The organism is Streptomyces sp. NPDC059874, assembly GCF_042731135.1.
Classification (GTDB): Bacteria; Actinomycetota; Actinomycetes; order Streptomycetales; family Streptomycetaceae; genus Streptomyces.
On record NZ_JBHWJY010000026.1, the window covers coordinates 55,697 to 100,971 of the forward strand.

A 45,275-nucleotide genomic window follows, 5' to 3' on the forward strand; every position below is an offset into this window, starting at 1 on the left:
GGAAGTACCACTCGTCCTGCTCCCAGCGCCGCCCGTCGAAGGGGAACGAGCAGTACCGGTGCCACAGGACCGGCCCCAGCAGGACGTCTGTGATTCCCGTCTCCTCCGCCAGCTCGCGCAGGGCGGCCTGCTCGCGGCTCTCGGTTCCCTCCAGCCCACCGCCCGGGGTGAACCACCAGTCGTCGGCGGGGTCGGCCGGCTCGAAGCCGTGCAGCAGCAGGATCCTGTCCGCCGGGTCCAGCAGGATCACCCGGGACACCTGCCGCGGGCCGGCGGCGCGGGCCGCCGGGTCAGCGGGCACCGGCCCGCTCCCGCCGCCTCCCGCGCCCCAGAACCCGTACGACGGGTCCGTACGCGGCCCCCAGCACCACCAGGACGGCCCCCGCCAGCACCGCCGCCACCTGGAGCCTGAGCGGCCCGGGGCGCGAGGTGCCGCCGGGCAGGTTCTCGTACGTCTTCGGCCGCTCCAGCATCTTCATGTCGGGCCAGGCCAGGGCGTCGACGCGGGCGCTGACGGTCGACCGGGACACGGTGCCCTGCCCGGCCTCCTGCAGGTGTGCCCGCGAGTCCAGCGAGCCGGCGCGGCGGTCGCCCAGCAGGAAGAGGTTCCCCTCGGGGACCGTCACCTCGAAGGGGGTGCCGGAGGGCGTGGTCTGCCCGGGCGGCATTTCCAGGCCGGTGTCGGGCTTGGTGGCGTCGATGTAGGGCTCGTCCAGAGCCGTGCCGTTCACGGTGACCTCGCCGTGAGCGCCGCAGCACTTCACGGTGTCGCCGCCGATGCCGACGACCCGCTTGAGCATGGGCGAATCGCTCCACATGGAATCAGTAAAGATGACGACGTCGCCGCGGCGCACCTCGCCGCCGTCGATGCGCTGCGCCAGCACCCGGTCCCCGGGCTTCACGGTCGGCATCATCGAGTCGGTCGGCACCGTGTACGGCCGGTAGACGACCGCACCCCAGACGAAGCCGCCGAGGAAGAGCGCAAAGCCGACGGCCACGGCGAGCCCCGACAGCACATTGCCGAGACCGCCGCGGCCGTCCTTGCCACTGCGTATTGAACGGGTACCGCCCGAACGCGTACCGCTTGCCTGCGTGCCGCCCATTGCAGCGCCCCCACACTTCGGAGATCGTCGACCTGGGCGGCACCCTACCCGGCGGTACGCCCGCTGGTCAGCCTCCGGCGGCGCCACATGACGAGCGGCACAGCACCGGTGAGCCCGAGCACGGCCGGGCCGAGCCCGACGGGAGCCAGACCGGAGGCCCCGAGCCCGAGCGCGTTCGCCGCCGCCTGGTTGCCGATGCCCGGCTGGTCGAAGGTGTCCGGGACCGGCAGGGTGGACCAGCGGGTGATCGGCCACGCGACCACCACGGCCCGCCCGACGACCTTGTCGACCGGCACGAAGCCCTGGGTGGAGTCCTGCATGTGGTAACGGGAGTCCTGGGAGTTCTGCCGGTGGTCGCCCATCACCCAGATCTTGCCCTTGGGCACGGTGATCGGGCCGAAGGGAGCGTCGTCACACGGGGTGTTGCCGGGGAAGATGTACGGCTCGTCGAGGGCCTTGCCGTTGACGACGACCGGTCCCCCCTTCTTGCACTCGACCGTGTCCCCGCCGATGGCGATGGTCCGCTTGATCAGGTCCTTCTCGGCGGCGTCCGGCATCAGACCGATCTTGCTGAGGATCTGCTGCGCGAGGTTCGGCTCCGGAGTGGGCTCCCCGGACAGCCAGTCCGCCGGGTCGTGGAAGACGACGACCTCGCCGCGCTCGGGCTCGGAGCCGAACCACGGGGTCAGCTTGTCCACCAGGACGCGGTCCCCCCGCTGCAGGGTGTTCTGCATCGAGTCGGAGGGGATCGAGAACGCCTGGACCAGGAAGGTCTTGATCAGCAGGGCGAGCAGCAGGGCGATGCCTACGAGGAGCGGGAGCTCCTTCCAGAAGGAGCGGTGCGCGTGCGCCTTGGCATCGCCGTCCTCCTCCTCTTCGGCCTCGCGCTTGACGGCGTCGTCATCCGGCCGCTCCTCGCCCTCGTCGCGTCCGGACCGTGCGCCTACCGCCACATCCCCCACATCCACTCCTTTTGTAGAGATCGCCGCCCGCGCCGAACCGGACACGGGCCCTCCCCTCCCTTAACGAGCGGGAGTTCCCTAAGGCGCGGGAGACCCAGGACACACTATGCGAACGGCACGGCCCGACGGCGCCGCCGTCGCCGGTGCGCCTCGCGCCTCGCCTGATCGGGGACCATGCGGAAGGTCGCGGGCGTCTCGAAGCGCTTCCAGTGTGCGTAGGGCCAGGCGATCACCACGGCCTCGCCCACGACGTCGTTCTCGTCGATGGTGCCCTGGAAGGCCTCGTCGAGGTGGTAGCGGGAGTCCGACGAGTTCGCCCGGTGGTCGCCCATCACGAAGAGCCGGCCCGCCGGCACCCGCACCTCGAAGCGGATGTCCGAGGGGGTGTTGCCGGGGCTCACGTACGGCTCGTCGAGCGGCGAGCCGTTGACGGTGACCCGGCCCCTGGCGTCGCAGCACGTGACGGTGTCCCCGCCGACCCCGATGACGCGCTTGATCAGGTCCTGCTCGTCGGCCGAGGGCAGCAGACCGATGAAGGTCAGCACCTGCTTGATCTGCTTGATCCCGACCGGGTCGGGGGCCGGCCGGGCCGCCTCGCCCTGGAGCCAGCCGCCCGGGTCCTCGAACACGACGACGTCCCCGCGCTCGACCTTGGAACCGAACCACGGGGTCAGCTTGTCCACGAGGACCCGGTCGCCGATCCGGATGGTCTGCTCCATCGAGCCCGACGGGATGAAGAAGGCCTGTACGAAGAAGGTCTTGAGGAGCATGGCGATGCACAACGCCACGACCACCAGCAGCGGCACCTCACCGGCCCGGCGCGTACGACGACGCCGCCGCACCCGGCGGGCCAACCGGCGCCGCTCGGCCCGGCTGCCCGGCTCGGGCTCCGGCTCGCGCCGCGGCCGCCCCCGGCTACCCATGCCCGCCGCCGGCGGAACCCCACCGCGACACCGGCCAGCCGATCCAGTCGGCCCGCCCGATCACCTTCTCCACCGGCACCATCCCCCCGCCCGGCTCCCCCAGGTGGTCCCTGGAGTCCCGCGACTGGGAACGATGATCACCCATGACCCACAGCGTCCCCAGGGGGACGACGATCCGGAACGGCACGGTCGACGGCGCGTCCCCCGGGAACAGGTACGGCTCGTCCAGCGGGACGCCGTTGACCTCGATCCGCCCGCCCGCGTCGCAGCACACCACGTCGTCACCGCCGACGCCCACGACCCGCTTCACGAAGTCGGTGTCGGAGGGCTCCGCGAGCCCCAGAGCGGAGGCCGCGCCGTGCAGGACCTCACCCACCGGATTGCCCTCGGGGCGCTCGCGCACGAAGGAACCGGTGCCGTCGAAGACCACCACGTCGCCGCGGCGCGGCTCGTCGCCGAAACGGTACGCCAGCTTGTTGACCAGCAGCCGGTCGCCGACCCGGAGCGTCGGCTCCATCGAGCGGCTCGGGATCAGGAAGGGCTGGACCACGAAGTTGCTGAGCAGCAGCAGGAGGACGGTGCAGATCACGCCGAGCACTCCGGCCCGCCGCCAGGTCAGCGGTCGCAGCGCTGCCGAAAACGCAAAACGCGACCGCCCCTCCCCCTCGACGGGGGAAGAGTGGTCGCGCTGCGTGTGAGGTGCTTCGGTGTCCATCGGGAGCGAGCCTATCCGGCCGCTCCCGGACCCCGAAGGGGACCTCAGTTGTCGCGCTTCTCCTTGATCTTCGCGGCCTTGCCGCGGAGCTCACGGAGGTAGTACAGCTTGGCGCGGCGCACGTCACCACGGGTGACGAGCTCGATCTTCTCGAAGATCGGGGAGTGGACCGGGAAGGTACGCTCCACGCCGACGCTGAAGGAGACCTTGCGAACGGTGAAGGTCTCGGAGACACCGGCGCCCTGGCGACGGATGACTACGCCCTTGAACTGCTGGATACGGGAGCGGTTGCCCTCGATCACGCGGACGTGCACGTTGATCGTGTCACCCGGGCGGAAGGCCGGGACGTCCGAGCGGAGCGCGGCGGCGTTGACGCCATCGAGCAGGTGAGACATGTTCTTCGTCTGCTTTCTTCGCATGACGCCACAGGTCGCCAGTGCGGGTTTCCGTAGAGAATTCGGGAGCCGCGCCACTCGTCGGACGACGATCCCCCTGTGGCAGGGGCGTCCGTGAGCACACAGCAGCCGCCTATTCTTCCACGGCCTCGGGCCTGCGCCAAAATCGGCCGTCCGCGGACGGCCGCCAGCCCAGGATGGACAGGATCTCCCGGTCCTTCTTGTCGAAGGAGGAGGCCTCGCAGCGCTCGATCAGGTCGGGGCGGTTCTGCGCGGTCCGGCGGAAGGCCTCGTCCCGTCGGAAGCGGGCGATCTTCCCGTGGTGGCCGCTGAGCAGCACCTCGGGGATGTCCCGGCCGCGCCACACGGGGGGCTTGGTGTAGACGGGACCCTCCAGCAGGTTCGCCATCTCGCCGGGCGCGAAGGAGTCGTCCCGGTGCGATTCGGCGTTGCCGAGCACCCCCGGCAGCAGCCGGGCCACGGCCTCGGTGACCACCAGGACGGCGGCCTCGCCGCCCGCCAGGACGTAGTCGCCGATGGAGACCTCGTACACCGGCATGCGCGTGGCGTACTCGTCCATGACCCGGCGGTCGATGCCCTCGTAGCGGGCCGGCGTGAAGATCAACCAGGGCCGCTCGGAGAGCTCGACGGCCAGCTCCTGGGTGAAGGGGCGGCCGCTGGGCGTGGGGACGACCATGACGGGCCCGTGCGCGCCCGCCTCGTAGCCGTCGGCCAGCGCCGCGTCCAGGGCCTCGCCCCACGGCTCGGTCTTCATGACCATGCCGGGGCCGCCGCCGTACGGGGTGTCGTCGACCGTGTTGTGTCGGTCGTACGTCCAGTCCCGCAGGTCGTGGACGTGTACGTCGAGCTGGCCGCGGGCGCGCGCCTTCCCGACGAGGGAGACGTTCAGCGGTTCCAGGTACTCGGGGAAGATCGTGACGACGTCGAGACGCATCAGGCGCCGTCTCCGGCCTCATCGCGGGTCGAGTCGATGACCGCTTCACGCTCGTCGATCAGCCCGGGCGGCGGGGTGATGACGCAGCGCTGCTCCTCCAGGTCGATCTCGGCGACGATCTCCTCCACGAAGGGGATCATCACCTCGGAGCCGTCCGGCCGCTCGACGATGAAGAGGTCCTGCGAAGGCAGGTGGGAGATCTCGGTGATCCGGCCGATCTCGGTGCCGTCGGCGAGGACCACGTCCAGGTCCATCAGCTGGTGGTCGTAGTACTCGTCGGGCTCTTCGGGCAGCTCCGCCGGGTCCACGTCCGCGATCAGCAGGATGTTGCGCAGCGCCTCGGCACCGGTGCGGTCCTTGACCCCGGCGAAGCGGAGCAGGAGCCGGCCGCTGTGCACCCGGCCCGTCTCGATGGTCAGCGGACCGGCCGTTGCGGGCTCGGTCCGGAGCACGGCGCCGGGACTGAGCCGCAGTTCCGGCTCGTCGGTGCGCACCTCGACGGTGACCTCACCCTTGATGCCGTGGGCGCGGCCGATCCGCGCGACTACCAGCTCCACGATGTACCTCTCCTGTTCAGACGACGACGGGCCGGGGCGGGCACGAATGCCCTCCCCGGCCCGTGCCGGTGATTCAACTGCTCAGCGAACCTGGTCCACGTCGACGAGGTCGACGCGGATCCCCCGGCCGCCGATGGCGCCCACGACGGTACGCAGAGCACGTGCGGTGCGGCCGTTGCGGCCGATCACCTTGCCGAGGTCGTCGGGGTGAACCCGGACCTCGAGCACCTGCCCGCGGCGCAGGTTGCGCGAGGCGACCTGCACGTCGTCGGGGTTGTCCACAATGCCCTTTACGAGGTGCTCAAGAGCCTCCTCGAGCATGCTCAGGCCTCGGTCGACTCGGCGGCGGCCTCAGCCTCGTCCGCCTTCTTGTCGGCCTTCTTCGCCTTCTGGGTGATGGCCTCGCCCTTGGCGTCGCCACCTTCCAGGGTCTTGGCGAACTCGTCGAAGGAACGACGCTTGTCTTCCTTCGTCGCCGGCTGCAGCAGCGGCGCGGGGGCGGGGAGGCCCTTGTGGGCCTGCCAGTCACCGGTCAGCTTCAGGATGGCGAGCACAGCCTCGGTGGGCTGGGCGCCGACGGACAGCCAGTACTGCGCACGCTCGGCGTTGACCTCGATGCGCGACGGGTTGTAGGTCGGGTGGTAGATACCGATCTCTTCGATCGCGCGACCGTCCCGACGGGTACGGGCGTCGGCGACGACGATGCGGTAGTGCGGCTGGCGAATCTTGCCGAGGCGCTTGAGCTTGATCTTGACTGCCACTGGAGTGGTGTCTCCTGAACTTGACGTGGTTGGGCACATGAGATGCCACGTGGGGTTGCGGTACTCGGGTGCCCGATGGACGCGTCAGCCGGAGGAGAGAGGGGTCCTATGCGACTGTCGAGTACAGCTAGCCATTGTGCCATACGCCTGCGGCGGGCTCAGCCGCGAGATGCCCCGCACCGAAACGGGGGCCGCAGGCCCGGGCCGGGCGCCTGCCGGCCTCCCGAACGTCCGGTCGCCCGCCGACGAGGGCGTGGGACCCGCCGCGGGCCCGGCACGTTCGCCCTCGCGCTCCCTCCCCGCAGCGCCGCGGCTCAGGAGGCCGCGGCGATGGCCACCTCGGGGATGCGGAAGGGCTTCATGCAGCCTCCGCACACGATCGGGGCCTGGGCCAGGACCGAGGGGACCACGCGGACGTTGCGCCCGCAGTCGCAGACCGCCTTGACCCGGACGCCGCCGCCGGACGAGCCGTGGCGGGCTGCCGGGCCTCGGAAGCTGCGCTTCGTGTCGGCGGCGGTGGCGGCCGTGTGGGCCTTCAGGGCGCGCTGCAGTCGCTCGATCGTCGGGCGGTAGCGCTTCTTCGCCTCGGGGTTGAGCGTGACCAGCGAGAAGCCGCTGCTGGCATGCGGCTCTTCGGAGTGGTCCAGCCCCATCTCCTCGGCGATCGCGAGGAATCTGCGGTTGTGGTAGCGGCCGGCGCGAGAGGTGTCGCGGACTCCGCGGGCGGCTGCGATGCCGTGGACTGCCTCGTGCAGCAGTCGCTCGAAGGAGAGCTCGGCGCCACAGGCGGACGAGGACTCTCCGATCAGGGACTCGGGCGCGGCAAGGTCAGGCAGCTCGGGGTGGTACCGCTGAATGTCGGCCCACGCCTGCGCCAGCTCTGCGGCGAGAACAGGTGGTGTCGTGCTCACGTCGTGACAACGAGCCGGGGTGCCCGGGTGTTCCGATTCCGGGCCATTCCAAATTTTTTGCACGTACCAGTCAGTTCAGTCTCATGCGTCCCGACGAGGACGGGTGCGCCGATCTCAGGAGGAGTCGGTACGTAACGACGACTACACCCCGGCGCGCGGCACGGGCCGCACGCCGGGGTGTGGAAGCGGATCAGTACGAGCGCGCGACGATCGCGAGGGTGCCGGGGGCGTCGTCCGCCTCCGGGACCGACCCGTCCTCGGCGATCAGGCAGCGCACGGAGACGGCCTGCTCGGCCAGCTTCGCCTCGCCCTCCGGACCGAGGTCGGCCCACGGGATGCGCGCCCAGCCGCCGGCGATGGCGGCCTCCGCGGCCTCCTCGATGGTCGCGACGTCGGACGTACGCGACTCGCGGCGCTCGCGGGACTCGCGCAGCAGCTGCGCCTGGTCCTCGTCCAGCACCTTGGGCAGCAGGTCGAGCAGCTCGGTGATCTGCACCGGCTCCTTGCCGCCCGGGATGCGGCGGGCCAGCATCGCGGTGCCGTTCTCCAGGTCGCGCGGGCCGATCTCGATGCGGACCGGTACGCCCTTGAGCTCCCAGTCCACGGCGCGGCGGCCGAACGGGGTGTCGACGCGGTCGTCGACGTGCACGCGGATGCCGGCGGCCTTCAGCTGGTCGCCCAGCTCACGGACCTTCGCCACGGCCTCGTCGCCCTTGATCGCCATGACGACGACCTGGACGTGCGCGAGCCGCGGCGGGACGCGCAGGCCGTTGTCGTCGCCGTGGGACATGATCAGGCCGCCGACCATGCGGGTCGAGACGCCCCACGAGGTCTGCCAGACGAGCTCCTGCTTGCCTTCCTTCGACAGGTACTGCGTGTTGAAGGCCTTGGCGAAGTTGGTGCCGAGCTCGTGGCTGGTGCCCAGCTGCAGGGCCTTGCCGTCGCCCATCATGCCCTCGAGGGTGAGGGTGTTGATGGCGCCGGCGAAGCGCTCCTTGGCGGTCTTGCGGCCGAGCACGACGTCGATGCCGAGCACGTTCGTCATGAAGTCGCCGTAGACGTCCGTGTGGATCCGGGCGGCGTAGTCGCGGGCGTCCTCGTAGGTGGCGTGGGCCGTGTGGCCCTCCTGCCAGAGGAACTCGCTCGTACGGAGGAACACCCGCGGGCGCATCTCCCAGCGGACCACGTTGGCCCACTGGTTGATCAGCAGGGGCAGGTCGCGGTAGCTCTGGACCCACTTGGAGAAGTAGTCGTTGATGATCGTCTCGGAGGTGGGCCGGACGACGACCGGCTCTTCGAGCTCCTTGCCACCGCCGTGCGTGACGACGGCGAGCTCGGGGGCGAAGCCCTCGACGTGCTCCGCTTCCTTCGTCAGGTACGACTGCGGGATGAACAGCGGGAAATAAGCGTTCTGGGCGCCCGCGTCCTTGATGCGCGCGTCCATCTCCTGCTGCATCCGCTCCCACAGGCCGTAGCCGTACGGTCGGATGACCATGGTGCCGCGGACCGGACCGTTGTCGGCCAGCTCGGCCTTGTTGATCAGATCCTGGTACCAGCGGGGGAAATCCTCCGCCTGCGGGGTGAGAACGGGTGCCTTTGCCATGGCGCGAATGGTACGGCGCCTCGCGCGTCGAGCGTGAATCGGGTGGCGCGCTCCTCTGGACGCGGGGGCGAATGGGGAGTTCTCTGGCAACGGGGGCAAGGGGGCGAGACGGAATCAGGAGCGCTCTTTCGATGACACCGACGCCGACGGCGACGCTCGTCGCCCGGGACTGGGCGGAGATCCAGGAACGGATGCTGGTACCGCTGTACGAAGCGGTCTACGACCGGCTGGAGGTCGGGCCGGGCGACCGGCTGCTGGGCCTCGACTGCGGGGCCGGCCTGCCCCTGCTGCTGGCGGCCGGGCGCGGAGCCTCGGCCACGGGCGTGGAGGCGGATCCCGCGCGGCGCGCGCTGGCCCGCGAGCGGCTGCTGGAGGTGCTGGCGGCCCCGCCCTCGGCGCCCGAGGCGAACCGCCCCTACGACGCCCTGCTGGCCTTCTCGCCCACGCCGGCGGCCCTCGCCTCGGCCATGCCCGCGGTACGCCGCGGCGGGGCCGTGGTGCTGGCCGACTGGGGCCCCGCGGAGCGCTGCACGGTGCCGTCGGTCCTCGGCGGCGGTCCGGCGCCGAGGGACCTGGACGCGCTGGTGGAGCGGGCCGGGCTGCGGCCGGACGGGTCGGGGCGGGTGTTCTGCCCGTTCGGGTACGCGGACGTGGACAGCGCGGTACGGGGGCTGGTGTCGACCGGGCTCTACGACGCGGCCGCGGATCCGGCGCTGGCGGAGAAGGAACTGGCCGAGGCGCTTCACCCGTTCGAGCGGTCCGACGGCGCCGTGTGGCTGCCGAACATCTTCCGGTACGTGATCGCCCGGGTGGCGTAACGGCGGCGCCTCAGTCGGCGCCGTGCGCCTTCGTCAGCCGGGGGATGCCCGCGGCGGCGTAGGCGGCCGGTTCGTCCAGGGTCTCGTTGGCGAGGAGGGCCTCGGCCAGCGCGTCGAGCTTCGTACGGTGCTCGCGCAGCAGGCGGCAGGCCTCCTCGTAGCACTCGTCGACGATCCGGCGCATCTCGTGGTCCACGGCGTCGAGGGTGGCGGGGGCGGCGGACAGGCCGTAGGGGCCCCCTCCGTCGGTCGGGATGGCGGTGAGCTTTCCGACGCGGTCGCTCATGCCCCAGCGGCCGACCATGCCGCGGACGATGTTGGTGACCTGTTCGAGGTCGTTCTCCGCGCCCGTGGTGATGACGTCGTAGACGACGTGCTCGGCGGCCATTCCGCCCAGCGCTCCGATGATGCGGCCGCGCAGGTACTCCTCGGTGTACGCGTACCGGTCGGCGTCGGGGGTCGAGAGGGTGACGCCGAGGGCGCGGCCGCGGGGGACGATGGTGATCTTGCGGACCGGGTCGGCGCCCGGCTGGAGCATGCCCAGGAGGGCGTGTCCGCTCTCGTGGTAGGCCGTCCGGCGGCGCTCCTCCAGCGGCATGACCAGGGACCGCTCCGCGCCGAGCTGGACCTTCTCCAGGGCGTCCGACAGGTCGGACTGGGTGACCTGGTCCTGTCGGCGTTTGACGGCCAGCAGCGCGGCCTCGTTGGCCAGGTTGGCCAGTTCGGCGCCGGTCATGCCGGGGGTGGTGCGGGCCACCTGGGCCAGGTCGACGCTCTCGGCGAGCGGGATGTCCCGGGTGTGGATGCGCAGGATGGCCTCGCGGCCGCCCCGGTCGGGCGGGGAGACGACCACCGTGCGGTCGAAGCGCCCGGGGCGGGTGAGCGCCGGGTCCAGGACGTCCGCCCGGTTGGTGGCGGCGAGGACGACCACGCCCTCCGAGCCCGAGAAGCCGTCCATCTCGGTGAGGATCTGGTTCAGGGTCTGCTCGCGCTCGTCGTGGCCGCCCATGGCCGCGCCGCCGCCCCGGACCCGCCCGATGGTGTCGATCTCGTCGATGAAGATGATCGCGGGGGCCACCTTGCGCGCCTCGCCGAAGAGTTCCCGCACCCGGGACGCGCCGACGCCGACGATCATCTCGATGAACTCCGAGGCGGAGGCGGAGAAGAACGGCACCCCGGCCTCGCCCGCGACCGCCCGCGCGAGGAGGGTCTTTCCGGTGCCGGGCGGGCCCGAGAGGAGGACGCCGCCGGGCATCCGGGCGCCCAGCCTCCGGTACTCCTGCGGGTTCTTGAGGAAGTCGACGACGTCGTTGAGCTCCCCCTCGACCTCGTCGATTCCGGCCACGTCGTCGAAGGTGGTGCGCTTGGCACCCGCCTCCAGCTCCACCGGCTTGGGCGGGGCCTTGCGGCCCAGTCCGCCCATGCCGCCCATCCCGGCGCTCATCCGCCGGGCGATGAACACCCACAGCAGGACCAGCAGCAGCATCGGGGCGAGGGAGAGCAGCAGGTTGGCGAGGAAGCTGCGCTGCACGACGACCGGCGAGGCGGTCACGTTCACGTTCTGCTTGGTGAGGTCGGCCCACAGGTCGTCGTCGGCGAAGGCCGGGCGCTGACTGACGAACTTGGTGTAGTCGCCCTTGCCTCCGTCGGGCAGCGGCTGCTTGGCCTTCAGCTCACCCTGGATGGCGTCGCCCTTGGAGTAGATCTTCGAGACGTTGCCGTTCGCGACCTGCTTGCTGAATTCGGTGTAGGAGATCGTCGGCTCGTCGCCCTCGTTGAAGAAGGACAGCACCAGGTTGGTGATCAGGTAGACGATCAGGGCGGCGAGGATCAGCCCCCGCCAGCCGCCCGGCATCCTCTTCTTCGGCGCGGGGGCGGGTGGTGCGCCCTCCGAGCGCCAGGGCGTATCGGCCCTGTCGCGGGGCGGTACGGGGGTGGGGCTGGGCACGGGGCGCCTCCTTCTGCCATCCTCCCGGCCGACGATAAGCGACAAACCCACCCATTGCCCCCGCAGGAAGCGGAAGGCCCCGGCTGTGTGAACACAGCCGGGGCCAACGCTCGCGTACCCGCGTACGCCCTACTTCATGAACTTCTTGAACTCGTCCGGAAGGTCGAAGTCCTGCCCCGGCTGCCCACCGGTGGGAAGACCGAAGGGGTTGCCGCCGGCCGCGGGCTCGATCGCCTGCGGGCCCTGCTCGCGGCGGGCGGCCGCCGCGGCCTCCTCTTCCCTGCGCTTCATCGGGTTGCCGCTCTTGCGCTTGCCCTTGGCCTGCTTGACCTGCTTCTTCTGCCGGCCGGGGCCGCCGCCCATCCCGGGGATGCCGGGCATGCCCGGCATGCCGCCGCCCTGGGCCATGCGGGACATCATCTTGCGGGCGTCGAAGAACCGCTCGACGAGCGACTTGACGGCGCTGACCTCGGTGCCGGAGCCCTTGGCGATACGGGCGCGGCGCGAGCCGTTGATGATCGTCGGGTCCTGGCGCTCGGCCGGGGTCATCGACTTGATGATCGCGGCGGTGCGGTCCACGTCGCGCTCGTCGATGTTGTTGATCTGGTCCTTGATCTGCCCCATGCCGGGGAGCATGCCGAGCAGCTTGGAAATGGAGCCCATCTTGCGGACCTGCTCCATCTGGGCCAGGAAGTCGTCGAGCGTGAACTCCTTCGGGCCCTTGGCGAGCTTGGCCGCCATCTTCTCGGCCTCGGCCTGCGAGAAGGTCTTCTCGGCCTGCTCGATGAGGGTGAGCATGTCACCCATGTCGAGGATCCGGCCCGCCATGCGGTCCGGGTGGAAGGCGTCGAACTCGTCGAGCTTCTCGCCGTTCGAGGCGAACATGATCTGCTTGCCGGTGACGTGCGCGATGGAGAGCGCGGCACCGCCTCGGGCGTCACCGTCGAGCTTGGAGAGCACCACGCCGTCGAAGCCGACGCCGTCGCGGAAGGCCTCGGCGGTGTTGACCGCGTCCTGACCGATCATGGCGTCGACGACGAAGAGGATCTCGTCGGGCGAGACCGCGTCGCGGATGTCCGCGGCCTGCTGCATCAGCTCGGCGTCGATGCCGAGGCGGCCGGCGGTGTCGACGATGACGATGTCGTGCTGCTTGGTCCGCGCGTACTCGACGGAGTCCTTGGCGACCTGGACCGGGTCGCCGACGCCGTTGCCGGGCTGCGGGCCGTAGAACGCCACGCCGGCGCGGTCGGCGACGACGGAGAGCTGGTTGACGGCGTTGGGGCGCTGGAGGTCGCAGGCGACGAGCAGCGGGGTGTGACCCTGCCCCTTCAGCCAGAGGCCGAGCTTGCCGGCGAGGGTGGTCTTACCGGCACCCTGGAGACCGGCCAGCATGATCACGGTGGGCGCGGTCTTGGCGAAGCGCAGCCGCCGGGTCTCGCCGCCCAGGATCGTGACGAGCTCGTCGTTGACGATCTTCAGGACCTGCTGGCCGGGGTTCAGCGCCTTGCTGACCTCTTCGCCGCGGGCGCGTTCCTTGACGTTCGCGATGAAGGAGCGGACGACCGGGAGGGCGACGTCGGCCTCGAGGAGGGCGATACGGATTTCCCGGGCCGCGGAGTCGATGTCAGCCTCGGACAGCCGGCCTTTGCCGCGCAGGCCCTTGAAGGTATTCGCCAAGCGGTCGGAGAGCGTATCGAACACGGTGGTCGCGATTCCTCGGGTCGGGGGCGGTGTGGTGTCCACCAGGGTATCGGGCCGCGCAACGTGGTGACCCCGGCGGCCCATTTCCCCTCCGGGCCCGCGCCGCCGGGCCGCTGCCGCTGCGCGGGGCCTTCCCCTACCCCGCCCGTTCCCGAACCGGGGCTTGCGCCCCCGGCCGGCCGCTCCCGGGGCTCCGCCCCGGACCCGGCGGGGGCTCCGCCCCCGAGCCCTCCACGCCTCAAACGCCGGCGAGGCTGGATGTTCCAGCCTGCCCGGCGTTTGAGGGCACGGGCGCGCAGCGCACGTACGGGGTCCGGGGCGGAGCCCTGGGGAACGGTGGAAGGGCGGGTAGGGGACTGCCCCGCGCAGCGGCCCACCCGCTACGCCAGGGCCGACGCCACCAGTCCGGCCAGGGCAGCCGCGTCCGCGGGGTCCAGCGGCTTGCCCTCCGGTGTCGTGACGTACAGGGTGTCCACCGCGTTCGCGCCCAGCGTCGAGACGTGCGCGCTGCGGACCCGCACCCCGCCGGACTCGAGGGCCCGCCCGATCCGGTGCAGCAAGCCCACGGCGTCCGGCGCGCGGACCTCCAGGACGGTGGCCAGCGAGGAGACGTCGGCGACGACGGTGACGCGGGGCGGCGGGGGCACCACCCCGCGCCGCCGCGGGTACGCGGCCTCGCGGTCGGCCAGCTTCGCCGGGACGTCGAGCGAGCCGTCCAGCGCGCGGACCAGGTCGGTCCGCAGCCTGGCCGCCTGCGGCAGCGAGCCGTACTCCGCGGCCACCCGCCAGCGGAACACCAGGACCTCGCCCAGCTGGTCCGGGAGCTCCGTGGAGCGCAGGTCCGCCGCCCGTACGGTGAGCCGGTGCAGGGCCAGTACCCCGGCCACCGCCGGGAGCACCCCCGGCTGGTCGGGAACGGCCACCACGAGTTCCACGCCGACCGCGTCCTCCTCGTGCCGGGCCTGCAGCGCCAGCACCGGCTCGCCCGTGCGCAGCGCCTCCACCGCGAGGCGTTCCTGCTCCGTCGTCGGGATCTCCGGCTCCCCCGCCGCGGGCGCGGTGCCGCGCAGGACCGCCGCGGCCCTTGCGACGAGGTCCGCCACGAGGGAGCCGCGCCAGGCGCTCCACGCGGCCGGCCCCGTGGCCAGGGCGTCCGCCTCCGTGAGGGCGTGCAGTATCTCCAGCGTGCCCACCGATCCGACGGCCTCGGCGACCGTGCGGACGGTCGCCGGGTCGTCCAGGTCACGCCGGGTCGCGGTGTCGATCAGCAGCAGGTGGTGGCGTACGAGCGTGCCCAGGACGGCGGCGTCCCGCTCGTCGAAGCCGACCCGGGCGGCGACGTCGCGGGCGATCGTCTCGCCGGCCACCGAGTGGTCCCCGGGCCAGCCCTTGCCGATGTCGTGCAGGAGGGCGGCCATGAGCAACAGGTCGGGGCGGCCGACCCGGCGGGTGAGGGCCGAGGCGCGCACCGCCGTCTCGATGAGGTGCCGGTCCACCGTCCAGGTGTGGACGGGGTTGCGCTGGGGGCGGCACCGCACCCGCTCCCAGTCGGGCAGCAGCCGGCCGATCAGGCCTTCCGCCTCCAGCGCCTCCCACACGGCCACGGTCGGCTCGCCCGCGCCCAGCAGCGTCACCAGCTGTTCGCGGGCCTCGGCCGGCCACGGCACCGGGAGCGGTTTCGCCTGCACGGCGAGCCGCCGTACGGCGTGGGGCGAGACGGGAAGGCCCGCCTGCGCGGCGGCCGCGGCGAAGCGGAGCGCCAGCACGGGGTCGTGGTCGGGGCGTGCGGCCAGGGCCAGTACGGCCTCGCCGTCGGACTCCACGACCCCGTCGGCGAGCGGTGCCCGCGCGGCCGCCGGGGCGCCCCGGGTGCCGAGCAGCCCGCGGAGCCTGGGGCGGGCGGAGCGCGCCCGCAGCACCCGGCCGACCTCGCGCCAGGTCACGTCACCGGCGTACGAGACCACGCGCGCGGCCTCGTACACCTCGCGGAGCAGCGCGTCGGCGTCGAGCAGCCCGAGCTGCGCGGCGACCTGGTCCTGTTCCTGGAGGGAGAGCCGGTCGGTGGCGCGGCCCGTGACGAGGTGGAGGGCGTCGCGGGCGTCGAGGAGCCTGCGCCGGGCCTGGGCGAGGCCTTCGCGCGGGGCGTCCGCCAGCCAGGACGCGGCGACGGCCCGGAGCGCGGTGATGTCGCGCAGGCCGCCGCGGGCCTCCTTGAGGTCGGGTTCGAGGAGGAAGCGCAGTTCCCCGGAGCGTTCGGCCCGGTCGCGGCAGAGGGAGTGCAGTTGCGGGAGCCTCTTGGCGGCCTGGTTGCGCCAGTCGGCCAGGACGGAGGTGCGCAGGCCGGCAAGGAGGCCGGCGTCGCCGGCGACGGAGCGGGCGTCGAGCAGCCCGAGGTGCACCTTGAGGTCCTCGGAGGCGGTCTTGCGGGCCTCGGCGGGGGTCCGTACCGAGTGGTCCAGGGCGAGGCCGAGGTCCCACACCGGGTACCAGAGGCGGTCGGCGAGCGCGCCGAGGGCCCGCGGTTCGGCCTTGCCGTCGTGCAGCAGCACCAGGTCGAGATCGCTGCGGGGGGAGAGTTCGGCCCTGCCGTATCCGCCGACCGCGACCAGCGCGGCGCCGCGCACGCCCGTCTCGCGGACGGCGGTCGTGAACAGGGCGTTCAGCCAATCGTCGGTCAGCCCGGCCAGCGCGGAACGCCGCGAAGGCCCGGACCGCGACTCCTCCTGGAGGAGTCGCAGCCGGGCCGCGGCGTATCCGCTGGGTCCCGAGTCGGCCGTGTGGTCCGTGGATTCTTCGACGCTCGTCACCCGGGAGCTCCCAATCACCTAGAGCGCGTCAGCGCCGCGCTCGCCAGTGCGGACCCGTACGACCGAGTCCACGGGGACGCTCCACACCTTGCCGTCGCCGATCTTGCCGGTGGCGGCCGCGCTGACGATGACGTCGATCAGCTGCTCGGCGTCGTCGTCGGCGACCAGTACCTCGATGCGGATCTTGGGGACGAGGTCGACCTGGTACTCGGCGCCGCGGTAGACCTCGGTGTGACCGCGCTGGCGGCCGTAGCCACTGGCCTCGGTGACCGTGAGCCCCTGGACTCCGAAGGTCTGGAGGGCTTCCTTGATCTCGTCCAGCTTGTGCGGCTTGACGATCGCGGTGATCAGCTTCATGCGTCAACCTTCTTGCTCGCGGCGGCGGAGGGGGCGGGGACGGCGGTGTTCCGCGAGGCCGCACCGCCACCGGCTCCGCTGAAGTCGTAGGCGGTCTCGGCGTGTTCGACCTGGTCGATGCCGGCGACCTCGTCGTCCTCGGTGACCCGCATTCCGATGGTCTTGTCGAGCAGGAAGGCGAGCAGCGCGGACGCCACCAGAGAGTAGGCGAGGACGGAGAAGACTCCGATGGCCTGCTTGCCGAGCTGTTCGAGGCCGCCGCCGTAGAAGAGGCCGGCCGCGTCGGACTGGACCCCGCCGGTGGCGAAGAAGCCCACGAGCAGCGAGCCGATGACACCGCCGACGAGGTGGACGCCGACCACGTCGAGGGAGTCGTCGTAGCCGAACTTGTACTTGAGGCCGACGGCCATGGCGCAGACGACACCGGCGATGGCGCCGATGGCGATCGCCCCGAGCGGGGAGCAGGAGCCGCCGGAGGGGGTGATGGCGACGAGGCCCGCGACGGCGCCGGAGGCGGCGCCCAGGGTGGTGAAGGAGCCGTGGCGCAGCTTCTCGTAGCCGAGCCAGGCGAGCATGGCGGCGGCGGTGGCGACCTGGGTGTTGACGAACATGACCGCGCCCACGCCGTCGTCGTTGCCGAGCCAGGAGCCGGCGTTGAAGCCGAACCAGCCGAACCACAGCAGGCCGGCGCCGAGCATCACCAGGGGCAAGCTGTGCGGGCGCATCGGGTCCTTCTTGAAGCCGACGCGCTTGCCGATGACCAGGATCACGCCGAGGGCGGCGGCGCCGGCGTTGATGTGGACGGCGGTGCCGCCCGCGAAGTCGATGACGCCGAGCTCGAAGAGCCAGCCGCCGGCTCCCCATACCCAGTGGGCGACGGGGAAGTAGACGACGGTGACCCACAGGGCGGTGAAGAGGGCCCAGGCGCTGAACTTCACGCGGTCGGCGAGGGCGCCGCTGATCAGCGCGGGGGTGATGACGGCGAACATCAGCTGGAAGACGGCGAAGACGTAGACCGGGATGGTGTACCCGTCCCACAGCTCGGTGATCCCGATGCCGCTGAGGCCCACGTAGTCGGAGTTCCAGCCGATGAGGGAGCCGGAGTCGGTGCCGAAGGCGAGGCTGAAGCCGTAGAGGACCCAGAGGATCGTGACGATCCCGAGGCTGATGAAGCTCATCATCAGCATGTTGAGGCTGCTCTTGACGCGGACCATGCCTCCGTAGAAGAAGGCGAGTCCCGGGGTCATCAGCATGACCAGGGCGGAGCAGATGAGCATGAACCCGGTGTTCGCGGCAGACAGCGTCGGGGCGTCTGCCGCGAGGGTCGTGATGGCTGATGCCATCGGCGTCTCCTCGTCGTCGGTACGTTCGCGTGCGGGCGATCGTGAAAACCTGAGCGGCGGCGTGTAAGAACTGGCCGGTTATTGGCCCTGAGATTCGCGCAGGCCGGTTTCCGGCGGCGCCGCTCGGTGTTTCGTGCCGATGACGAAGCGGTCGGACGTGTTACGCGTCCATGAACTGGTGGTTCTTGCAGAACCGGCCGCGGCAGTACCCGGACGTCCTGGCTGGGGGAGCCTGATCGGGCTTCACGGGGTGATCTGCCGCGGCCGGGGCCTTGGGGCGGCCGCGCGGGCCGTCAGACGGCCTCCGCGGCTTCGGGGAGGCGAGAGGCGAGGTGATCGGTGAGCCGGACGATCTCGGCGACGTCGCCGTACTCACGGGCGGCGGTGTCGACGGTCTTGCGCAGCCGGGTGTTCACCCGTTCGGACCGCACCTTTCCCGCCACGTCCAGGGCCCGGTCGACGAGGACCGCGGCCTGTTCGGGCTCGCGCTGGAGCAGGTGGACGGTGGCCATGCCGATGAGGTTGAGGGCGTAGGAGCGCTGGTGCTCCTGGTCCTTTTCGAAGAGTTCGACGGCCCGCTCCATGACGGGTTCGGCGAGGGAGGCGTACATCGGGCTGCGGCCGGCGACGTAGGCCAGGTCGCGGTACGAGTGGGAGTTCTCGCCGTTCAGCTCGGCCTCGGAGAAGAAGCGGATCCAGTCGGGCTCGGGCTCGCCCGCGAAGCCGACGTCGCCGAAGGTGTCCTCGGCCATCCGGACGGCCCGCTTGCAGCGGCTGGGCTGGCCCATGTTGGCGTAGGCGCGGGCCTCCATCGCATACAGCATGGCCTGGGTGCGCGGGCCGGCGCAGTCGCGGCTGCCGTACTGCGCGAGGTGGATGAGTTCCAGGGCGTCCTCGGGGCGGCCGAGGTGGATCATCTGGCGGCTCATGCCGGAGAGGATGTACGAGCCCAGCGGCTTGTCCCCGGCCTCCTTCGCGGCGTGCAGCGCGAGGACGAAGTACTTCTGGGCGGTGGGGTGCAGGCCGATGTCGTAGCTCATCCAGCCGGCCAGTTCGGCGAGCTCCGCGGCGACCTTGAAGAGCCGCTTCATGACGGGTGCCGGGTGGTTCTCCTGCAGCAGGTCGGTGACCTCGTGGAGCTGGCCGACGACCGCCTTGCGGCGCAGCCCGCCCCCGCACTGGGCGTCCCACTGGCGGAACATCACGGTGGTGGCGTCGAGCAGGTCGAGTTCCGGTTCGGAGAGCCGGGGCGGGCGGTGGCCGCCGAGGGCCCCCGCCGCCCCCGCCGACCCTGCCCGGAGCGGTCCCGGGTCGGCGGCCGGGACCGGGACGAGCCAGCGCTGCATGGGCTCGATGAGGGCGGGGCCGGCGGAGAGGGCGAGCGAGGTCCCGAGGAAGCCGCGACGGGCCAGCATGAGGTCGCTGCGGGAGAACTCGCCGAGCAGCTCGACCGTCTGCGGGCCGGCCCAGGGCAGGTCGACGCCGGAGACGGAGGGGGTCTGGTGGGCGGTGCGCAGGCCGAGCTGCTCGATGGCGACGACGGAGCCGAAGCGCTCGGAGAACAGCTCGGAGAGGATGCGCGGGACGGGCTCGCGGGGCTGTTCGCCGTCGAGCCAGCGGCGGACCCGCGAGGTGTCCGTGCTGATGTGGTGGGCGCCCATCTGGCGGGCCCGGCGGTTGACCTGGCGGGCGAGTTCGCCCTTGGACCAGCCGCTGCGGACGAACCACGAGGTCAGCTGTTCGTTGCGCGCGGCAGCGTCGTCCATCGTTCCGCTTGCGCCGTTGCCGCTCACTGGAACGCCCCCATCCGCTCAGCCTCTTCCACACGAAACCCTGGCCGTGGCGCCGAGCGCCACCACGGACCTTCACAGGTCCTCCACAGATTGCCTCCGGCATACCCACGGACGGGCCCGCCTTCGGGGTTCGTGCACTGAAAGTAATCCTACGATCACCCCTCCGGCGAGGTCGATTCCAGAAACGCCACCATTCGCCACCCCTTCGAATGAACTCGCCACCGGCCAGGCGCGATTCACTTGACATCGAGGTGAAAACGGATCGGTTGGACTGGGGTGCGGTCGGGGCGCGCGCGGCGAGGAGTGCGCCTGGGGGTCCCTCCCGGACGGAGTCTGGGGGAGCGACCACGAGCCCACCGCAGCAGGTCCCACCGGCCTCGTAACCACCGGCGCGTCCGACCCGTTGGAGGGGGCATGGGCATGGGCTTCACGATCGGCGGCAGCCGCGGCACCAAGGAGTTCCGTTCGGGCGCCCGGCGCCGCGGCCGGACCTCGGAGTGCACGGCGGTGGCGGAGTACACCGGACTGTGGGGTTGGGACGTGGTCCCCGGCGCGCGGGCCGCCGCGCCCGCCCGCGACTGCTCCTGCGGGGACGCGCACTGCACCGCTCCCGGGGCTCACCCGCTGCCCTTCGCCCCCACGGTGAAGGGCGGGGCCACGCTGGACGAGGTCACCGAGGCCTGGAGCGACTTTCCGGGCGCGGCGGTACTGCTCCCGGTGGGCCGCTCCTTCGACGTGATCGAGGTTTCCGAGGAGGCCGGGCGGCGCGCCCTGGTGCGGCTGGAGCGGATGGGCCTGCCGCTGGGCCCGGTGGTGGCGACCCCGGACGGCCGGGCCCAGTTCTTCGTGGCGCCTGGCGCTGCGGCCGAGCTGCCGCAGCTGCTGTACCGGATGGGCTGGGACGACGCCGATCTCGACCTGTGCGCCCTGGGCGACGGGGCCTTCGTCACGGTCCCGCCCTCCGACCGGGCCGGGCTCGGGCAGGTGGGCTGGCTGCGGCCGCCCGCACTGGACAGCGCGGGGGGCCCGCCGCAGGCCCGGCTGCTGCTGGGCACCCTCGCCTACATCTGCCACCGCTCCCGCCGCTAGCCCCCGGTCACGGCGGTGCCCCCGCGTTCCGAGGGGAACGCGGGGGCACCGGTGTGCGTACGGGCTGCGCTCAGTCGCCGATCAGGGCGTCCACGAACGCCTCCGGCTCGAACGGCGCCAGGTCGTCCGCGCCCTCGCCGAGGCCGACGAGCTTGACGGGGACGCCCAGCTCGCGCTGGACGGCGACGACGATGCCGCCCTTGGCCGTGCCGTCGAGCTTGGTCAGCACGATGCCGGTGATGTCCACGACCTCGGCGAAGACCCGGGCCTGGGTCAGGCCGTTCTGTCCGGTGGTGGCGTCCAGGACCAGCAGGATCTCGTCCAGCGGGCCGTGCTTCTCCACGACGCGCTTGACCTTGCCGAGCTCGTCCATGAGGCCGGTCTTGGTGTGCAGCCGGCCGGCGGTGTCGATGAGCACCACGTCGGCGCCCTCGGCGATGCCCTCCTTGACCGCGTCGTAGGCGATCGAGGCCGGGTCGCCGCCCTCGGGGCCGCGCACGGTGCGGGCACCGACGCGGTCGCCCCAGGTCTGGAGCTGGTCGGCGGCGGCCGCACGGAAGGTGTCGGCCGCGCCGAGCACCACGCTGCGGCCGTCGGCGACGAGCACCCGGGCGAGCTTGCCGGTGGTGGTGGTCTTGCCGGTGCCGTTGACGCCGACGACCATGATCACGCCGGGGGTGTCCTCGCCGCTCTCCGTCTTCACGACGCGGTCGAAGTCGGTGCCGACCAGGGTCAGCAGCTCCTCCTTGAGCAGGGCGCGCAGGTCCGCGGGGGTGCGGGTGCCGAGCACCTTGACCCGCTCGCGGAGCCGGTCGACGAGCTCCTGGGTCGGTACGACACCGACGTCGGCGACGAGCAGGGTCTCCTCGATCTCCTCCCAGGTGTCCTCGTCGAGGTGCTCCCGGGAGAGCAGCGTGAGCAGCCCCTTGCCGAGGGAGTTCTGCGACCGGGCGAGTCGGGCGCGCAGCCTGACCAGGCGGCCGGCCGTGGGCTCGGGCACCTCGATCACGGGCGCGGCCGGGGCCTCCGGCTCCGCGACCGGCACTGCGGGAGCCTCGGCCTCCGCCTCGGGGAGGACGACCTCCTCGATGGTGCGGCGCGGCTCTTCCGCCGTCTCTACGGCGTCCTCCCCCACCTGCGGTTCCGCGGGAGGGGCAGTGATGGTCGGCGTGCTCGACGGCGCCTGGGGCGGCAGCTGCTTCTTCTTGCGGCTGCTGACCACGAGCCCGCTGATCGCGCCGACCGCGACCAGGGCGATGACAAGGGCGAGAATGAGGATGTCCATAGCCGTTCCAGTATGCGTGACCTCGCGCACGACCCTTCGTTTCACACGGGGGCTGAATGCCTCTAGGGGCCGGGCTGGTCCGTCGCTCGGCTACTTGCCGCGGCGAGAAGCCCCTCGGGGCGGAGTCACAACGTCACCAGTATCGGCTGCGGGACGTCTGGCACCAGGGGCTGTCGCGGCCCATTCAGTGGCGCGACAGCCCCTGACCCTTGCGCGCCTCCCCACCGGACCCAAGAGCCACGACGGCCCCGCGCTGCTGGACACCACGCCGAGCAGCGCCTCGCGCTGGTCGTGGGGCTGCTGCTCACCGCGGTGGACCGGTTCAGCGGGCCGCTGGCCGGCTGAACCGGGAACGGCCTCGGCCGGCCGTCGGCATCCTGGTCTCGGGCGCGCTGTACGCCGTACTGCCGCACGCCCGCCCCGGCCGCGCAGGCGCCCGCCGAGGAGCGGGAGCTCGCCGGATCCCTGTCCAACTGACGCCACGTCAGCTAACGTCCCCCTTCGCCCGCCCACCCACATCCGGCGAAGGGGGACTTCTCCATGCCCATCACCGTGGCCCGGTTCAATCTCGTCGACCCGAACGGCACCCCCGAGTCCCTCTCCGCCCGCTACAAGGCGGCCCTGGAGATGGCCCGGTACGCGGACGACCTCGGGATCGACACCATCCAGACCGAGGAGCACCACGGCACCGGCAACAACTGGCTGCCCTCCCCCTTCGCCTTCGCGGGCGCGGTGTTCGGCGCCACCCGCCGGATCGCCGTCACCGTCTCGGCGATCATCGGCCCGCTGTACGACCCGTTGAAGGTGGCCGAGGACATCGCCGTCCTCGACCTGCTGAGCGGTGGCCGCCTGGTCACCGTCGCGGGCATCGGCTACCGGCCCGAGGAGTACGAGCAGCACGGCGTGGAGTGGGGCCGGCGCGGGAAGCTCCAGGACGAGCTGCTGGAGACCCTGCTGAAGGCGTGGACCGGCGAGCCCTTCGAGTTCCGGGGCCGTACGGTACGGGTCACCCCGCGGCCCTTCACCCAGCCGCATCCGATGCTCCTGGTCGGCGGCAGCTCGGAGGCGGCGGCCCGGCGCGCGGCCCGGCTGGGGCTGCCGTTCTTCCCCAGCGCGCACCTGCCGGAGCTGGAGGCGTACTACAACGCGAAGCTGACCGAGTACGGCACGGAGGGCTTCTGCATGATGCCCGCGGCCGAGACCCCGCTGCTGCACATCGCGGAGGATCCCGACCAGGTCTGGGCCGAGCACGGCGAGCGCTTCCTGCACGAGGCGGGCATGTACGCCTCCTGGCAGAACAAGGACATCCGCAGCGCCGTACGGTCGAACGCGCGCTCGGTGTCGGAGCTGCGCGCGGAGGGCGTGTACCGGATCCTCACCCCGGACGAGGCCGTCTCGTACGCCCGGGGCGCCGGCGAGGCCGGGAACCTGGTCCTGCACCCGCTGTGCGGCGGGATGCCGATCGACGAGGGCTGGCGCAGCCTGCACCTGCTGTGCGAACAGGTACTGCCCCGGCTCAAGGACTGAGCCGGGGCAGTATCGAGGAGACGGGGCGTTGGCGGGGAGTGGTTACCCCATCTCCTCCAGCGCCTTGCCCTTGGTCTCCGGCACCCATTTGAGGATGAAGGGGATCGAGAGCACGGCGAAGACCGTGTAGATGACGTACGCGCCGGACAGGTTCCAGTCCGAGAGGCTCGGGAACGAGACGGTGATGACCCAGTTCGCGATCCACTGGGCGGCGGCGGCGACGCCGAGGGCCGCCGCCCGGATGCGGCCCGGGAACATCTCGCCGAGGAGCACCCAGACCACCACGCCCCAGGACAGGGCGAAGAAGAGGACGAAGCAGTTGGCGGCGACCAGGGCCACGATGCCCTGCGCGTGCGGCAGGGCGATGTCGTCTCCGGCCCCGGACTTGTAGGAGAACGCCCAGGCGGCCAGGCCCAGGGAGATCGCCATGCCGACCGAGCCGATGAGGGCCAGGGGCTTGCGGCCGATGCGGTCCACGAGGGTCATCGCGATCACCGTGCCGACGATGTTCACCACGGAGGTCTCGAAGGAGTACAGGAACGACGCGCTCGGGTCGATGCCGACGGACTGCCACAGCGAGGAGCTGTAGTAGAAGATCACGTTGATGCCGACGAGCTGCTGGAAGACGGACAGGCCGATGCCGATCCAGACGATGGGCAGGAAGCCGAGGCGACCGCCGAGCAGGTCCTTGAAGGTGGACTTGTGCTCGGAGCGCATGGCGTGCTCGATCTCGGCGACGCGTCCGTCGATGTCGGCCCCGCTGCCCTCGACCTCGGCGAGGACCTTCCTGGCCTCGGCGTTGCGGCCGACGGAGATGAGGAACCGCGGGGACTCGGGGATGACGAAGGACATCAGCCCGTAGAGCACGGCCGGGACGACCATCACCCCGAGCATCCACTGCCAGGCTTCCAGGCCGCCGATCTTGCCGCGCTGGTCTCCGTCGGCGAGGTTGAGGATGCCCCAGTTGACGAGCTGCGAGATGGCGATGCCGATGACGATGGCGGCCTGCTGGAAGGAGGCGAGCCGGCCGCGGTAGGCGGGCGGGGACACCTCGGCGATGTAGGCCGGGCCGATGACGGAGGCCATGCCGATGCCGAAGCCGCCGATCACGCGCCACATGGCGAGGTCCCAGAGGGCGAACGGGAGGGCCGATCCGACGGCGCTCGCCGTGAAGAGGACGGCGGCGATCTGCATGCAGCGGATGCGGCCGATCCGGTCGGCGATGCGGCCGGCGGTGGCGGCGCCGATCGCGCAGCCGATCAGCGCGGCGGCGATCACCTGGGCGAGCGCCTCGGAGCCGACGTCGAAGCGGTCGCGGATGGCGACGACGGCGCCGTTGATGACCGAGCTGTCGTAGCCGAAGAGGAAGCCGCCCATCGCCGCGGCGGCGGTGATGAAGATGACGTGGCCGAGGTGGTCGGGGTGCGGCGCGGCCGATCCGCCCGACGCCGATGCCTGCGCTGTGCTGGTCAAGGTGTGCTCCGTGGGGGTTTTGTCCGTCCTACCAGTGGCGCACAGTTCAAGATCGGGCACCACCCGAAGGCGGGAGACAGCGGAGCGAGCTTATGTGTTCATTTACTGAAGTCAATACCCGGGTTTGGGTGGAGTAGACGGCGGCCCTTGGGTCAGTAACTTCATTTCTTGAATGGAATGGCTCTCAACGGAGCCGCTGGCTGATGACCTTGGAGACCCCGTCGCCCTGCATCGAGACGCCGTAGAGCGCGTCGGCGACCTCCATCGTCCGCTTCTGATGGGTGATCACGATCAGCTGCGAGCTCTCCTGGAGCTCCTCCATGATCCGGATCAGTCGCTGCAGGTTGGTGTCGTCGAGCGCGGCCTCGACCTCGTCCATCACGTAGAACGGGCTGGGCCGCGCCTTGAAGATGGAGACCAGCAGGGCCACGGCCGTCAGTGAGCGCTCCCCGCCCGAGAGCAGCGACAGCCGCTTGACCTTCTTGCCCGGCGGGCGGGCCTCGACGTCCACGCCGGTGGCCAGCATGTTGTCGGGATCGGTGAGGATCAGCCGGCCCTCGCCGCCGGGGAACAGCCGCGAGAACACCCCCTCGAACTCGCGGGCCGTGTCGTGGTACGCCTCGGTGAAGACCTGCTCGACCCGTGCGTCGACCTCCTTCACCACTTGAAGGAGATCGGCCCGGGTCTTGCGCAGATCCTCCAGCTGGGTGCTGAGGAACTGGTGGCGCTCCTCCAGCGCGGCGAACTCCTCCAGCGCGAGCGGGTTGACCTTGCCGAGCTGCTGGTATGCGCGCTCGGCGGCCTTGAGCCGCTTCTCCTGCCGGGCGCGGACGAAGGGGCCGGGCCGGTTGCGGGGGTGCTCCGGATCCTCCGGCAGCTCCTCGCCGTCGGCGGGTGGGGACGGGGGCACGGGCTGCTCCGGCCCGTACTCGGCGACGAGCCCGGCGGTCTCGATGCCGAACTCCTCCAGGGCCCTGGCTTCCAGCGCCTCGATGCGCAGCCGCTTCTCGGCGCCGAGCACCTCGCCGCGGTGCACCGAGTCGGTGAGCTTGTCGAGCTCGCCCTTGAGATCGCGGCCGTGGTTCCTGGCGTCGGCCAGCTCCCGCTCCCGCAGGCCCTTGGCGTGCTCGGCCGCGGTGCGCTCCTCCTCGGCCCGGCGCAGCGACACCTCGACATGCGCGAGCAGCTGCCGGGAGCCGTCGGCGACGGCCCGGGCCACGCGTGCCTCGTACGCGAGGCGGGCGCGGCGCCGCTCGGCACGGGCCCGGGCCTCGTCCTCGGCCCGGGCCGCCCGGTCGAGCGAATCGGCCCGTCCGGCCAGCCCCTTGACCCGCTCCTCATGGGTCCTGAGCTGCAGCCGGGCCTCCATCTCGGTCTGCCGGGCGTTGGCCCCGTCGGCGGCCAGCCGGTCCCGTCGGGACGTGTCCGGCTCCTCCTCCACGGGGATCTCCTCGGCCGTGGCCAGCCGCTCGGCGCACTCCTCCACCTCGGCCAGCGCCTGTTCCAGCGCGTCCTGGGCCTTGGCGGCCGCGGTGGTGGCGCGCTCCGCTTCTCCGACGGCCCCCTTCGCCTGCCCGGCGAGCCGGCCGAGCTGCTGCGCGACGCCGGCCCGGGCCTGTTCGGCGGCCCGTCGCCGCTGGGCGAGCTCCTCGACCAGGGCGGCCGCGTCCTGGCGGCGCGCCTGGGCGGCCTCCCGGGCCGCGGCGAGCTCCTGGCAGCGCTCGTCCAGTCCGGCCAACTCCCCCGCCGCCTCGTCGACGGCGGCCTGCACCTCGATCAGGGTGGGCGCGCCGGCGGAGCCGCCGTGTGCGAGGTGCGCGCCGAGCACGTCCCCGTCGAGGGTCACGGCCACCGCGTCGGGGCGCGCCGCGACGAGCGCCTCGGCCTCGTCGAGCGTCGCGACCACGAAGTGGTCCCGCAGCACCCACCCAACGGCCCGCCGCACCTCGGCGTCCCCGCCGATCAGCGCGCCCGCAGGTACAGCTTCGGCTTCGCCGCTGGGGCTCCGCCCCAGACCCCGCTCCTCGAACGCCGGCGAGGCCGGATTGTCGCCATGCGAGGTCGGATTGGGCCCGGCGGCGCCGAATTGCCCGTAGGGCAATTCCAGCCCCGCCGGCGTTCGAGGCACGGGTCCGGGCAGAGCCCGGTCGGGCCCCGATCCCTGGCCCGGCAGCGGCACAGCCGACGGATCAGCCGGGGCCTGGCCCCGAAGGGCAGGGTCCTCCGGGGCAAGCTCGGAAGCATGGCCCTGGCCTGGGAAGGTGGGGGCCTGGGCCTGGCCCGGCAGGGTCGGGGCGGCCGCAGCCGAGGGAGCGCCGTCCCCGCCCGGGAGGGCACACGGCGGGGTGATCAGGAGCGTCGCGCGGCCCGCGTCCGCGTCCCGCAGGTGTCGGATGGCCTCGGCCGCCGCCCCCGGGGAGGCCACGGCCAGCGCGTCCGCCGCCGAGCCCAGCGCGGCGGCGACGGCGGCCTCGTGCCCCGGGGTCACCGAGAGCCGCTCCGCGACCGGGCCGAGCAGCCCGGCCAGCCGTTCGCGCGCCGCGAGCAGCGCCCCCGTACCGTCCTTGCGGCGCAGCCCCAGCGCGAGCGCGTCGCGCCGCGCCGACACGGCCGCGCGGAGGCGTTCCGCCTCGGACAGGGCGTCCCGCGCGGCGGACAGCCCCGCCTCCGCGGCCGCCAGCTCCGCCCGGGCCGCCTCGTGGTCGGCGTCCAGCGAGGGCTCGTCGCGTGCGCCGACCTCCTCCTCCAAGGCCTCGTACTCCGCCTGCGCGGCGGCGGCCCGGCGTTCGGCCTCGTCGCGCGCCGCGACCAGCCGGTCGATCTCGGCCTGCGCAGCCCCCGCCCGGGAGCGGGCGGCGCCGAGCCGGCCGGTCAGCCGGGCCAGGCCCTCCCGCCGGTCGGCGATGGCCCGGGCCGCGTCCCGCAGCCGCCGCTCCTCCTCGGCCAGTGCCCGCTCCAGCTCACCCCGGTGCTCGGCGGTGTCCTCCAGCGCCCGCGAGGCCGCTTCCAGAGCCGCCGTCAGTTCCGCCTCCTGTTCGCGGATCCGCGCTGCCTCCCGCCGCATGTCCTCCGGGTCGCGGCCACGCCGCTCCTCCTCGGCCGGAGCCGTCGCGCTCTTGACTCGCGCGTCGGCCAGGGAGGCGGTCCCGCGTACCCGCTCGGCCAGCTGCGACAGCTCATACCAGGTCTGCTGGGCCCGCTGGAGCCGCGGGGCCAGCTCCCGGACCGCCGCCTCCAGTTCGGCCTCGCGCCGCAGCGCGTCCCCGAGCTGCGCCTCGGCGGCCTCCTTGCGCTCCTTCAGTGCCGCCTCGTCCGCGAGCTCCTCGTCGAGTGCCCGGCGCAGCGTGACCAGGTCGTCGGCGAGCAGCCGCAGCCGCGCGTCGCGCAGGTCGGCCTGGATCACGGCCGCCCGCCGGGCCACGGCCGCCTGCCGTCCCAGGGGCTTGAGCTGCCGTCGCAGCTCGTCGCCGAGGTCCTGTACGCGTGCGAGATTGGCCTGCATCGCGTCCAGCTTCCGCAGCGCCTTCTCTTTGCGTTTGCGGTGCTTGAGGACTCCGGCCGCCTCCTCGATGAAGGCGCGTCGGCCCATGGGGTCGGCGTGCAGGACGGAGTCGAGCTGGCCCTGTCCGACGATGACGTGCATCTCGCGGCCGATGCCGGAGTCGGAGAGCAGTTCCTGGATGTCGAGGAGGCGGCAGGTGTCACCGTTGATCTGGTACTCGCTGCTGCCGCCGCGGAACATGATCCGGGTGATGGTGACTTCGGCGTAGTCGATGGGCAGCGCGCCGTCGGAGTTGTCGATGGTGAGCGACACCTCGGCACGCCCGAGCGGCGGCCGGCCGGTGGTCCCGGCGAAGATGACGTCTTCCATCTTCCCGCCGCGCAGGGACTTGGCCCCTTGTTCGCCCATGACCCAGGACAGCGCGTCCACCACATTGGACTTGCCCGAGCCGTTCGGACCCACGACGCACGTGATGCCGGGTTCGAAGCGCAGGGTCGTGGCGGAAGCAAAGGATTTGAAGCCACGCAGGGTCAGGGACTTGAGGTGCACGCCGCCGGACTCTACCTTTCGCGGTCGGTTTCGCCCATGAAGGTGCAGGGCACAACTGACGGTAAAGGAGTTCCCAGCCCCGACCCGGCCCGACGCCTCGCGGCGCGCTGCCTCGAAGGCGTGTCAAAGAAAGAAGGGACGCCGGAGCGTCCCTTGCAGATCATGCGGGGCTGGAGTCGAGCGACGAGTAGCGCGGATCAGGTGAGCGCAGGCTCCGCCTGGGGTACGTCGATGTCGATGCGGTCCAGCAGCGAATCTCCGTCGTGCTGGGCGGCGGCCGCGTTCAGCGCGTCATTTTCGGACTGAATCCGTACGAGCTCGGACTCGAGGTCCTGGACGCGCTGCTGAAGCCGTCGCATCTCGGCGAGGAGTCGCGGATCGGAACCGCCGACGTAACCGAGAAGCGCCTTTGCCATGATGGATGGTCCTCCACACTGAGTGACCGACCGAAGCGGTGTGGGTCGTGAGGGAATCGCACCCGCGGATGTCCGACAGCGACTGACAGTCACTGCACTCGTTCTTTGGCTAACACTGCCTACTGCCAACACTGCCAAACAGCTCAGGTGCGCGGGGCTTCCAGCGTCTCACCAAAAAGTTTGACGGTCAACACGATCACGCCCCGTATCGGCGGGCGGCCCGGCTCCCGCAAGGGGCGTGGAGATCATCCTCGACTCCGAGCCTTCCACGGATCGCTCGCGTCGGCAACGTCTCGGCGAGGAACGCGCAGTTCCGACCGTATGCGGTCGCTTCACGGCGGTGATCAGTACATGATCAGTCGATCGGTCAACGGATCGCGAAGCCGTCGTAGCCACCGCGCGGTGTGCCCCAGATCTCTGTCACTCCGTCCACCGCGCCGGGCGTGTCGGCGGAGCGCAGCCAGTCGAGCAGCCGGTGGCAATTCTCACGTTGACCCTCGGCCACCACCTGCACTCGCCCGTCGTCGAGGTTGAGCGCGAAGCCGACGACTCCGCCGATCCCCAGAGCGTTCTCCCTGGTGAACCAGCGGAAGCCCACTCCCTGTACACGGCCGCGCACCCAGGCGGTCAGACGGACATCTTCATTCATGCGTGAACGCTAACCGGGCAAACAGTTTTGGGGCACATCGCCCCCCTCGCCCCATGGCGTACAGTCGCGCACCAATGAACTCACCCGTTCGGGTGAGCAAAGGACGATCTTGATCTTACAGGGAAGGCCCGAGGCCCATGGGACGCCACCGACTCCCCGCCGCACCGCGCCCCGGCGGCGCGCGACGCACCGCCCTGCGCACCGGCCTGCTGGGTGTCTCGGTGGCCGTGGCCCTCGGAACGGCGGCGGTCACCACCGGCATGGTCCCGGTCGGCGGCTCCTTCCCCTATGTGGGCGTCAACGCCTCGGGCGACGCCGGCAAGGCGCAGGCCAAGGTCAAGGCGAAGGCCTCGGCGAGCCCCGACGGCGTGACGCAGCCGCTCGGCGGCCTCGCCAACCTGTCCGGCCGTAGCCAGACCCAGACCCCCACCCCCGCCGGCAGCCCTTCGCCCTCCCCCTCGGCGAGCCCCTCCACGTCCCCTTCGCCGAGCGCCTCGCCGAGCAACTCACCGAGCGCTTCGCCGAGCACCTCGCCCTCCGCCAAGCCGGCCGCCCCCGCCACCAAGGCGGCCCCCGCGACGAAGGCGGCCCCGCAGAAGAGCACCGCCCCGGCGCCGGCCACGTCGGTGCCGACCACCCCGACCGTCGATGACGGACACTCCGCCGAGGAGGCGGCCGTGGTGGCCCTGGTGAACCAGGAGCGCGCCCAGGCGGGATGTGGTCCGGTGCGGGCGAACCCGCCACTGGCGGCACTCGCGGGGGCGTTCAGCAAGGACATGGCCACCCGCGACTTCTTCAGCCACACCGACCCCGACGGCAACAGCCCCTGGGACCGCGCGACCAAGGCCGGCATATCGGGCCTCGGCGGCGAGAACATAGCCCGCGGTCAGGGCGACGCCGAGGCCGTGATGAAGGCCTGGATGAACAGCCCGGGCCACAAGGCGAACATTCTGAACTGCGAGTTCCGCACCCTGGGCGTCGGCGCGCACCTGGCCGCCGGCGGCCCCTGGTGGACCCAGGACTTCGGCTTCTAGACCCAGGGCGCCTTTTAGAGCGCGGCGAGGGCCGCGCGACCCGCCACCACGACTCGGGCGTGCTCGGCGACGCGGCGGCCGAGGTGCTCGGCGGTCGCGATGTCGGCCTTGTGCACGGCGTCCGCACCCTCGTCGGAGTTGCTCTGCGCGGCGGCGCCGGCGAAGACGCCGAGACGGTTGAGGTCGTTCTCGGAGGCGGTGCTGGAGTTCCAGCCGGGCTTCAGGCCCAGGTTGACCCAGCTCATGCCGTGCTGCGCCGCGAGGATCTGGAAGAACTGCAGGGTGTGCAGCTTGTCGCCGCTCTTGGACGCGGAGTTGGTGAACCCGGCGGCGACCTTGTCCTGCCAGGCGTCGCCGAACCAACGCTTCGAAGTGGCCTCGGCGAAGACGTGGAAGGCGCCGGAGGCGGTGCCCATGTAGGTCGGCGAGCCGAAGACGATCGCGTCGGACCCGTCGAGCAGCTCCCACTGGGCATCGTCGATCTCGTCGACCTTGATCAGGTGGACGGTGGCCCCGGCCTCGGCTGCGCCGCTGCGCACGGCCTCGGCCACGACCGCGGTGTGGCCGTAACCCGAGTGGTAGGCGATCGAGACGACGGGGGCGTTCGTGACAGCGGACAAGGTGATCTCTCCCTCGGGAAACGTTTCTCACCGCCCCACGAGGTGTGGTGCGACGAGAACCAGAAAAGCACTAACTTTTGGAAAGCGCAACCCAACAGTTAGCGCTGCGCTGGAGTACGCTATTCCTCATGGACACACCCGCCGTCTATACAGAAGCCGCCGAATCCGAACCACCGTTCGATGTATTCGCGCGCGCCTGCCCGTCCCGCGAGACCCTGGAGCACGTCACCGGGCGCTGGGGCAGCCTGATCCTGGGCGCCCTGCGCGAGGGCCCCTGCCGCTTCAACGAGCTGCGCCGACGGGTCGAGGGCGTGAGCGAGAAGATGCTCTCCCAGACCCTGCACGCGCTGGAGCGCGACGGCGTCGTCCACCGCGAGGCACAGCCGACGAACCCGCCCCGCGTCGACTACGAACTGACCCCGCTCGGCGTCGAGGTCGCGGACCGGCTGCTCTCCCTCATCCACTTGCTGGAGGGGAAGATGCCGCAGGTGCTGTCCGCCCGGCAGTCCTACGACGAGACGCGCGGCGGCCGCTGACAGCGCGGGCAGAAGTAGCTCGACCGGTTCATCCACGGCCGGCGCCGCATCGGCGTGCCGCAGCGGCGGCAGGGCTCGTCCTCGCGCCCGTAGGCGTCGAGCGAGCGGTCGAAGTACCCCGACTCGCCGTTCACGTTGACGTAGAGGCTGTCGAAACTGGTGCCGCCGACCGCGAGGGCGGCGTTCATGACGTCCCGGACGTGGCCGAGGAGTTCCGCGCTCCGGGGGCGGGTGAGGTTGCCGGTGGGGCGCTCGTAGTGCAGCTTCGAGCGCCAGAGCGCCTCGTCGGCGTAGATGTTGCCGACCCCGCTGATCAGGGACTGGTCCAGCAGCGCCCGCTTGACGGTGGTCCGCTTGGCACGCAGCGCGAGGTGGTAGGCGCCCTCGTCGAACAGCGGGTCCAGGGGGTCCCGCGCGATGTGCGCGATCACGTCCGGCAGCCCGTCGGGTGTGTTCTCGTGCAGAGAGAGCCCGCCGAAGGTGCGCTGGTCGACGAAGCGCAGCTCCGTCCCGCGGTCGTCGTCGAACCGCACCCGGATGCGCAGGTGCTTCTCGTCGGGGGCGTCCTGCGGCTGTACGAGCAGCTGCCCGCTCATCCCGAGGTGCCCGAGCACCGACTGCTGGCCGGTCTCCAGGGGGAGCCACAGGTACTTGCCGCGCCGCCGCGGCACCCCGATGGTCTCCCCGCGCAGCCGCGCCGCGAAGTCGGCCCCACCGCCCGGGTGGCGTCGTACGGCCCTCGGGTGCAGGACCTCGACGGCCTCCACGGTCCGCCCGGCCACCCAGCGCTCCAGCCCCCGCCGGACGACTTCGACCTCGGGCAGCTCGGGCACGGCGTCTCCTCGCGAAGGGTGCGGACTTCTGGCACCGCCGAGCCTACCGGCCCCCTCCCGACCCCCCGGAAACGGGACCGCCCGCCCCTGCCAGGCAGGGGCGGGCGTCGATCCCGAAGGAAGGGTCAGGCGCTGGGCGCCGGGTCGGCGGGCTTCGGCGTCCCGCCGTCCTCCGCCTCGGCCGGAGCCGGGGCTTCGGCCGGAGCGGCGGCTGCGGCCGAGGCGGCAGCGGCCTCGGCCGCGATCCGCTCGTCCGCCGCGGCACGGATCCCGCGCCACGCGGATTCCGCCGCCTGCTGTTCCGCTTCCTTCTTGCTGCGGCCGGTGCCGGTGCCGTACGAGACACCACCGACGCGGGCGGCAGCGGTGAAGGTCTTCTCGTGGTCCGGACCGGTCTCGGTGACCAGGTATTCCGGTACGCCAAGACCTTCGGCGGCCGTGAGTTCCTGGAGACTGGTCTTCCAGTCCAGGCCGGCACCGAGGTTCGAGGACTTCTCGATGAGCGGGTCGAAGAGCCGGTGGACCAGCTCCGAGGCCGCGTCGAGGCCCTGGTCGAGGTAGACCGCGCCGATCACCGCTTCAAGGGTGTCGGCGAGGATGGAGGCCTTGTCCCGGCCGCCCGTGCCCTCTTCGCCCCGGCCGAGCCGGATGAAGGAGCCGAGTTCGAGGCCGCGCCCGACCTCCGCAAGTGCGCGCGAGTTGACCACCGCGGCCCGAAGCTTGGCCAGCTGGCCTTCGGGGAGGTCGGGGTGGGTCGTGTACAGCGTGTCGGTGACCACCAGGCCCAGCACGGAGTCCCCGAGGAACTCCAGGCGTTCGTTGGTGGGCAGACCGCCGTTCTCGTACGCGTACGAACGGTGGGTCAGCGCACGCACCAGAAGGGCGGACTCGAGTCGATACCCGAGCCGCCCTTCCAGAAGCGTGTGGGACGAGGCCGCGTTGTTACTGTCTGCCTGCTTCTCAGCGTTGGACAGCTCAGACATTGCGCCTCTCACCAGCCGCTCAGACCTCGAGGACCTGGCGCTTGTTGTAGGTGCCGCAGCTCGGGCACGCAATGTGCTGGAGCTTCGGCTCCTGGCAACGCTCGCACGAAACCAGGGTGGGGACCGCAGCCTTCCACTGCGACCGGCGGTGGCGCGTGTTGCTGCGCGACATCTTCCGCTTCGGAACAGCCACGGCTACTTCTCCTGCTTCTCGGCGGCGCCCTGAACTCCGTCAGAGGCAGTGCCGCTCATGTTGTCCTTCTCGTCGTCCTGATCGGTCACGACGAGTCCTTGCAATGCCGCCCAACGGATGTCGACGGCGTCATGGTGGTGGTCCGGGTCGTCGTTCAGGCTGAGCCCGCAATCGGGGCACAGTCCGAGACAGTCCTCCCGGCACACCGGCTGCATGGGCAGTGCGAGCACCACCACATCCCGCAGCACGGGTTCGAGGTCGAACAAGCCGTCCTCAAGGTAGAGCGTGTCCTCGTCGTCCTCGGCGTCGTCGGCCGGCTCCGCCTTTGAGCGGCCCCGGTCGTCGGCGTCAGGGTACGAGAACATCTCCTGGAAGTCCGCCTTGAGCTCGCGCTCCACGGACTCCAGACACCTTACGCACTCCCCTACGGCCGATGCACGGGCGGTGCCTGTGACAAGCACCCCTTCCATGACCGACTCGAGGCGGATGTTGAGCTTCATCGGGGCGCCTTCCGGCACTCCGATGACGCCGACGAGACCGAAGTCCGCCGGTGTCGCGATCTCACGGGACAGCCGCTGCATGGCACCAGGACGCCGACCCAGCTCGTGCGTGTCGAACACGAGGGGGTTGCGGTGGTCGAGGCGGGTGTTCAGGGCCGTTCCTGCTTTCACAGATCGTTGAAGATCAAGATTTCCGCCACTTAAGGGCAGCATGGATCGCGGTGCATACGCGCGACCGAAGAGCCAGGATACCCGGCGCTTCGCCCTGAGCCCAATCCGGCCCTAGCGGCCCTGCTCGTACTGGCGCAGCTGGTCCAGATTGATCATGCTCGTGTCGAAGAAGCTGGTCTCGTCGAGCGCGGCCTGCCGGGGCTCCGGCTGCTGTTGGTACGCGGCATAGGGGTCGGGCTGCTGCTGGTAGGCGCCGTACGGGTCCGGCTGCTGCTGGTAGCCGTACTGGTCCTGGTAGCCGTAGGAATCCTGCTGCTGCGGCTGGTAGCCGTACGTGTCGTACACCGGCTCCGCCTGCGCCGGGATCGGCACGTGCGGCTGGTGCGGCGCCTGCGGCTGCTCCGGCTCGGCCAGGCCCGCCAGGAAGTCCGCGTCGCTCGCCGAGCGGGAGGACTGGCCGCCCGCGGCCTCCTGGGCGGCCATGTGCGCGCCGAGGTCGTCCGTGGGCACCCGGCCCAGCAGCTTCTGCCGGCCCTTGCCCACGGCCTCCAGGGTCTTGGAGAGCACCGCCTCGAAGGTGGCCAGCTTGGTGTCCACGTACGCGTCCGCCTGCTGCCGCTGCGTCTGCGGGTCGTGGCTGCGCTCGGGCGCCTCGGCGTCCGCGTAGCCGTGCTCGTCGAGCCCGGGACCCCGGCCCAGCAGCTTCTCCCGGCCCCGGTCCACCGAGCCGATGGTCTTGGTCAGCACGACTTCGAAGTTCGCGAGCTTGCTGTCGACGTAGTCGTCGGCCTCGGCCCGAATCTCCTCGGCCTCCCGGCGGGCCTCGTCCAGGATCCGGTCCGCCTCGGCCTGGGAGCGCCGCGCGATCTCGGTGTCGGAGATCAGGGAGCCGCGCTGGTTGTGGGCGGACTCGATGATCCGCTCCGCCTCCCGGCGGGCCTCCTCGACCATCTGCTCCCGGCCGCCGATGAGCTCCTGCGCCTGGGCGAGCGAGCCGGGGAGCGCCTGGCGTACCTCTTCGAGCTGGGCCAGCAGCTCGGCGCGGTTGATCACGCAGGAGGCCGACATGGGCATGGACCGGGCGCCGCCGACGGCCGCGACGATCTCGTCGAGCTTCTTCTGCACGTCCATGGGGGCTCGCACTCTCTCGGCCTCGGGCGGTTCCTGAGACGGACGCCACGACTGTAAGGCCACCGGGCGGGCGTCCGACACCGCCTGACGCACCGTCAGGCGGATGGCCTGCGGATCAGCGCTCGCGCAGCCGTTCCATGAGCGCGGCGTGCACGTGAGCGGGCAGCAGGTGGGCGACGTCGCCGCCCCAGGCCGCGACCTCCTTGACCAGCGAGGAGGACAGGAAGCTGTAGGTGGGGTTGGTCGGCACGAACAGCGTCTCGACGCCGGACAGGCCCATGTTCATCTGGGCCATCTGGAGCTCGTAGTCGAAGTCGCTGACGGCCCTCAGGCCCTTGACGATGGCCGGGATGTCCCGCTGCTTGCAGAAGTCGACGAGCAGCCCGTGGAAGGACTCGACCTCGACGTTCCCGTAGTCCGCCACCGCCTCGCGGATCAGCTCGATCCGCTCCTCGACGGTGAACAGGCCCTTCTTCGACTGGTTGATCATCACGGCGACGTGCACGACGTCGTAGAGCCTGGAGGCGCGTCCGATGATGTCGAGGTGTCCGTTGGTGATGGGGTCGAAGGACCCGGGACAGACGGCGCGGCGCAACTGAACTCCCTCGTTCATGAGTCTTCGCTGGTGAAGGCGGCGCGACCGTACCAAAGGGTGCCCTCGCCGTACTTCCGCGACCGGAGCGGCTCGAAGCCCTCGGGCCACGGGAAGGCGCCGCTCCTCGTGCTGCGCTCCACGGTGACGAGCGCGTCGTCCGTGAGCCAGCCATTGGACCGGAGTGTGAGGAGGATCTCCCGCAGTTCGGCGTGGTCCACGGCGTACGGCGGGTCCAGGAAGACGATGTCGTACGGATCCCCGAGCGCGGCTCCCGCCACGATCTGCTCGGCCTTGCCCGCCCGGAATTCGGCGCCGGGCAGGCCCAGCGTCCTGATGTTGTCCCGGATCGCCTTGGCGGCCTTGGCGTCGGCCTCGACCAGCAGGGTGTGGGCCGCGCCGCGCGAGAGGGCCTCCAGGCCCACGGCGCCGGAGCCGCCGTACAGGTCGAGCACCCGGGCGCCCTCGACGCCGTGCAGCGACTCCCAGGTGGAGAAGAGCCCTTCGCGCATCCGGTCCGAGGTCGGCCGGGTGCCGGTGCCCGGGGGCACGGCCAGCCGTCGCCCGCCGGCGCTGCCGGCGATCACGCGGGTCATCTGGGGGGACCTTCAATCTTCGGGGACTACGGGCACCCCCCATTGTCAGCCCTTCTCCAGATACTGCTCCCGCTCGGTGTCCAGCAAGGCGTCCAGGGCGGTTCGCAGGCCCGGCAGCCGCTCCAGCTCCGGGTCGGCGGCGACCACGCGACCGGCCTCCTCCCGGGCCTGGGCGATGACCTCCTCGTCCTCGATGACGGACAGCACCCTCAGCGAGGAGCGCACCCCGGACTGGGCCTGACCCAGCACGTCGCCCTCGCGGCGCTGCTCCAGGTCGATCCGGGAGAGTTCGAAGCCGTCCAGGGTGGCGGCGACGGCGGCCAGCCGGGCCCTGGCGGGGCTCGCCTCGTGCATCTCGCTGACCAGCAGGCACAGGCCCGGTGCGGAGCCCCGGCCGACGCGGCCGCGCAGCTGGTGGAGTTGGGAGACGCCGAAGCGGTCCGCGTCCATGATCACCATGACGGTGGAGTTCGGGACGTTGACCCCCACCTCGATCACGGTGGTGGCGACCAGCACCTTGACCTCGCCGGCGGCGAACCGCCGCATGACGTCGTCCTTGTCGGCGGGGTCCATCCGGCCGTGCAGCACCTCCACCGACAGCCCGGCGAGCGGTCCGCGCGTGAGCTGCTCGGCGATGTCCAGGACGGCGAGCGGCGGCCGCTTCTCGGCGTCGTCCTCCGCGGAGCCCTTCTTCTTCGGCTCCTCCTCGTCGCCGATCCGGGGGCAGACCACGTACGCCTGGTGGCCGTTCTCCACCTCCTCGCGGACCCGCTCCCAGGCCCTGGCGAGGAAGTGCGGCTTGTCCTTGGCGGGCACCACGTGGGTGGCGATCGGGGAGCGCCCGGCGGGCAGCTGGTCGAGGACGGAGGTCTCCAAATCACCGAAGACGGTCATCGCGACGGTGCGCGGGATCGGGGTCGCGGTCATCACCAGCAGGTGCGGGGGTTGCTTGCCCTTGGACCGCAGCGCGTCGCGCTGCTCCACGCCGAAGCGGTGCTGTTCGTCGACGACGACCAGGCCGAGGTCGTGGAACTGCACCTTGTCCTCGATCAGCGCGTGCGTGCCGATCACGATCCCGGCTTCCCCGGTGACCAGGTCGAGCAGGGCCTGCCGGCGCGCGGGCATCCCCATCGACCCGGTGAGCAGCACGACCTTGGTGCCCTGGTCGGAGCCGCCGAGCATGCCCCCCTCGGCCAGCTCGCCCATCATCTCGGTGATGGAGCGGTGGTGCTGCTGGGCGAGCACCTCGGTGGGCGCGAGCATCGCGGCCTGCCCCCCGCAGTCCACGACGGCGAGCATGGCCCGCAGGGCCACCATGGTCTTCCCGCTTCCGACCTCGCCCTGGAGGAGGCGGTGCATGGGGTGTTCGGTGGCCAGGTCGTCGAAGATCTCCTTGGAGACCGTTTGCTGGCCCTCGGTGAGGGTGAAGGGGAGCTTGGCGTCGAAGGCGTCGAGCAGGCCGCCGGGAGCGGGGCGGCGGGGGACGGCCGGGAGCTGCGAGTCGGCGTGCCGGCGGCGGGCCAGGGCGACCTGGAGGACGAAGGCCTCGTCCCACTTCAGGCGCCCGCGGGCATCCTCGATGTCGGCCTTGGTCGTCGGCCGGTGGATCTTCAGCAGGGCCTCGGTGAGCGGGACCAGACCACGCCCTTCGCGCAGGGCGTCGGGCAGCGGGTCCACGACCTCATGCGCCCTGGGCAGCACCGCGTCCACGCACTTGGCGATCTTCCAGGACTCCAACTTCGCGCAGGCCGGGTAGATCGGGATGAGCTGATTGGCGAAGGCGGTCGCCGCGTCCCGGTCGGAGGCGTCCGCGCCGAGCGGCTCGTAGGCGGGGTGGGCCAGCTGGAGCTTGCGGTTGAACATCGAGACCTTGCCCGCGAACATCGCGCGGCTGCCGGGCAGGAGTTCCTTGTGCGGTTTGTGGACGCCGGCGCCGAAGAAGACCAGCTGGAGGCGCCCGCTGCCGTCGGTGATGGTGACTTCGAGGCGCTTCCCGCCGCCGCGGCTGCCCTGGTAGGTCAGCAGCCGGGCGTCGGCGACCTGCGCGACGACGGTGACGTGCTCGTCGATCTGGTCGGCGAGCTCGGCGAGCGAGGTCAGCTCCCCGCGCTCGGCGTACCGGCGGGGGTAGTGGTGGAGCAGGTCCAGGGCCGTGTGCAGGCCGAGCTGCTCGGCCAGCACCTTGGCGGTGGCGGGGCCGAGCGTCTTCTTGAGGTCTTCGTCGAGCGCGGGCACGTGTTCATTGCACACCATGGCGCCGACAACCGGGGCGCAGGCGTTCCGCGCGCGCCCCGGTCGCGGATCGACGGTCGTCAGCAGGGGCGGTTCGAGGCGCTGACCGCCACGCTGACCGAGCCGCCGTGGCCGGACAGGGTCAGCGTGTTGTAGCCCGAGGTGGGGAGGAGGTAGTAGACGGGTTGCAGGGTCACCGTGACCCCCGCCGGGATGCCGCTCGGGGCGGACAGGTTCACGGACTGCGCGGTGCCCGACGCGCTGGGCACGTAGCCGGAATCGGAGAAGACCTGAAGGCCCTGATACGAGGTTCGGGAGACGCTGAAGGTCCAGGTGCTGCCGGCCGGCACGCCGGTGGAGGCGACCGTGAAGGCCAGTTTGCGGTTGTACGACGGGCCGATGCAGGTCCAGCCCAGCGTGGCGGACTGCACGCTCGTGGAGCTCGTCTCGGCGGTCTCGGCGGCGCCGGCCGCACCGCTGCCGCAGAGCAGGGTCGCGGCCGACAGCGCGAGAGCGCCCGCCGCCGATAACAGCCGGTGGCGCGTGCGCCCGGAAGTGATCTGCATGATGTGTCCTCCCCGCCGCCGCGCGGGCGGCGATCCGTGAGCCGGACCGTTCGCGGCCCGGTGCAAGGTAACGAAGGAAGGTTCGATTCCGGGCTCCGAACCGGAAATCTTGCGCCCTAAACCTGCGGCCGGCGGGAAGGTTCGCGCTATTCCACCCCGATGAGCAGCGGCGCCGAGTAGCGGCCGCCCCGGTAGGTGATGGTGTCGACGGCCAGGTGCCCGTGCTGTACGTACGCCTCCAGGCGCTCGGCGAGGGCGTCCGGCACCTCCGGGCCCAGGACCAGGGTGACGAGTTCGCCGCCGGAGCCGAGCATCCGGTCCAGGACGGCCTCGGCGGTCTCGGGCAGGCCCGAGCCGATGACGGCGACGTCCCCGTCGATCAGGCCGAGCACGTCGCCGGCCTGGCAGATGCCGGCCGAGGTGAAGGACTGCCGTTCGGCGACGGCAAGTTCTCCGTAGCGGGTGGCGCCGGCGGCCGCGGTCATGGCGACCACGTCCTCGTCGAAGCTGCCGTCCGCGTCGTGCACGGCGAGCGCGGCCAGGCTCTGGACAGCGGAGCGGGTGGGGATCACCGCGACCCGCACGCCCTCGGCCCTGGCCTGTTCGGCGGCCGCGGTCGCCGCCGCCCGCAACTCGGCGCTCCCCGGCAGCAGGACCACCTCGCGGGCGTGCGCGCGTCGTACGGCGTCGACGAGTTCGGCGATGTCCGGAACCTCCCCGGCGCGGGCGAGCACGCTGGTTGCGCCGGCCTCCTCGCACAGCCCGGCCAAACCTTCCCCGGGGACCACGGCGACCACGGCCCGCTGGGCGCGCTCGCCCCGCGCCCGGCGCCGTTCGTCGCCGAAGTGCGTGATCCGTATCCGGTAGGGGCGGCCGGCGACGACACCGGCCTCCACGGCCGCGCCGGGGTCGTCGACGTGGACGTGGACGTTCCACAGCCCCTCGCCGCCGACCACGACCAGCGAGTCTCCGAGCCCGTCGAGCCGTGCCCGCAGCTCCCCGACGGCCGCGTCCGACGCCTCCAGCAGGTAGACCACCTCGTACGCGGGCCCGGCCTCATGCGCGCAGGGCTCGGACGGCTGCGGTACGGCCACGGCCCGACCACGCACCGCCTCGGGGGCCGGCGCCTGCCCGGACAGCGCCTGCCACAGGGCTCCGAGTACGGCGACCAGCCCGCAGCCGCCCGCGTCGACCACCCCGGCCCGGCCCAGCTCGGCCAGCTGCCCCGGGGTCTCGGCGAGCGCGGCGCGGGCGCCCTCGTAGGCGGCCCCGGCCACGTCGGCGACGGACCCGGCGGCGGACCCGGCGGCCTCGGCTGCCCGGGCCGCCGCGGCGGCGACGGTGAGCATGGTGCCTTCCACCGGGTGCGCGACGGCCTGGTACGCCTCCTCCGCGGCCCTGGTCAGCGCCTGCGCCAGCAGCCGGCCGGGGTCGTCCTCGCGGGGGGCCTCGGGCTCGTCGCCCAGTACGTCGGCCACGCCGCGCAGCAGCTGCGCCAGGATCGTCCCGGAGTTGCCCCGGGCGCCTATGAGCGCGCCGTGCGCGTAGGCCCGTACGGCCTGGCCCAGCGAGGTCGGCCCTGTGTCCTCCGTCACCTGCGCGAGGGCGCGGTCGGCGGATTCGGCGGTGAGGTAGAGGTTGGTGCCGGTGTCGGCGTCGGCGACCGGGTAGACGTTGATCGCGTCGATGTCCTCGCGGGCCCGGCCCAGTGCGGTCAGGGCCAGCGAGCTCCAGGTGCGCACCGCTTCGGCGTCGAGCTCGTCAGTGGGCTGCGGCTGCGACTCGTGCGGCACCGGGCGTTCCTCCTTGTGCGGGCCATGGTTCACCGCAGGGTAACGAAGGACTGCCGGGACGGCGGGACCGCGGGGCGGGGGCGGCGGCAGCCGTGGTAGTTTTCTTGGACGGGAGCAGTCGTTGTATGCTGCTCCGGTTGCCCGATGAGAGTCGGGCCATTCTTCCGGCAAACCACTTCAGACCTCTGATCCGGTGCGCCGGATTTCACTGTAATTGCATCTGAAGTTTTGGAGTGACCTGTGGCTGCCAACTGCGACGTTTGCGCCAAGGGGCCGAGCTTCGGCAACAACATCTCCCACTCGCACCGCCGCACCTCGCGTCGCTGGAACCCGAACATCCAGCGCGTCCGTGCCGTGGTCAATGGGACGCCGAAGCGCCTCAACGCCTGCACCTCGTGCATCAAGGCCGGCAAGGTCTCGCGCTGACGCCTCCCGTCGTAGCGCAGCCCTTCCGGTTGCCACAAAAGGCCGGTTCACCTCTGGTGAACCGGCCTTTTGTCTTGCTCTGAAACCGTCAGCGCCACTGCCAGCCGTGGTCCACCGGGCCGATGCCCCCGCCGAGCGGGAAGCCGGCCGCGATGGCGCCCGTCACGTAGCGCTTGGCCTCCGTGACGGCTTCTGGCACGGTCAGGCCCTTGGCGAGGCCGGCAGCGATGGCGCTGGCGAGGGTGCAGCCGGTGCCGTGGGTGTGCCGGTTGGCGTGCCGGGGGGCGCGCAGCCAGTGTTGCTCGGTTCCGTCGGTGAGCAGGTCCGCGGCCTCGTCGCCGTGGGCCGCCAGGTGCCCGCCCTTGATGAGCGCCCACCGGGGGCCGTGGCCGAGGATCGCGTCGGCGGCCCGCCGCATGTCGTCCTCGCGCTCCACGAGCACGCCGGTGAGCTGCGCCACCTCGTCCAGGTTGGGCGTGGCCACGGTGGCCCTCGGCAGCAGTTCCCGGCGTACGGCGTCCAGCGCGCCCGCGGCGAGCAGCGCGTCCCCGTGCTTGGAGACGCCCACGGGGTCCACGACGGCCGGGGCTCCGGTGGTGGCCAGCAGTTCGGCCACGGTCTCCACGAGTACGGTGGAGGAGAGCATCCCGGTCTTCACGGCCTGGACGCCGATGTCGTCCACGACGGCCCTGAACTGGCTCCTGACGGCCTCGGCGGGCAGCTCCCAGGCACCCTGCACCCCGAACGAGTTCTGGGCCGTCACGGCCGTCACGACACTCATGCCGTGGACGCCGAGCGCCAGCATGGTCTTGAGGTCGGCCTGGATGCCCGCGCCGCCGCCGGAGTCGGATCCGGCGACGGTCAGGCACAGCGGCGGTGCGACGCTCACGCGGAGCCGTCCTGGACGGCCGGGTCGCCCCCGAAGTGGTCCCAGCCGCCGGTGCTGGTCCACGGGGCGCCGTCCACGGTCACCTGGGGCAGCGCGGAGCGGTTGAGCACCTCCCCGATGACCTTCCAGCGGGCGGGCAGCTTCACGTCGGGCGGGAACGTGGCCACGATCGCGTGGTCCTCTCCCCCGGTGAGCACCCACTGCAGCGGGTCGACGCCGACGGCCTGACCGATGTCGTGCATCTGGGTCGGGATGTCGACGGCCGAGGTGTGCAGGTCGATGCGTACCTTGCTCGCCTCGGCGATGTGCCCGAGGTCGGCGATCAGGCCGTCGCTGACGTCCGTCATGGCGGTGGCGCCGAGTCCGGCGGCCGCGGGGCCCGCGTGGTACGGCGGTTCGGGGCGCCGGTGCGCCTCCACGAAGGCCCGCGGGGAGCGGAAGCCGCGCGAGAGCACGGCGAAGCCCGCGGCGGACCAGCCGAGCCAGCCGGTGACGGCGACGACGTCGCCGGGCTGGGCGCCGGAGCGCAGCACCGGCTCGTGGTTGCGCAGGTCGCCCAGGGCGGTGATGGCGACGGTGATGGTGTCGCCGCGGACCACGTCCCCGCCGACCACGGCCGCGCCGGCGACCTGGCACTCGTCGCGGATCCCGTCCATCAGCTCGGTGGGCCAGGTGACCGGCAGCTCCGCCGGGACGACGAGGCCGAGGAGCAGCGCGGTCGGCACCGCCCCCATGGCGGCGATGTCGGCCAGGTTCTGCGCGGCGGCCTTGCGGCCGACGTCGTAGGCCGTGGACCAGTCGCGCCGGAAGTGCCTGCCTTCCAACAGGATGTCGGTGCTCGCCACGACCCTCCGGTCGGGGGCCGACACCACCGCGGCGTCATCGCCCGGTCCGAGCCGTACCGCCGGGGTGGTGGTGAGCCGTGAGGTGAGCTCCCGAATGAGCCCGAACTCCCCCAGCTCGCCCACAGTGCCCTTCATCGCTGTGCCCCTTCTTGCCCAGTCCGCTTGCGGTCGCGAGCCGTCACAGCTCTGGGTACCGTCAACAGATACGTCAACTTCTGCTCTTCGTACGCCCCGCTGCGCGCGGCGCCGGGCCCGAGGGTCTCCCCGTGGCGCTCGGCGACGCGGTACCGTGGCGTCCCTTCTTCCCCCGGCCCTTGTGATCGTGTGGGGCCCACCCGAAGGTTAGGGGAAATGATCCTCGTGGCCGCCCTGGAGGTTCCGTGGTACAGGCGTACATCCTTATCCAGACCGAGGTGGGCAAGGCGTCGTTCGTCGCCGAGTCCATCGGCCAGATCCCGGGGGTGATCCAGGCCGAGGACGTGACGGGTCCGTACGACGTGATCGTGCGCGCCCAGGCCGACACCGTGGACGAGCTCGGCCGCATGGTCGTCGCCAAGGTCCAGCAGGTGGAGGGGATCACCCGCACCTTGACCTGCCCGGTGGTCCATCTGTAGCCCCCGTCTACTGTTGACCGGTGATGTCCCTCCACCGCCGGTCCGTCCGTGTCCGTGCCATGTCCGCCGTGCCCGCCGCGATGGCCCTCGTGGCCCTCTCGGCGTGCTCCTCGGGTGATTCCGAGGCCCGGGTGGACCCGCCGCCCGCGCCTCCGGCCAAAGTCGCGGAGCTCTGTGCAGCGCTGCACGGGGAGCTCCCGGAGACGGTGGCCGGTCTGGCGCGGACCAGGACCGAACCGGAGTCCGCTCTGACCGCCGCGTGGGGCGGCTCGGCGATCGTACTGCGGTGCGGTATCCCCAAGCCCCCCGCGATGGCCGATCCGAAGCAGGAGGGCGTCCACGTGAACGGGGTCGCCTGGCTGTTGGAGAAGCTCGACGACGGGGGTTTCCGGTTCACCACCGGGATGCGGCTGGCGTACACGGAGGTCGTGGTCGACAAGGAGCATGCCACGGACGCGGGAATGCTGGTCGGGCTGTCCACGGCCGTGGCCGGAACGGTGCCCGAGGGCATCTCCACGTATTGATACCGCACCGCCCCTCACCCCGACCGCCCGCCGGCCCGCCCCGAAAGGGCGGGCC

Annotated in this window: 44 protein-coding genes (1 of these 44 cut by a window edge); 8 read left to right on the top strand and 36 right to left on the bottom strand. The window is 71.7% G+C overall.

Going from position 1 to position 45,275, the window contains the following annotated elements:
- The 12 genes from ACFV9H_RS17460 to proS form a co-directional block, all read right to left on the bottom strand.
- On the bottom strand, positions 1-301 hold the 5' portion of the coding sequence (locus ACFV9H_RS17460; protein ID WP_385398693.1) for an NUDIX hydrolase. Its footprint begins 209 nt before the window's first position; 301 of the gene's 510 nt are visible here — the first part of the coding sequence; the start codon lies at positions 299-301; its stop codon lies beyond the left edge, outside the window.
- Positions 291-1,103 carry a signal peptidase I gene (gene lepB, locus ACFV9H_RS17465; RefSeq protein WP_385398696.1) on the bottom strand — a complete coding sequence of 271 codons (813 nt, stop codon included), beginning with the start codon at positions 1,101-1,103 and terminating at the stop codon, positions 291-293. The genes ACFV9H_RS17460 and lepB (ACFV9H_RS17465) overlap by 11 nt, the downstream gene beginning before the upstream one ends.
- Positions 1,104-1,147: 44 nt before the next feature.
- Positions 1,148-2,056, bottom strand: coding sequence for a signal peptidase I (gene lepB, locus ACFV9H_RS17470; protein ID WP_385398699.1), 909 nt, complete (start codon positions 2,054-2,056; stop codon positions 1,148-1,150).
- Between the two features lie 113 nt (positions 2,057-2,169).
- Positions 2,170-2,988 carry a signal peptidase I gene (gene lepB, locus ACFV9H_RS17475; protein ID WP_385398702.1) on the bottom strand — a complete coding sequence of 273 codons (819 nt, stop codon included), beginning with the start codon at positions 2,986-2,988 and terminating at the stop codon, positions 2,170-2,172.
- Positions 2,981-3,703: a signal peptidase I gene (gene lepB, locus ACFV9H_RS17480; RefSeq protein ID WP_385398704.1), complete on the bottom strand. Its 723-nt coding sequence runs from the start codon at positions 3,701-3,703 to the stop codon at positions 2,981-2,983. Before lepB (ACFV9H_RS17480) ends, lepB (ACFV9H_RS17475) begins: the two co-directional genes overlap by 8 nt.
- A gap of 44 nt (positions 3,704-3,747) precedes the next feature.
- Entirely contained in the window at positions 3,748-4,098 is a 351-nt protein-coding gene (gene rplS, locus ACFV9H_RS17485) for a 50S ribosomal protein L19 (RefSeq protein ID WP_073911044.1), read from the bottom strand.
- Positions 4,099-4,231: 133 nt separating this feature from the next.
- A complete protein-coding gene (gene trmD, locus ACFV9H_RS17490) occupies positions 4,232-5,053 on the bottom strand; it encodes a tRNA (guanosine(37)-N1)-methyltransferase TrmD (protein WP_385398707.1) in 822 nt (273 codons plus the stop codon).
- Positions 5,053-5,610, bottom strand: coding sequence for a ribosome maturation factor RimM (gene rimM, locus ACFV9H_RS17495; RefSeq protein WP_385398710.1), 558 nt, complete (start codon positions 5,608-5,610; stop codon positions 5,053-5,055). The genes trmD and rimM overlap by 1 nt, the downstream gene beginning before the upstream one ends.
- Positions 5,611-5,691: 81 nt before the next feature.
- Entirely contained in the window at positions 5,692-5,931 is a 240-nt protein-coding gene (locus ACFV9H_RS17500) for an RNA-binding protein (protein ID WP_007266827.1), read from the bottom strand.
- Between the two features lie 2 nt (positions 5,932-5,933).
- On the bottom strand, positions 5,934-6,371 hold the full coding sequence (gene rpsP, locus ACFV9H_RS17505; protein WP_385398712.1) for a 30S ribosomal protein S16: 438 nt from the start codon (positions 6,369-6,371) through the stop codon (positions 5,934-5,936).
- A gap of 314 nt (positions 6,372-6,685) precedes the next feature.
- The gene (locus ACFV9H_RS17510) at positions 6,686-7,282 is read right to left on the bottom strand and encodes a hypothetical protein (protein WP_385398715.1); all 597 of its coding nucleotides are present in this window, start codon (positions 7,280-7,282) and stop codon (positions 6,686-6,688) included.
- A 190-nt stretch (positions 7,283-7,472) separates the two neighbouring features.
- On the bottom strand, positions 7,473-8,885 hold the full coding sequence (gene proS / locus ACFV9H_RS17515; RefSeq protein ID WP_385398718.1) for a proline--tRNA ligase: 1,413 nt from the start codon (positions 8,883-8,885) through the stop codon (positions 7,473-7,475).
- Between the two features lie 131 nt (positions 8,886-9,016).
- Between proS and ACFV9H_RS17520 the strand changes: the two genes are divergently transcribed.
- Positions 9,017-9,703 carry a methyltransferase type 11 gene (locus tag ACFV9H_RS17520; RefSeq protein WP_385398720.1) on the top strand — a complete coding sequence of 229 codons (687 nt, stop codon included), beginning with the start codon at positions 9,017-9,019 and terminating at the stop codon, positions 9,701-9,703.
- Positions 9,704-9,713: 10 nt separating this feature from the next.
- On the opposite strand, the gene ftsH is transcribed toward ACFV9H_RS17520, so the two are convergent.
- The 6 genes from ftsH to ACFV9H_RS17550 all read right to left on the bottom strand — a co-directional run bounded on the left by ftsH (position 9,714) and on the right by ACFV9H_RS17550 (position 19,625).
- The gene (gene ftsH / locus ACFV9H_RS17525) at positions 9,714-11,558 is read right to left on the bottom strand and encodes an ATP-dependent zinc metalloprotease FtsH (protein ID WP_385398794.1); all 1,845 of its coding nucleotides are present in this window, start codon (positions 11,556-11,558) and stop codon (positions 9,714-9,716) included.
- 222 nt (positions 11,559-11,780) lie between these two features.
- Positions 11,781-13,352, bottom strand: a complete 1,572-nt coding sequence (ffh, locus tag ACFV9H_RS17530) for a signal recognition particle protein (protein WP_385398722.1) — start codon at positions 13,350-13,352, stop codon at positions 11,781-11,783.
- Positions 13,353-13,732: 380 nt separating this feature from the next.
- A complete protein-coding gene (locus ACFV9H_RS17535) occupies positions 13,733-16,159 on the bottom strand; it encodes a [protein-PII] uridylyltransferase (RefSeq protein ID WP_385398725.1) in 2,427 nt (808 codons plus the stop codon).
- 18 nt (positions 16,160-16,177) lie between these two features.
- Positions 16,178-16,516 carry a P-II family nitrogen regulator gene (locus tag ACFV9H_RS17540; RefSeq protein ID WP_385398728.1) on the bottom strand — a complete coding sequence of 113 codons (339 nt, stop codon included), beginning with the start codon at positions 16,514-16,516 and terminating at the stop codon, positions 16,178-16,180.
- Positions 16,513-17,859, bottom strand: a complete 1,347-nt coding sequence (locus tag ACFV9H_RS17545) for an ammonium transporter (protein ID WP_385398731.1) — start codon at positions 17,857-17,859, stop codon at positions 16,513-16,515. Before ACFV9H_RS17545 ends, ACFV9H_RS17540 begins: the two co-directional genes overlap by 4 nt.
- 293 nt (positions 17,860-18,152) lie before the next feature.
- Positions 18,153-19,625: a hypothetical protein gene (locus tag ACFV9H_RS17550; protein ID WP_385398734.1), complete on the bottom strand. Its 1,473-nt coding sequence runs from the start codon at positions 19,623-19,625 to the stop codon at positions 18,153-18,155.
- 447 nt (positions 19,626-20,072) lie between these two features.
- On the opposite strand from ACFV9H_RS17550, the gene ACFV9H_RS17555 reads away from it, so the two are divergent.
- Positions 20,073-20,741 (top strand): bifunctional DNA primase/polymerase, encoded by a 669-nt coding sequence (locus tag ACFV9H_RS17555; RefSeq protein WP_385398736.1) that lies wholly within the window; start codon positions 20,073-20,075, stop codon positions 20,739-20,741.
- A 70-nt stretch (positions 20,742-20,811) separates the two neighbouring features.
- Here the strand turns inward: ACFV9H_RS17555 and ftsY are convergent, their stop codons facing one another.
- Positions 20,812-22,026: a signal recognition particle-docking protein FtsY gene (gene ftsY / locus ACFV9H_RS17560; protein ID WP_385398738.1), complete on the bottom strand. Its 1,215-nt coding sequence runs from the start codon at positions 22,024-22,026 to the stop codon at positions 20,812-20,814.
- A gap of 540 nt (positions 22,027-22,566) precedes the next feature.
- Between ftsY and ACFV9H_RS17565 the strand changes: the two genes are divergently transcribed.
- Entirely contained in the window at positions 22,567-23,553 is a 987-nt protein-coding gene (locus ACFV9H_RS17565; protein ID WP_385398741.1) for an LLM class flavin-dependent oxidoreductase, read from the top strand.
- Positions 23,554-23,595: 42 nt separating this feature from the next.
- On the opposite strand, the gene ACFV9H_RS17570 is transcribed toward ACFV9H_RS17565, so the two are convergent.
- The 4 genes from ACFV9H_RS17570 to ACFV9H_RS17585 form a co-directional block, all read right to left on the bottom strand.
- On the bottom strand, positions 23,596-25,026 hold the full coding sequence (locus ACFV9H_RS17570) for a sugar porter family MFS transporter (RefSeq protein WP_385398744.1): 1,431 nt from the start codon (positions 25,024-25,026) through the stop codon (positions 23,596-23,598).
- Positions 25,027-25,210: 184 nt separating this feature from the next.
- Positions 25,211-29,077 carry an AAA family ATPase gene (locus ACFV9H_RS17575; RefSeq protein ID WP_385398746.1) on the bottom strand — a complete coding sequence of 1,289 codons (3,867 nt, stop codon included), beginning with the start codon at positions 29,075-29,077 and terminating at the stop codon, positions 25,211-25,213.
- A gap of 197 nt (positions 29,078-29,274) precedes the next feature.
- Positions 29,275-29,493: a hypothetical protein gene (locus ACFV9H_RS17580; RefSeq protein ID WP_030708500.1), complete on the bottom strand. Its 219-nt coding sequence runs from the start codon at positions 29,491-29,493 to the stop codon at positions 29,275-29,277.
- 367 nt (positions 29,494-29,860) lie between these two features.
- Positions 29,861-30,142 carry an acylphosphatase gene (locus tag ACFV9H_RS17585; RefSeq protein WP_385398749.1) on the bottom strand — a complete coding sequence of 94 codons (282 nt, stop codon included), beginning with the start codon at positions 30,140-30,142 and terminating at the stop codon, positions 29,861-29,863.
- 137 nt (positions 30,143-30,279) lie between these two features.
- Here ACFV9H_RS17585 and ACFV9H_RS17590 point away from each other — a divergent pair, with 137 nt between their 5' ends.
- Positions 30,280-31,176 carry a CAP domain-containing protein gene (locus ACFV9H_RS17590; RefSeq protein WP_385398751.1) on the top strand — a complete coding sequence of 299 codons (897 nt, stop codon included), beginning with the start codon at positions 30,280-30,282 and terminating at the stop codon, positions 31,174-31,176.
- A 14-nt stretch (positions 31,177-31,190) separates the two neighbouring features.
- On the opposite strand, the gene ACFV9H_RS17595 is transcribed toward ACFV9H_RS17590, so the two are convergent.
- Positions 31,191-31,796: a flavodoxin family protein gene (locus ACFV9H_RS17595; protein WP_385398754.1), complete on the bottom strand. Its 606-nt coding sequence runs from the start codon at positions 31,794-31,796 to the stop codon at positions 31,191-31,193.
- A 128-nt stretch (positions 31,797-31,924) separates the two neighbouring features.
- On the opposite strand from ACFV9H_RS17595, the gene ACFV9H_RS17600 reads away from it, so the two are divergent.
- Complete coding sequence (locus ACFV9H_RS17600) at positions 31,925-32,332, top strand: winged helix-turn-helix transcriptional regulator (protein WP_385398757.1); 408 nt, start codon at positions 31,925-31,927, stop codon at positions 32,330-32,332.
- On the opposite strand, the gene mutM is transcribed toward ACFV9H_RS17600, so the two are convergent.
- The 10 genes from mutM to ACFV9H_RS17650 all read right to left on the bottom strand — a co-directional run bounded on the left by mutM (position 32,305) and on the right by ACFV9H_RS17650 (position 41,922).
- Positions 32,305-33,165, bottom strand: a complete 861-nt coding sequence (gene mutM, locus ACFV9H_RS17605; RefSeq protein ID WP_385398759.1) for a bifunctional DNA-formamidopyrimidine glycosylase/DNA-(apurinic or apyrimidinic site) lyase — start codon at positions 33,163-33,165, stop codon at positions 32,305-32,307. The genes ACFV9H_RS17600 and mutM overlap by 28 nt on opposite strands.
- 125 nt (positions 33,166-33,290) lie before the next feature.
- Positions 33,291-34,148, bottom strand: coding sequence for a ribonuclease III (gene rnc / locus ACFV9H_RS17610; RefSeq protein WP_385398761.1), 858 nt, complete (start codon positions 34,146-34,148; stop codon positions 33,291-33,293).
- A gap of 19 nt (positions 34,149-34,167) precedes the next feature.
- Positions 34,168-34,341, bottom strand: coding sequence for a 50S ribosomal protein L32 (rpmF, locus tag ACFV9H_RS17615; protein ID WP_003965982.1), 174 nt, complete (start codon positions 34,339-34,341; stop codon positions 34,168-34,170).
- 2 nt (positions 34,342-34,343) lie between these two features.
- Positions 34,344-35,054 carry a YceD family protein gene (locus tag ACFV9H_RS17620; RefSeq protein WP_385398764.1) on the bottom strand — a complete coding sequence of 237 codons (711 nt, stop codon included), beginning with the start codon at positions 35,052-35,054 and terminating at the stop codon, positions 34,344-34,346.
- A 69-nt stretch (positions 35,055-35,123) separates the two neighbouring features.
- A complete protein-coding gene (locus ACFV9H_RS17625) occupies positions 35,124-36,143 on the bottom strand; it encodes a cell division initiation protein (RefSeq protein WP_385398765.1) in 1,020 nt (339 codons plus the stop codon).
- Positions 36,144-36,258: 115 nt separating this feature from the next.
- Positions 36,259-36,738: a pantetheine-phosphate adenylyltransferase gene (gene coaD, locus ACFV9H_RS17630; RefSeq protein WP_384594215.1), complete on the bottom strand. Its 480-nt coding sequence runs from the start codon at positions 36,736-36,738 to the stop codon at positions 36,259-36,261.
- A 14-nt stretch (positions 36,739-36,752) separates the two neighbouring features.
- Complete coding sequence (rsmD, locus tag ACFV9H_RS17635; protein WP_385398768.1) at positions 36,753-37,331, bottom strand: 16S rRNA (guanine(966)-N(2))-methyltransferase RsmD; 579 nt, start codon at positions 37,329-37,331, stop codon at positions 36,753-36,755.
- A 45-nt stretch (positions 37,332-37,376) separates the two neighbouring features.
- The gene (gene recG / locus ACFV9H_RS17640) at positions 37,377-39,584 is read right to left on the bottom strand and encodes an ATP-dependent DNA helicase RecG (protein ID WP_385398770.1); all 2,208 of its coding nucleotides are present in this window, start codon (positions 39,582-39,584) and stop codon (positions 37,377-37,379) included.
- 59 nt (positions 39,585-39,643) lie between these two features.
- Complete coding sequence (locus ACFV9H_RS17645; RefSeq protein ID WP_385398773.1) at positions 39,644-40,129, bottom strand: hypothetical protein; 486 nt, start codon at positions 40,127-40,129, stop codon at positions 39,644-39,646.
- 146 nt (positions 40,130-40,275) lie between these two features.
- Entirely contained in the window at positions 40,276-41,922 is a 1,647-nt protein-coding gene (locus tag ACFV9H_RS17650; protein WP_385398775.1) for a DAK2 domain-containing protein, read from the bottom strand.
- Positions 41,923-42,162: 240 nt separating this feature from the next.
- Here ACFV9H_RS17650 and rpmB point away from each other — a divergent pair, with 240 nt between their 5' ends.
- Complete coding sequence (gene rpmB / locus ACFV9H_RS17655; protein ID WP_007266795.1) at positions 42,163-42,348, top strand: 50S ribosomal protein L28; 186 nt, start codon at positions 42,163-42,165, stop codon at positions 42,346-42,348.
- Positions 42,349-42,436: 88 nt separating this feature from the next.
- Here the strand turns inward: rpmB and thiD are convergent, their stop codons facing one another.
- Both thiD and ACFV9H_RS17665 read right to left on the bottom strand, forming a co-directional pair.
- Positions 42,437-43,237, bottom strand: a complete 801-nt coding sequence (thiD, locus tag ACFV9H_RS17660; protein WP_385398777.1) for a bifunctional hydroxymethylpyrimidine kinase/phosphomethylpyrimidine kinase — start codon at positions 43,235-43,237, stop codon at positions 42,437-42,439.
- On the bottom strand, positions 43,234-44,217 hold the full coding sequence (locus ACFV9H_RS17665) for a thiamine-phosphate kinase (protein WP_385398779.1): 984 nt from the start codon (positions 44,215-44,217) through the stop codon (positions 43,234-43,236). The genes thiD and ACFV9H_RS17665 overlap by 4 nt, the downstream gene beginning before the upstream one ends.
- 245 nt (positions 44,218-44,462) lie before the next feature.
- Here ACFV9H_RS17665 and ACFV9H_RS17670 point away from each other — a divergent pair, with 245 nt between their 5' ends.
- Together ACFV9H_RS17670 and ACFV9H_RS17675 are read left to right on the top strand one after the other, a co-directional pair.
- Entirely contained in the window at positions 44,463-44,696 is a 234-nt protein-coding gene (locus tag ACFV9H_RS17670; protein WP_030028650.1) for an Lrp/AsnC family transcriptional regulator, read from the top strand.
- A gap of 23 nt (positions 44,697-44,719) precedes the next feature.
- Positions 44,720-45,220, top strand: coding sequence for a DUF3515 family protein (locus tag ACFV9H_RS17675; RefSeq protein WP_385398781.1), 501 nt, complete (start codon positions 44,720-44,722; stop codon positions 45,218-45,220).
- Positions 45,221-45,275 lie beyond the last annotated feature (55 nt).

Excerpts from the sequence above, each read along its gene's own strand:
- lepB (WP_385398696.1), bottom strand. The coding sequence starts at position 1,103 with ATGGGCGGCACGCAGGCAAGCGGTACGCGTTCGGGCGGTACCCGTTCA.
- lepB (WP_385398702.1), bottom strand. The coding sequence starts at position 2,988 with ATGGGTAGCCGGGGGCGGCCGCGGCGCGAGCCGGAGCCCGAGCCGGGC.
- lepB (WP_385398704.1), bottom strand. The coding sequence starts at position 3,703 with ATGGACACCGAAGCACCTCACACGCAGCGCGACCACTCTTCCCCCGTC.
- rplS (WP_073911044.1), bottom strand. The coding sequence starts at position 4,098 with ATGTCTCACCTGCTCGATGGCGTCAACGCCGCCGCGCTCCGCTCGGAC.
- trmD (WP_385398707.1), bottom strand. The coding sequence starts at position 5,053 with ATGCGTCTCGACGTCGTCACGATCTTCCCCGAGTACCTGGAACCGCTG.
- ACFV9H_RS17500 (WP_007266827.1), bottom strand. The coding sequence starts at position 5,931 with ATGCTCGAGGAGGCTCTTGAGCACCTCGTAAAGGGCATTGTGGACAAC.
- proS (WP_385398718.1), bottom strand. The coding sequence starts at position 8,885 with ATGGCAAAGGCACCCGTTCTCACCCCGCAGGCGGAGGATTTCCCCCGC.
- ACFV9H_RS17520 (WP_385398720.1), top strand. The coding sequence starts at position 9,017 with ATGACACCGACGCCGACGGCGACGCTCGTCGCCCGGGACTGGGCGGAG.
- ftsH (WP_385398794.1), bottom strand. The coding sequence starts at position 11,558 with ATGCCGGGCGGCTGGCGGGGGCTGATCCTCGCCGCCCTGATCGTCTAC.
- ACFV9H_RS17540 (WP_385398728.1), bottom strand. The coding sequence starts at position 16,516 with ATGAAGCTGATCACCGCGATCGTCAAGCCGCACAAGCTGGACGAGATC.
- ACFV9H_RS17545 (WP_385398731.1), bottom strand. The coding sequence starts at position 17,859 with ATGGCATCAGCCATCACGACCCTCGCGGCAGACGCCCCGACGCTGTCT.
- ACFV9H_RS17550 (WP_385398734.1), bottom strand. The coding sequence starts at position 19,625 with ATGGACGACGCTGCCGCGCGCAACGAACAGCTGACCTCGTGGTTCGTC.
- ACFV9H_RS17555 (WP_385398736.1), top strand. The coding sequence starts at position 20,073 with ATGGGCTTCACGATCGGCGGCAGCCGCGGCACCAAGGAGTTCCGTTCG.
- ftsY (WP_385398738.1), bottom strand. The coding sequence starts at position 22,026 with ATGGACATCCTCATTCTCGCCCTTGTCATCGCCCTGGTCGCGGTCGGC.
- ACFV9H_RS17565 (WP_385398741.1), top strand. The coding sequence starts at position 22,567 with ATGCCCATCACCGTGGCCCGGTTCAATCTCGTCGACCCGAACGGCACC.
- ACFV9H_RS17580 (WP_030708500.1), bottom strand. The coding sequence starts at position 29,493 with ATGGCAAAGGCGCTTCTCGGTTACGTCGGCGGTTCCGATCCGCGACTC.
- ACFV9H_RS17585 (WP_385398749.1), bottom strand. The coding sequence starts at position 30,142 with ATGAATGAAGATGTCCGTCTGACCGCCTGGGTGCGCGGCCGTGTACAG.
- ACFV9H_RS17590 (WP_385398751.1), top strand. The coding sequence starts at position 30,280 with ATGGGACGCCACCGACTCCCCGCCGCACCGCGCCCCGGCGGCGCGCGA.
- ACFV9H_RS17600 (WP_385398757.1), top strand. The coding sequence starts at position 31,925 with ATGGACACACCCGCCGTCTATACAGAAGCCGCCGAATCCGAACCACCG.
- rnc (WP_385398761.1), bottom strand. The coding sequence starts at position 34,148 with ATGTCTGAGCTGTCCAACGCTGAGAAGCAGGCAGACAGTAACAACGCG.
- ACFV9H_RS17620 (WP_385398764.1), bottom strand. The coding sequence starts at position 35,054 with ATGCTGCCCTTAAGTGGCGGAAATCTTGATCTTCAACGATCTGTGAAA.
- ACFV9H_RS17625 (WP_385398765.1), bottom strand. The coding sequence starts at position 36,143 with ATGGACGTGCAGAAGAAGCTCGACGAGATCGTCGCGGCCGTCGGCGGC.
- rsmD (WP_385398768.1), bottom strand. The coding sequence starts at position 37,331 with ATGACCCGCGTGATCGCCGGCAGCGCCGGCGGGCGACGGCTGGCCGTG.
- recG (WP_385398770.1), bottom strand. The coding sequence starts at position 39,584 with ATGGTGTGCAATGAACACGTGCCCGCGCTCGACGAAGACCTCAAGAAG.
- ACFV9H_RS17645 (WP_385398773.1), bottom strand. The coding sequence starts at position 40,129 with ATGCAGATCACTTCCGGGCGCACGCGCCACCGGCTGTTATCGGCGGCG.
- ACFV9H_RS17665 (WP_385398779.1), bottom strand. The coding sequence starts at position 44,217 with ATGAAGGGCACTGTGGGCGAGCTGGGGGAGTTCGGGCTCATTCGGGAG.
- ACFV9H_RS17675 (WP_385398781.1), top strand. The coding sequence starts at position 44,720 with ATGTCCCTCCACCGCCGGTCCGTCCGTGTCCGTGCCATGTCCGCCGTG.